This window comes from Paenibacillus jiangxiensis (genome assembly GCF_046098255.1).
Lineage (GTDB): Bacteria > Bacillota > Bacilli > Paenibacillales > Paenibacillaceae > Paenibacillus > Paenibacillus jiagnxiensis.
In genome coordinates this window covers 1-57,671 of sequence record NZ_JBJURI010000027.1, presented here as the reverse complement: position 1 = coordinate 57,671, position 57,671 = coordinate 1, and the positions used below count along the sequence as shown (strand labels likewise).

General features: G+C 46.6%; 49 protein-coding genes. 40 read left to right on the top strand and 9 right to left on the bottom strand.

The window, feature by feature from the left end; all coding sequences use genetic code 11:
* Positions 1-1,433 precede the first annotated feature (1,433 nt).
* The 8 genes from ACI1P2_RS23140 to ACI1P2_RS23105 all read left to right on the top strand — a co-directional run bounded on the left by ACI1P2_RS23140 (position 1,434) and on the right by ACI1P2_RS23105 (position 8,086).
* The gene (locus tag ACI1P2_RS23140) at positions 1,434-1,610 is read left to right on the top strand and encodes a hypothetical protein (RefSeq protein ID WP_355323123.1); all 177 of its coding nucleotides are present in this window, start codon (positions 1,434-1,436) and stop codon (positions 1,608-1,610) included.
* Between the two features lie 606 nt (positions 1,611-2,216).
* The gene (locus ACI1P2_RS23135) at positions 2,217-2,417 is read left to right on the top strand and encodes a hypothetical protein (protein ID WP_355323121.1); all 201 of its coding nucleotides are present in this window, start codon (positions 2,217-2,219) and stop codon (positions 2,415-2,417) included.
* 17 nt (positions 2,418-2,434) lie between these two features.
* The gene (locus ACI1P2_RS23130; RefSeq protein ID WP_355323119.1) at positions 2,435-2,803 is read left to right on the top strand and encodes a hypothetical protein; all 369 of its coding nucleotides are present in this window, start codon (positions 2,435-2,437) and stop codon (positions 2,801-2,803) included.
* Positions 2,804-2,809: 6 nt separating this feature from the next.
* Complete coding sequence (locus ACI1P2_RS23125) at positions 2,810-3,784, top strand: conjugal transfer protein TrbL family protein (RefSeq protein ID WP_355323117.1); 975 nt, start codon at positions 2,810-2,812, stop codon at positions 3,782-3,784.
* Complete coding sequence (locus ACI1P2_RS23120) at positions 3,781-4,101, top strand: hypothetical protein (RefSeq protein WP_355323115.1); 321 nt, start codon at positions 3,781-3,783, stop codon at positions 4,099-4,101. Before ACI1P2_RS23125 ends, ACI1P2_RS23120 begins: the two co-directional genes overlap by 4 nt.
* A complete protein-coding gene (locus ACI1P2_RS23115; protein WP_355323113.1) occupies positions 4,073-6,439 on the top strand; it encodes a VirB4 family type IV secretion system protein in 2,367 nt (788 codons plus the stop codon). Before ACI1P2_RS23120 ends, ACI1P2_RS23115 begins: the two co-directional genes overlap by 29 nt.
* A complete protein-coding gene (locus tag ACI1P2_RS23110) occupies positions 6,436-7,464 on the top strand; it encodes a M23 family metallopeptidase (RefSeq protein WP_355323111.1) in 1,029 nt (342 codons plus the stop codon). The genes ACI1P2_RS23115 and ACI1P2_RS23110 overlap by 4 nt, the downstream gene beginning before the upstream one ends.
* Before the next feature lie 22 nt (positions 7,465-7,486).
* The gene (locus ACI1P2_RS23105; RefSeq protein WP_355323109.1) at positions 7,487-8,086 is read left to right on the top strand and encodes a hypothetical protein; all 600 of its coding nucleotides are present in this window, start codon (positions 7,487-7,489) and stop codon (positions 8,084-8,086) included.
* Between the two features lie 34 nt (positions 8,087-8,120).
* Here the strand turns inward: ACI1P2_RS23105 and ACI1P2_RS23100 are convergent, their stop codons facing one another.
* The gene (locus ACI1P2_RS23100; RefSeq protein WP_355323107.1) at positions 8,121-8,771 is read right to left on the bottom strand and encodes a hypothetical protein; all 651 of its coding nucleotides are present in this window, start codon (positions 8,769-8,771) and stop codon (positions 8,121-8,123) included.
* A gap of 810 nt (positions 8,772-9,581) precedes the next feature.
* Between ACI1P2_RS23100 and ACI1P2_RS23095 the strand changes: the two genes are divergently transcribed.
* A complete protein-coding gene (locus tag ACI1P2_RS23095) occupies positions 9,582-9,980 on the top strand; it encodes a hypothetical protein (RefSeq protein WP_355323105.1) in 399 nt (132 codons plus the stop codon).
* Complete coding sequence (locus ACI1P2_RS23090) at positions 9,961-11,310, top strand: FtsZ/tubulin family protein (protein ID WP_355323103.1); 1,350 nt, start codon at positions 9,961-9,963, stop codon at positions 11,308-11,310. Before ACI1P2_RS23095 ends, ACI1P2_RS23090 begins: the two co-directional genes overlap by 20 nt.
* Before the next feature lie 158 nt (positions 11,311-11,468).
* Here the strand turns inward: ACI1P2_RS23090 and ACI1P2_RS23085 are convergent, their stop codons facing one another.
* Together ACI1P2_RS23085 and ACI1P2_RS23080 are read right to left on the bottom strand one after the other, a co-directional pair.
* Positions 11,469-11,870 carry a hypothetical protein gene (locus ACI1P2_RS23085; protein WP_355323101.1) on the bottom strand — a complete coding sequence of 134 codons (402 nt, stop codon included), beginning with the start codon at positions 11,868-11,870 and terminating at the stop codon, positions 11,469-11,471.
* Positions 11,871-12,651: 781 nt separating this feature from the next.
* Positions 12,652-12,903 (bottom strand): hypothetical protein, encoded by a 252-nt coding sequence (locus ACI1P2_RS23080; protein WP_355323099.1) that lies wholly within the window; start codon positions 12,901-12,903, stop codon positions 12,652-12,654.
* Between the two features lie 424 nt (positions 12,904-13,327).
* Here ACI1P2_RS23080 and mobQ point away from each other — a divergent pair, with 424 nt between their 5' ends.
* Together mobQ and ACI1P2_RS23070 are read left to right on the top strand one after the other, a co-directional pair.
* Positions 13,328-14,932: a MobQ family relaxase gene (mobQ, locus tag ACI1P2_RS23075; RefSeq protein ID WP_355323097.1), complete on the top strand. Its 1,605-nt coding sequence runs from the start codon at positions 13,328-13,330 to the stop codon at positions 14,930-14,932.
* A 32-nt stretch (positions 14,933-14,964) separates the two neighbouring features.
* Positions 14,965-16,755 carry a VirD4-like conjugal transfer protein, CD1115 family gene (locus tag ACI1P2_RS23070; protein WP_355323095.1) on the top strand — a complete coding sequence of 597 codons (1,791 nt, stop codon included), beginning with the start codon at positions 14,965-14,967 and terminating at the stop codon, positions 16,753-16,755.
* Positions 16,756-16,815: 60 nt separating this feature from the next.
* On the opposite strand, the gene ACI1P2_RS23065 is transcribed toward ACI1P2_RS23070, so the two are convergent.
* The gene (locus tag ACI1P2_RS23065; RefSeq protein ID WP_355323093.1) at positions 16,816-17,079 is read right to left on the bottom strand and encodes a hypothetical protein; all 264 of its coding nucleotides are present in this window, start codon (positions 17,077-17,079) and stop codon (positions 16,816-16,818) included.
* A gap of 182 nt (positions 17,080-17,261) precedes the next feature.
* On the opposite strand from ACI1P2_RS23065, the gene ACI1P2_RS23060 reads away from it, so the two are divergent.
* From ACI1P2_RS23060 to ACI1P2_RS22965, 20 genes are all read left to right on the top strand, one after another.
* Positions 17,262-18,644, top strand: a complete 1,383-nt coding sequence (locus tag ACI1P2_RS23060; protein WP_355323091.1) for a hypothetical protein — start codon at positions 17,262-17,264, stop codon at positions 18,642-18,644.
* 20 nt (positions 18,645-18,664) lie between these two features.
* On the top strand, positions 18,665-19,462 hold the full coding sequence (locus tag ACI1P2_RS23055; RefSeq protein ID WP_355323089.1) for an SAF domain-containing protein: 798 nt from the start codon (positions 18,665-18,667) through the stop codon (positions 19,460-19,462).
* Between the two features lie 246 nt (positions 19,463-19,708).
* The gene (locus ACI1P2_RS23050) at positions 19,709-20,512 is read left to right on the top strand and encodes a hypothetical protein (protein WP_355323087.1); all 804 of its coding nucleotides are present in this window, start codon (positions 19,709-19,711) and stop codon (positions 20,510-20,512) included.
* 5 nt (positions 20,513-20,517) lie between these two features.
* Positions 20,518-21,348, top strand: coding sequence for a hypothetical protein (locus tag ACI1P2_RS23045; protein WP_355323085.1), 831 nt, complete (start codon positions 20,518-20,520; stop codon positions 21,346-21,348).
* The gene (locus ACI1P2_RS23040) at positions 21,348-23,219 is read left to right on the top strand and encodes a P-loop NTPase family protein (protein WP_355323083.1); all 1,872 of its coding nucleotides are present in this window, start codon (positions 21,348-21,350) and stop codon (positions 23,217-23,219) included. Before ACI1P2_RS23045 ends, ACI1P2_RS23040 begins: the two co-directional genes overlap by 1 nt.
* Complete coding sequence (locus tag ACI1P2_RS23035; RefSeq protein ID WP_355323080.1) at positions 23,216-25,291, top strand: hypothetical protein; 2,076 nt, start codon at positions 23,216-23,218, stop codon at positions 25,289-25,291. The genes ACI1P2_RS23040 and ACI1P2_RS23035 overlap by 4 nt, the downstream gene beginning before the upstream one ends.
* A 96-nt stretch (positions 25,292-25,387) precedes the next feature.
* Positions 25,388-25,804 carry an ABC transporter permease gene (locus ACI1P2_RS23030; RefSeq protein ID WP_355323078.1) on the top strand — a complete coding sequence of 139 codons (417 nt, stop codon included), beginning with the start codon at positions 25,388-25,390 and terminating at the stop codon, positions 25,802-25,804.
* Positions 25,805-25,822: 18 nt separating this feature from the next.
* Complete coding sequence (locus ACI1P2_RS23025; protein ID WP_355323076.1) at positions 25,823-26,206, top strand: hypothetical protein; 384 nt, start codon at positions 25,823-25,825, stop codon at positions 26,204-26,206.
* 15 nt (positions 26,207-26,221) lie between these two features.
* Positions 26,222-26,746: a hypothetical protein gene (locus ACI1P2_RS23020; protein WP_355323074.1), complete on the top strand. Its 525-nt coding sequence runs from the start codon at positions 26,222-26,224 to the stop codon at positions 26,744-26,746.
* The gene (locus ACI1P2_RS23015) at positions 26,733-27,707 is read left to right on the top strand and encodes a hypothetical protein (protein WP_355323072.1); all 975 of its coding nucleotides are present in this window, start codon (positions 26,733-26,735) and stop codon (positions 27,705-27,707) included. Before ACI1P2_RS23020 ends, ACI1P2_RS23015 begins: the two co-directional genes overlap by 14 nt.
* Before the next feature lie 319 nt (positions 27,708-28,026).
* A complete protein-coding gene (locus ACI1P2_RS23010) occupies positions 28,027-29,268 on the top strand; it encodes an S-layer homology domain-containing protein (protein WP_355323070.1) in 1,242 nt (413 codons plus the stop codon).
* A gap of 637 nt (positions 29,269-29,905) precedes the next feature.
* On the top strand, positions 29,906-32,677 hold the full coding sequence (locus ACI1P2_RS23005; protein ID WP_355323068.1) for a DUF5704 domain-containing protein: 2,772 nt from the start codon (positions 29,906-29,908) through the stop codon (positions 32,675-32,677).
* Positions 32,678-32,698: 21 nt separating this feature from the next.
* Positions 32,699-39,721 carry an OmpL47-type beta-barrel domain-containing protein gene (locus tag ACI1P2_RS23000; RefSeq protein WP_355323066.1) on the top strand — a complete coding sequence of 2,341 codons (7,023 nt, stop codon included), beginning with the start codon at positions 32,699-32,701 and terminating at the stop codon, positions 39,719-39,721.
* A gap of 411 nt (positions 39,722-40,132) precedes the next feature.
* On the top strand, positions 40,133-40,576 hold the full coding sequence (locus ACI1P2_RS22995) for a hypothetical protein (RefSeq protein ID WP_355323064.1): 444 nt from the start codon (positions 40,133-40,135) through the stop codon (positions 40,574-40,576).
* Positions 40,577-40,923: 347 nt separating this feature from the next.
* The gene (locus tag ACI1P2_RS22990) at positions 40,924-41,175 is read left to right on the top strand and encodes a DUF6440 family protein (RefSeq protein ID WP_355323062.1); all 252 of its coding nucleotides are present in this window, start codon (positions 40,924-40,926) and stop codon (positions 41,173-41,175) included.
* 507 nt (positions 41,176-41,682) lie between these two features.
* Entirely contained in the window at positions 41,683-41,850 is a 168-nt protein-coding gene (locus ACI1P2_RS22985) for a hypothetical protein (RefSeq protein ID WP_355323060.1), read from the top strand.
* 201 nt (positions 41,851-42,051) lie between these two features.
* On the top strand, positions 42,052-42,246 hold the full coding sequence (locus ACI1P2_RS22980; RefSeq protein WP_408976311.1) for a hypothetical protein: 195 nt from the start codon (positions 42,052-42,054) through the stop codon (positions 42,244-42,246).
* A gap of 42 nt (positions 42,247-42,288) precedes the next feature.
* Positions 42,289-42,519: a hypothetical protein gene (locus tag ACI1P2_RS22975; protein ID WP_355323056.1), complete on the top strand. Its 231-nt coding sequence runs from the start codon at positions 42,289-42,291 to the stop codon at positions 42,517-42,519.
* Positions 42,520-42,547: 28 nt separating this feature from the next.
* Entirely contained in the window at positions 42,548-42,853 is a 306-nt protein-coding gene (locus ACI1P2_RS22970; protein WP_355323054.1) for a helix-turn-helix domain-containing protein, read from the top strand.
* A 2-nt stretch (positions 42,854-42,855) separates the two neighbouring features.
* Positions 42,856-43,968, top strand: a complete 1,113-nt coding sequence (locus ACI1P2_RS22965) for a CHC2 zinc finger domain-containing protein (RefSeq protein ID WP_355323052.1) — start codon at positions 42,856-42,858, stop codon at positions 43,966-43,968.
* Between the two features lie 306 nt (positions 43,969-44,274).
* Here the strand turns inward: ACI1P2_RS22965 and ACI1P2_RS22960 are convergent, their stop codons facing one another.
* The 3 genes from ACI1P2_RS22960 to ACI1P2_RS22950 are packed head-to-tail and all read right to left on the bottom strand — an operon-like array spanning position 44,275 to position 46,021.
* Entirely contained in the window at positions 44,275-44,472 is a 198-nt protein-coding gene (locus ACI1P2_RS22960; RefSeq protein ID WP_355323050.1) for a hypothetical protein, read from the bottom strand.
* An 11-nt stretch (positions 44,473-44,483) separates the two neighbouring features.
* Complete coding sequence (locus ACI1P2_RS22955) at positions 44,484-44,813, bottom strand: YolD-like family protein (RefSeq protein WP_355323048.1); 330 nt, start codon at positions 44,811-44,813, stop codon at positions 44,484-44,486.
* On the bottom strand, positions 44,810-46,021 hold the full coding sequence (locus ACI1P2_RS22950; RefSeq protein WP_408976320.1) for a Y-family DNA polymerase: 1,212 nt from the start codon (positions 46,019-46,021) through the stop codon (positions 44,810-44,812). The genes ACI1P2_RS22955 and ACI1P2_RS22950 overlap by 4 nt, the downstream gene beginning before the upstream one ends.
* A gap of 282 nt (positions 46,022-46,303) precedes the next feature.
* Between ACI1P2_RS22950 and ACI1P2_RS22945 the strand changes: the two genes are divergently transcribed.
* From ACI1P2_RS22945 to ACI1P2_RS22930, 4 genes are all read left to right on the top strand, one after another.
* Complete coding sequence (locus tag ACI1P2_RS22945; protein WP_355323044.1) at positions 46,304-47,533, top strand: hypothetical protein; 1,230 nt, start codon at positions 46,304-46,306, stop codon at positions 47,531-47,533.
* Positions 47,534-47,668: 135 nt separating this feature from the next.
* Positions 47,669-48,433, top strand: a complete 765-nt coding sequence (locus ACI1P2_RS22940) for a hypothetical protein (protein WP_355323042.1) — start codon at positions 47,669-47,671, stop codon at positions 48,431-48,433.
* A gap of 231 nt (positions 48,434-48,664) precedes the next feature.
* Positions 48,665-49,348: an SOS response-associated peptidase gene (locus tag ACI1P2_RS22935; protein WP_408976310.1), complete on the top strand. Its 684-nt coding sequence runs from the start codon at positions 48,665-48,667 to the stop codon at positions 49,346-49,348.
* 20 nt (positions 49,349-49,368) lie between these two features.
* Entirely contained in the window at positions 49,369-49,725 is a 357-nt protein-coding gene (locus ACI1P2_RS22930) for a helix-turn-helix transcriptional regulator (protein WP_355323038.1), read from the top strand.
* 232 nt (positions 49,726-49,957) lie between these two features.
* Here ACI1P2_RS22930 and ACI1P2_RS22925 read toward each other — a convergent pair whose 3' ends face one another.
* Complete coding sequence (locus ACI1P2_RS22925; protein ID WP_355323036.1) at positions 49,958-50,842, bottom strand: AbrB/MazE/SpoVT family DNA-binding domain-containing protein; 885 nt, start codon at positions 50,840-50,842, stop codon at positions 49,958-49,960.
* Between the two features lie 323 nt (positions 50,843-51,165).
* On the opposite strand from ACI1P2_RS22925, the gene ACI1P2_RS22920 reads away from it, so the two are divergent.
* Together ACI1P2_RS22920 and ACI1P2_RS22915 are read left to right on the top strand one after the other, a co-directional pair.
* The gene (locus ACI1P2_RS22920) at positions 51,166-51,786 is read left to right on the top strand and encodes a recombinase family protein (protein ID WP_355323034.1); all 621 of its coding nucleotides are present in this window, start codon (positions 51,166-51,168) and stop codon (positions 51,784-51,786) included.
* Between the two features lie 44 nt (positions 51,787-51,830).
* Positions 51,831-52,328, top strand: coding sequence for a helix-turn-helix domain-containing protein (locus ACI1P2_RS22915; RefSeq protein ID WP_408976319.1), 498 nt, complete (start codon positions 51,831-51,833; stop codon positions 52,326-52,328).
* 117 nt (positions 52,329-52,445) lie between these two features.
* Here the strand turns inward: ACI1P2_RS22915 and ACI1P2_RS22910 are convergent, their stop codons facing one another.
* Positions 52,446-53,069: a hypothetical protein gene (locus ACI1P2_RS22910; protein ID WP_355323030.1), complete on the bottom strand. Its 624-nt coding sequence runs from the start codon at positions 53,067-53,069 to the stop codon at positions 52,446-52,448.
* Positions 53,070-53,969: 900 nt separating this feature from the next.
* Between ACI1P2_RS22910 and ltrA the strand changes: the two genes are divergently transcribed.
* Together ltrA and ACI1P2_RS22900 are read left to right on the top strand one after the other, a co-directional pair.
* Complete coding sequence (gene ltrA, locus ACI1P2_RS22905; RefSeq protein ID WP_355323028.1) at positions 53,970-55,262, top strand: group II intron reverse transcriptase/maturase; 1,293 nt, start codon at positions 53,970-53,972, stop codon at positions 55,260-55,262.
* A gap of 1,768 nt (positions 55,263-57,030) precedes the next feature.
* Complete coding sequence (locus ACI1P2_RS22900; protein ID WP_355323026.1) at positions 57,031-57,489, top strand: LPD11 domain-containing protein; 459 nt, start codon at positions 57,031-57,033, stop codon at positions 57,487-57,489.
* Positions 57,490-57,671: the final 182 nt, after the last annotated feature.

Genomic DNA, 57,671 nt, shown 5'->3' with positions numbered 1-57,671 from the left:
CAGGAGAACACGTAAAAAACTGTCGGCCGTACGGGAGGGAGACTTATGCCAAGCGTGCGGTCATCGTCGGGGGTTGTCACGTAAAGCCGTGGCCATAAGCGTCTTAACCAATGCTTGTGAAGCCTTATTAGTCTTGCTATACCTACTGTCGGGAGACAGGAAGCACGTAGCGAGACAAGCATAAGCGAAACGAAGTATGGCCCGAGGCGATATGACTCTATCGCGGGCCATGACCGTTCCGAATAGTACGTGGTAAAGTGCCGGTTGAACCCTGCTGGAAACCGTTCAGGGGAGGCAAGACCACGGTTTGAGAAGTAACTGTAAATCTGTGGTAGAGGATTGGTCATAGGAACCGTAACCGATCCGGAGGAAACTCCATAAGCAGTTAGCGCCCATGGCGCGTGGTAGAAACAAATCCGGCAGCCAGCCGCCGATAGCGCTGGCCCCGTTTTTTCTGCTTGCCTTATCCCATCCGGCGGCCACTGATGCTGCCATCTCGGGATAAGGTGAATTGTGTCCACATTCCCCAAAATCATTCATGAAAGAAAATGATTGTTCCTTCAACGTACTCCAATTCACCGTTAATGTAGGGGTGGGGGTGGGGAGGATGATTTAAATCTTGAAAGCTCGCGTAGCGAGGTAACCTTTTACTCTGGGATGTGGATAGTTTAATTGATTCTACAGGTTATCCACACCCCTGTTTTTCTGGAGGACGGGATGTGGTAGATGGTGGGGGACGTGGTTTGTGTGCGCTCGAATGAAAATGTTTTTCACGTTCTGAACTTTTCAGACACTGAAAAGTTCAGAACGGTGTGAAGTATGTTGTTACTGTGCGTGTGGTTAGATAGTTTTTCTTGTTCTGGACTAAAGGAGGCTTAGCGGGATGGAGGGCCCTCACAGGTGGAGTTCTCCCAAAGGATGGTGTACGTGGTGGTGTTCTGCTGGGATGGTGGGGTGAGACTACAACGGCTGCGTGAGTGAGTTGTATCTGGGTTTGAGATAGGCTGGTCACGCTGAAATGGCTGTACGGGGAAATTAGAGAGGCGGACCTCGTACACTGTAGCGATATTGATGTGTGGTAGCTTCTGGAGCTGGATTGGTTGGATGTCTCATTTGTCTTCGACTCTGGAAGCACTTTAACGGGTTGGTTTATCGCTGGCTGGCCGATTTTGAGGGGAATTCGTGTGGTGGGCTGGCTTGACAACTGGACATTGTGGCCAGTCAGCGGTGAGTGTTTGTCCCGAACCAGTCATGGTTGCTCACGGACCGCGATGTGTGTGGCTGTCTCGCATTGATGGCTTACGGGACGGGTTTTGTGTGCACTTCGTTATATTGTTACGCAGCTCGCTTCCTGGTGATGTAAGAGCCATTAACAGGAACGTTTGGTTCCTGGGGAAGCGGTTTCGGATGAGAGATGCGCGTTACCGGGAAGGATGTCTCAGTTATTTTGGAGCGTGTTTTATTGTGTCTTGTTTCGGTGGGCTGCGATGATGACGCCGGGGAGGCAAACCAGAAGTTCTCCACGAGGCACATCCGGGACCTTGCTGGTGGAAGACGCAGGTGACGCCATTGAGCAGGAGCTGCTACAGGTCGAACAGGTTCGCGATTGATCTGTACAGAAGCAACCTTAACGGACGGGTGGGCAAGGGAACGGTCTTGGCTGCCACGGTGAGGCTTCCATCGCTCTACGAATTCGGCAATTAGGGCAAGCCCCAATCCTAGACCCGAGAACCGACCGTGAAGGAGTCAAGTGGATCGGACTCTGTAAGTCCCCCCGTTTCGTACGAGCTGCTAACGTTACCAAGCACTCTGGCTCCGGATCGTCCGGAGGCCAGCCGCGGCACAACAACCTGGGTCCTAGCTGTTCAGCAGAGAGCAATACTGCCACAGACAGAACTTGATTGAGCAAGAGAACCTGTTACACCGGCAAGTCATTATTGTATCATTTAGTATCTTTAAGTAACTTATAGATACTAAATGATGCTTATCAAATACTCACTGTTAAGTGGCGCCCTTCGTCAGCCACAATGTGGAATATGGTTTCTGCGCTGTTGTGCCGACGGTCCAGACTGATAAGAGGATTCGGTTATAGGAAACGGAGCCTTTTTTGGAGAGATAGAACGGTATACATTCTTTGGTGTAAAAACGCCAAAGCGAAAAAACATCTTGTCTGTCATTCTACCATATCTTATAATCCGTTTAGGAGGTGGGATATAGTGCCAAATGCCCGTTTGTTTAACAATGAAGGGCCTGAAGACTCAGAAAATAGTTTAAAAAAAATCACGACTTACTTACCGAGGGAGGATCTAAGAACTATCCGAGAGTTTACAAGTGATGGATCCAAACAAGCGGAGCACTTCCGGATTGCTATTCGAGAATATTGTCGTCGTGAAAAAATGAAACGAAAAAAATTTTGATGGAGGTTATTTGAAAGATGAAGGTCTATCGAAAAATGCTATATTCTTTGAGCTTATTGACCATGGCATTGTTATCACCAGCGAAGCAAGTAGACGCTGCTACTGACGGTTCTCCTGGTTCTGGTGCAGATGCTGGTTCTCTTCCATCCGGATTAAGTGGGTTTCAGTCGATAGCTGATGATGCCTATGATTTTCTTATGTGGGTGATTTGGTTTGGGGGGCCGATTTTCTTTTTGATTGCATTATTTCGCCATATAAAATCAAACGATCCTGGAGATAAAAAACAGGCAAAGCAATGGATGAGAGGGATTGCTATTGGTACAATCGGTGCCCAAATTGTTCTTTGGCTGCTCCATGAATATTTGGCTCCGAAATTTGGTGGTTAGAAGATTATGCAATATCAGTATAAAAATCGCATATACAAAGTTTTTACTGTCCTGCCATTGTTACTGGGTGGTCTGTACTTCTTATTTCCGGACAAAACATATGCTCTTGGTTTGGGAGACATCCTGGTGGAGATGGTTGTCACCCCGCTGAGGGAAGGGACGCAAGATCTGATCACGAATGGTTTGGCGGGAGTGGCTAGATTTATATCCGGACCAACATCTTTTCATGATTTACCTTTTGTTTACAATACAATGGCTTACGCAAAGTATATTGCTTTATCTTTACTGACGCTGAATGTACTTAAAGAAATTATTAAGTCCATGATCGATGAGGGGTATGGGCAGGGAGGGAAACCGATGGATCTCCTTGCTGGACAAGCAATAAAGAGTGTAGCTATGATTTACCTCTCGCAATGGATTTTGGAAGATGTGTTAATTGCCGCTAATAATGCTTTGCTTCCCGTGGTATCAAAGATAGATGGCAACACGTTGGCTTTCACCGAAGGGGAAAGTGCGAGGCTTGCTGGAGATGTCGTCCACGGGATTCTGGCCTCTATTGATAGCATTGGAATATTAATCATGAGACTTGTGTTTCTTGTGATATTAGGAATTGGTTTCATTATTTTGGCTATCACAGGTGGCATTCGTATGGCTCAACTAGCTTTTTTAATGGTTATCGGGCCGTTCCTTGCAGTGTCATTGGTTGACAAAGGGGAATCCTTTAACACGTGGGTACGGGAATCAGTTGCAGTTGTCTTTACTCAATTGTTACAAGTTTGGCTACTAGGGTACCTAATATATACCCTGAATAGGGCTAGTTTCTGGGATATGATGACGGCTATCGGTATCTTAGTACTCATGATTGGAGGGCCAACTGTCATCAAGCCGTATATCCATAGCACGGGTGCCGGTGGTGCTGTAATCGGCGCCGGTCGAACTGTTGCCTACCAGTTGATGATTAAGGGAGCAGTGAGACGATGAGCGAATCACAACATGAGTACAAAATTCCCCGTAATGTGAAAGCCCGTTTCGAATTATTTGGATTGACCGGACCGAGGTTTCTAATCTGGCTGCCGTTTTTAGCGGTTGCCTTTATTGTCTTTAAGCTTATTTCCGGTCCGCCTTCCATCGTTATTCCACTCGTGCTAGCTGGTCTTAGTTATTGGTGTATAACCTATGAAATTGAGGGAGAAACCGTGCTTGAAACTATTCAGAATCGGATAAAGGATTCCTTTACACCGAGGATACATCTGTGGGAGGAAAATAATCATGTTCGGTTTTACGAAGAGGAAAAGTAAGGAAAATGCATCCAAAGATTCTGTTCAGGCCGTCATGCCCTATAAAAAAATCGAAGAATTCATGAAGCTAAAAGATGGATTCTACCGTGCTTGCCTGAAGATCACCCCGATCAACCAGGATAACCTGATGGATGAAGAGCTGCGGGACATTGTAGAGCAGCTGCAGGAGATTATGAACTCGGAGCCAGGGACTCTGCAGATCAAAGTTTCGTCAGAGCCCATGAACATGGATAAATACCAGGAGTATATTGATGAGACTGCAGATGCTTCCAACAACGCATATTTCCTGGAGCGTATTCAGAACTATAAGGAGTATGCCCAGCAGCGAAAGAAGAACAGTAAAAACCAGAAACGCTTCTACATTGTTCTGAAAAGTAACAATAACGATCCTGAGCTGGCCAAAGAAGAGCTTAAGAACAAAATCTCAATCATCCAAGAAAAGCTTGCTACCAAGGATATGAAAGCGATACAGCTCAATGAAAATGCGTTTAAGGATCTGCTGTACCGGAAAATGAATCCGAACACATCGCAGGAACAGCCATTTGAAGAATCCATGCTGGATCATGATATTCTGCCTGCCTATATCCATTACAAGCCAGATCAGAATTATACTGAAGTGGACGGCATGTATTACCGGTATTTTGTCATCACGTACTACCCTGCCAGCATGAAAAAAGCAGGTTGGTTCAAAAATATCATCAATTCTAAAGGAAACGTGGAGCTGGACATTTTTGCGGTTCCTGGGGACCCATCGGATATTGAAAAAGGAATCTCCAACTCCATTGGCAACCTGGAAGCCCGCTTGGAGGAGGCATTGCCGGCATATCGCCGTTCGAAATACAATCGGGAGAAACGGAGCCAGGAAGAGCTCCTTGAAGAAATTCAGGATAACGCTTCTTTTGAGGTGACTGTAATGGTCACCATTTATGAAAAAAGTTTGGATGAGCTGGAGCGGGCCACGAAGCGGATCATTTCGCAAATACGTTCAAACCGTATGCGATCGAAAACCTTGAATCATCGGTATCTTGATCCGTATTTCTTGGCGCTGCCGCTTTGCTATAACAGCTCGCTTCTGAAAAAATTTTACTGGCTGCTGCATAGCCGGATTATAGCGTCCATAATGCCGTTTGACGCAAGCGAGATCACCTCTCAGACCGGTGTTATCTGGGGCTACAACCCTGATAATGAGTCATTTATCATTATCGATCGTTATGATCGGCAAAAGAATAATAACGGTAACGGGGTTACTTTTGGCGGGTCGGGCTCTGGTAAAACCTACATGATTGAAACCGAACTGGACCGTAATATTATCATGAACGTTGTTGACCGCGCAGTGGTCGTTGATCCGGAGCGAGAATATCGTTTTCCGTATGGCAATCGTATTAATTTTGAAGTCGGTGGTAAGGATTGCACCAATCCATTTCATTTTAGATCCACAATTCTGGATGAGGATGATGACAATAAGGACGGCATCTCTCATGCCGGACGATACATGCTCCGAAAAACTTCTGACCTGGTATCGTGGATGCGCTGGATCCATCCGGAAATGAGTCCTGAAGAAGCTTCGCTAACCAGCCGCGTTGTTCGTCAATCGTTTAAGGATCATAGACTTTTGGAAACCATGGAGGATCTGCCAGGCGGATATGAGCCTCCAACGCTTTCAACATTTGAGCGTTTCGCAAAGAAAGAACCTAAATTGGAGACCCTCTTGAACATTTTAGATCCGTATATACACGGTGAATATAAGAGTCTCTTTAATGGACAAACGACCTGGGATCTGAATAACAAACTTACGGTCCTGGATATTTATAATCTGCAGGAGGAAGTGCGGCGACCGATCTATGATCTGATATTCAAAGACGTTTGGTCAGATTTTAAGCGCGACCGGAATGAACGTACAGGCCTCTATGCCGATGAAGCTCACACCTTGGTGAACAAACGAGAGATTCAAACGCTTGTCAATATCGTGAATTTCTATAAACGATTCCGTAAATACAACTCTTATATTGAAATCATCACTCAAAATATTGATGATATCTTATCTGTTGGACAAGAATATGCCGCTCAGATTCTGGCCAATAGTAGCTTTAAGAGATATTTGTACATGAAGAAGAACGATATCGAGGCGTTGCAAAAGATTGAAAACCTCAGCGAGAAGGAACTGTCTGTTATCAGAAAGCGGACGAGCCGCGGCCGGGGCGTTATTATTGCTGAGGATCAAAGGGCATTTATCCAGTCAGAGGCCAGCTTGGATCAATTGGCATTTATTGATCCTAAAACATATCAAGAAATCATGGCCACGGACAATGATGACGATTTTGAAGGTGAAACCGCGTGAAGCTCTGGCTCATAAAACAGGGCGCAGCCTTCCTGGCGAAACATTGGAAGAAAATTCTGCTTATCTGCGCAGGGTTGATCCTCCTCTTGGTTGCTGGAGTCGGCTTTTTATTTACATCGATGGTTGGAGGCGTAATTACGCCTTTAACCTTTGGTGGAGCTCAGGATCGCAATCTTTATGAAAGTTATGTCAATGTCGAGGAAATGGAAGGTGTAGACTGGCCCGACATGGCTGCTTATGACGCCTTGATGACCAACGGCACATTTACAGGCGTAGACGAAGAGAAAATCCTGACTATCACAGCTAAGAAATTTATTTATTATGTGGTAGTTTGCGAAAAGGGCGGCGGTTGCCATAAGGAAAAAAGGTTTTATACCCTTGAAGAAGTCCTTCAGCAAGAGGGTGTAGAAGAAAAAGATATTGAATATGCTGAATGGATTAAACAGAACATCACAGATTTTCTCCCGGACGCCCCTCCGGTGCCTGGTACACCGGCTGACGGATCTGGAACACCAGGAGCTCCAGATACTCCTGATTCACCGGGTACAACGCCAGGTACAGGTCCTGATGATGAAGAGTACGTGCCGATTGATCCGGAGATTATTGAGAACAACGTATTCATATGGCCGGTCCCTAGTGCTGCACGGATCAGTTCTCCATACGGGTACCGTATTCATCCAGTAACCGGTAAGCGGAAGCTGCATGCGGGACTGGATATCTCGAACCGTAAATCAGGAAGCACTGTAATAGCATCTTCAGACGGAGTAGTATACCAAGTACGCAGCGCTTCCGATGGGAATTACTGTGGTAACTGGATCAAGCTGAAGCATGATGATGGGTACACTACACGGTATTGTCATTTAAGTCGTGTATTTGTGAGTCCCGGAGATAAAGTTAAGGCCGGAAGAAAGATAGGAGCGATCGGGGCGACCGGCCGAGTGACTGGCCCCCATTTGCACTTTGAAATTGGCTTCAATGGGGCAACGGTCGATCCGATGCCATACATTGAAAAGACGCGGCCATAGGGGCGATAGGAGGTTCATAGGTATGAGATTTATCAAACCAATAGCGTACTTGGCCGCCTTTGCCTTGGCTATCTGCCTTGGCGAGGTCCTTACCTCATTGCATATTGGTGAGCGTATCACATCACTGACAGCAAAAGAACAACCGGGAGAGACGCCTCCGGAAACTTATATCAATGCGGACGATTTTAATTTAAATCGTCCCGGTGAGGAAACGGATACTGTAATGGATTCTGAAGAGGTTGTCCTGGATCCACAGGAGACGGTATGGAATTTCCTTGGTTTTGCGAAATCCAATCAATATGATCTGCTTGTCAGCTTCTTTGATCCGGATGTTATGAGTGATTATTTCTACAAGGATTACAACACGATTTCTGATTATAATAACAAACTAAGAACCTTTGGAGACGCCCTTACACGTTCCGGCAAGCTCTCCTCCTTCCACCTGCAGGACGAATCAGCAAAAGGCGAGAACGAGATCAAACTATATCTTCTGCTTATCTATAGGGACGCCGTTGAAATCCCTCTCACCGTTACATTGAGCTCCAATAAGGATGAGCATGGCCATGAAGAATACATGATTGTAACGCCCGTTGAGGATATCCTGCAACAAATTCATGAGTAAATTAAAGGCAGCGATCCTCACGGAGACGCTGCCTTTAATTGTCAAGCCCATAGGCTTCAACTAATCGTGCATCCAAATGTTCCAGTTCATAATAAGCTATGAATTTTTCCCGTTTCACGCTGTCCTCTTCTTTACGGAAGAGACCAGTCTTAATCATTCTTTCAGAAGCCGGTAGTTTCCCCCACTCTTCCAATGCTTCAATCCTGAGAGTGGTCCGGACCCGATTCAGAGTAATTCTGTCTGTGATTTCTTTTTGGCGAGATTCGAGGGCTCGTACAGTGTTGGCTTCAGTAATTTCTTTAACCTTTTGGGTAAACCTATCCTCTTGCAGTTGCAGCACGTATTCGAGTTCCTGGCGCATCATGGTGGCCACTTGATTAACCAGTTCTGTAGACAGCTCTGCCCCTTCCTTAAAATCTTCTGGGAAAGGTCGGAGTTCAATGTCGGACTCTTTTGGCAACTGTGCGAATATTGCTTCCAGGGACCATTTTTCACTCCGTTTAGATTTGATGTATACACCGATCTTTAAGTCCATCTCGTCATACACTCGTTTTCCATCTTGTAATCTGGAGACATAGTGTACTCTATTTTTTTCAAGACTATTAAACCATCCATTCACGGTCGTATAGTGGCCTTCCAACAAATTGGAGAACTCTGTTAATTGCCAAACGTTATCGTCTATCACAGTGGTACTCCCTTCACGAATGGTATTGGTGAGAATCATGGCTAGTCCTAGCGTATGAGAATAGTCTATGAAAAGGCTCAAGATTAGTTGTTATCGATAATACCTTGACCAGTTATACACCAAAAGTCAATGACTAGACCACATACTTTGGGGCTATTTTTATCTAGGCTTAACGGTCCTATTCTTTGAATAGCTCCTATTCTATCAGTAGCCAATATAGACTAGCCTTTCACTATTTTAAAATCTATTACTCATTGATAATGAGTTGATACATTGAATAGACAAATAACTAGTAATAGTTGATAAATGAGCCACGTAAAGCCTTGTGTTTAAAGGATTTATAGTCGATGCATAGTATATAGTCGATGAGTAATCGATAATTGGTTGATACAATGTTTGTGATTTTTTGAATTCTTATAATGGCAAGGGCTCGCCCGAGCATCAAGATGTGTATGAGCTGATGCTACCGGCACTAAGGCGGCCAAAGACGCCGCCTAAATGCCGGTACGCACCGCTGCGGGGTTACCAAGAGCCGACTGTGGAGGATTCGGGGAAGGCGTGGCCGTATCTATGTCCGCTCCGCGTTGCTGCGCTGCTATCATGCGCCATGAGGGAAGAGCAGAACCATGATTCCGCTGGCGTTGCATCATCGTGCCTGCAGCGGAATCAAAGAAGAGGAGATCTATTGATAGAACAAGGCAAATAGTGGTATACTATTTTTAGTATCATTATGATACTAAAAGATACATAATGATGCAAAAAGATACACAATTCTACAAATCCTTATAAACCAGAAGGGAGGAGGCAGGCATGTCTGATAATCTTGGGTTAATCAGTATTGACGAGATATGCAGGAAAATCATGAAAGGCACCGTCTTGGATATTTACTACCTTATCCAGGAGCATGAGTACGTTTTCAAAAGTGAAATAATGCGTCGATTTGTAGAGTTTGACGGGGATCCTGATGCAAAGGAAAATAAGTACCGTTTTCTGGTCCAGGAAGGGATCGCAAAGCTAGAGGGAGCTCTTTTTGTTGATTCTCTCAGGTCAGGCCAAAAAGATTGCTATTACTTAACACCGTATGGGTTGCAGGCACGTGATATTGTGGCTGAGCTCATAGAGAGAACACCGGCAATACTTTTTGATAGCAAAATTACTAAAGCCATTATGGAACAGGGGGAAATAGTTAATGGAACAGGTGAAAATTGACGGTGTATGGCCGTTGGAAGGGTTTGTTACCCAGAAGAATGCTGGTGTTGGATTGAAGATGGGGGTCATTGGTTTAGGGCAGGGGGGGTCCAAGATTGCGGATGCCTTTGCTGGAATAAAAAATCCCCGAAATAACCAGCAAGTCTATCCTTGTATGGCGGTTAACTCCAACTTGGGAGATATGAGTAGCCTGCGAAATATACCGAATCGCTTGCGCTTTCCACTAAAGGGGTATGAGCAGGGTGTGGGTAAAAATCCTGAAATTGGGCGACAAGCATTTGAGGAAAATGGTGAAGAAATCTTCGAGGCCATCGGGGAATTGATGACTGGATGTGAACTCATACTTGTAATTAATTCTATGGGTGGAGGTACCGGCACTGGCTCGGTAAATCTTCTGGTCGATGCTATTGCCGATTTCCTTGGTATTCCTGCTGGGAGTATTACAACACTTCCCCTACCAAATGAGGTAGAAAGCATAAACGCATATAACGCCATGGCCGAGCTGGTTCCTAAGCTCTCAGAATTACGGATAGATGAAGAGAACAGGGAGTATCGGGTGCTGGAATCCCTTATTGTGCTGGATAATGAAAAAATCGTTAGAGAGCATATCGAGGATCCAGAGGTCAAAGGCCTAACGTGGGATTTTTACTCTAATTATAAGGTTGCGAGCATCTTGCACGAATGGAGTGTCCTTACCACGCTGGAGAGCCAATTAACAGTGGATGCTGCAGATCTCATGAATCACATTCTTCGCGCCGGTGGAGTGATCACGTTTGCAAAGAAAAAGATCAATCTGGAGCAAGTCACCAATGACGATGATCTGTTAGACGAAATCATCAGTACGTATAAAGGCAAGAATGTTTTGGCCAATGGCTTTGACTACGCCAATGATATGCGCAGCATGGCTTTGGTCGTAGTTATGCCGAAAAAATGGACTCATCGCTTGAATCAAGATACCCTGGAGCGGATTCGAACCAAGATGAAAGGCGAGCTGCCAGATATCAACTTCTACCCTGGGTCAGTAACACATAACAGCGATAAACACGCGATCGTTTATACGATGGCCAATATGGCTGGTCTTCCAGAAAGGGCAAAACACCTGCGTGAAGAGGCAGAGCAACTAAAGCAATTACGAGAGGAAAGAGAACGGAGAGCATCCGGCTTCAATATGGGCCAAAAGCTAGAGACATCCTCCCGCCCTGCATCAAGACGAGGGCCAGCCGGTGCCGGCGCTAATCCTTTTGCGAAACAGACTGCTGCAGCATCGGAGAGCCAATCCCCTGCGCGGACTCCCTTAAAACCATACAACCCATTTGGAAAAAATAAATAACTCAATTGGACGGTTAAGCCGTCCTTTTTTCTATTCTTCAGTTCTTAACCAGAGAGTGAGGGGGCTTCTGACAGGTGCTGACCTAGCAACTGCCGGACACGCAGCTCGACCAACCCTGGGACGAACACCCGGGAACTTGCCCGGCGTGAGCACAGCCATCACCAGGCGAGTTCATCCTGAAATTGCGAAACGTCGTGGTGAGGTTGGCTGCGATGCACGGTCACACTGTTCAGTATGAGACCACCGGATTGCGGAGCTCGATGAACCATCTCAGCCCAGGCGAAGAGCCCGTCCGCGTCACGCATGCTCGTGCTGGTACCCTCAGCTTTGTCCTGAAGCAGGCTGATGTTGTCGTTCAGCTTGATGCACGACGCGATCGTGTGCACGGTCAAGTGGACGAGGTATGGAAGGTCTCCGGTGCTCACCTCGATGAAAACGTATGCCCAGGTAATTGGGACACGAGACGCTCTGAAATGCACCAGTACCTCAGCACGGTTGCCGCCGTTTCGCAAACGATCCGGGCGTCGTGCCGACGCCGCTGTGGAGACCGGATCGGTCACGATCCCTGTTATTGTCGGCGTGCACGAGAAGTTTGCTCCTATTTGCTTGTATCATGACCAAACACGGCTAGGATCTGCTACAAGGCAAGCGAGTACCAGTCCCAGCGGCCTCGCTGTGTCTCCAGCATTGACACAACCGAGCGGTCCCTGCGGCACGCTGTGCAAGTGGCAACGGCGGATGCTGATGCAACCCCGCCTCAGCGAAGCACTGCTCGCCCCCCATGGGGAGCGAGCAACCGTCGCCGGCCTCAGACATCCCATAGCGGAGAGGCGGACGCTGCCTTGTCTGAACGAGACAGCTGATTCTGAGTTGTTGGAGGAGCGCACATGCCCCAGGCGGGAACAAAGCGTGCGTGTAAGTGAGACAGGGTGGTGTAACGGAGCACGGCCATGGTCCATCTGCGCTTCTTTTGGTCATGATTCTTTCAGAAGGAGAACTAGTCTTCTGAAACAGTGTGAAAGTGTATCGTTATGTACCTAATAGTAACTTTATGATACGTTACGATACATTTTTTTTAGGTTCCCGAATGATAGTAAATTGCGTGGTATGAGCGCAAATCGGTGAAAATTAAGAATTATATCATTCGTATCTATATGTATCTTAATGATACCAAAAGCTACTTAATGATACAGATGAATATTATGCGCTGGGTTTTCTGCTACGAGAACGAGAAACCATTCCTTTCGTGAATAGAAATTTGGGCTTCAGTTATCACTACTCCCAGTGATTGAACATGTTCGTATTGGCTTAAACCGAGGATCAGATCGAGCCGATGCTACGTTAACTGCTCTTTCCGTTCGTATCCATCATGAGCTTTAGATTCTTGGCCAATGCCTCTGCTTCATCGAATGTTTGAGTTTCAAAATACTTTTCGAACATAGCTCCAACTTGTATTAAGCGTCTTGTCCTGGCTTTGCGTTCTTGTTGCGATACTTGAGATTTTATTTTTTGCTGCCGTGCTTTGAGTTGCTTCACTTTCTCATCTATTTCGTGAAGCCTTTCCTCTGGCGATTTCCGCTTCTGTGTACCCACTTATTTCCCTCCTTTTGTTCTGACGTAGTATATCATACCTAGAAGTTTCGTAGGAAAAAAGTACTTAACACGTTTGGGGGATTGTGGTATTATGGTCCCACGGACATGAGCGTAGCGATATGTTCGGAGGGCGCACTTATACATTGCTTCGCAATTTGTGCGGCAAAGGTTTCACCTTTGCGTTCCGAAAGGCATTCGAATTGAGATTTCCAAAATGCGCGTTCGCTATTTTGGAATCTCTCAAATCGACGAATCAAAGTTTCACTATGATTCGAAAACCAAAAGGCATTTCAGTGCATACGATTTTGCAAATAGTTGAAACTGCGCTGACGCATTTTCATTTTGCAAATCGCCGATTCGCAGATCATTTATTCAGCGAATCGAAAATCATTTTGGTTCAAATTGCATAGGGAAAGGAGGAATTGTGCTGGCGATTTATCACTTATCGGCGCAGGTTATTTCACGTTCCGATGGTCGTTCCGCCGTAGCTGCGGCTGCTTATCGGGCTGGCGAGAAGCTGTTCGACGAACGATTGGGGCAAATACATAACTTTGAACGTAAACGGGTGGCTGCACGTCACATCATGGCACCTGCTGATGCGCCGGAGTGGGTTTATAATCGCCAAACACTATGGAATGCAGTGGAAGCTTCTGAGAAGCGTAAGGATGCTCAGGTATGTCGAGAGATCGAGATATCTCTTCCTGTAGAGCTTAGTCATGAGCAACAAGAGTTGTTGATCAAAGGATTTTGCCAAGAGCAGTTTGTGGATCGTGGGATGATAGCTGATCTGGGTGTTCATTTAAATGATCCTGGCAACCCGCATGTACATATCATGCTCACCACTCGGGAAATCACTCCGGAGGGGTTCGGCAAGAAAAAACGGGAATGGAATGATCGTGCTCTTTTGCAAGATTGGCGGGAACAGTGGAGCGCTCACGCGAACCGAGCCCTTGAGCGTGCCGGGATCGATGAACGAATAGATCACCGGAGCTTTATCGACCAGGGGATCACCGATCGGTTGCCAACCATTCACGAAGGGCCAATTGCTCGGGTTATTGAGCAAAGAGGCGGAGTTACGGATCGTGGCGAGATTAATCGACGGATACGGGAGCATAATGCCCAAGTGCTTTATCTCGAAAAATACCGTCGCGAAAAGGATAGCCTTCAGCGTAAAATGCTGCTACATCCGGAAGAACGCCGTTCCGTCTCCGATGCTGAACAAGTTATCCAGCAGCCGGCCGAATGGCAGACAATACAGCGGAGTCTCGAACAGTTGAAGCAACAGCTTGGCCAACTTGAAGACCAAGAAGGTCAGTTGCGCGCCAATCTGAAGCCTTTTGATATGGGCGATATGTACTTTAAAAACATTGAACAATGGGAGCAGAGTCTTCAGGAGACAGGTTCTTTTAAACGGCTTTTTAATAAGCAGGAACGAGACAGTCACAGCTTCTTGCAGCAGCGTATTGTTGATACGAAAAATAAGCTCCATGAGCTAGGGTTCAAGGATCGTGACAAGTTTGAGGCGCGTAAAGCTAAAGTTGTTTCCTATACGCAGTCACAGCTCCAGGAGATTACGAACGCTAGGAGAAGGTTGCTTGCGGAACGCGATGTGCTGCTTGAGTCTCAAAATATACTAAAACGAGCTGATATGGATAGTGTCAGGTCCCTTTATCCTGAATGGCCAGGTGCTGCTCATCTGAGTCCAGATGAGGCTAGGGCTATATTAGATCTCAATGAGAGATACGGTAGGGTCATGCAGCCGACTGAAATTGATCAGGCATATCACCAAGCAAGATCCAGGACAAATAATCATATTGAATCGCCTGTATTCCAGGACCAAGGGAAAAGCCGAAGTCCTTCTGAAGTGGCAGGCGCTCATAAAGACCATCATATGGACCCTGCATTTGGCTTCTTGAAAGAAGCTTTCCATGCAGTTGATCGAGCTAATAAAGCAGCTCAGAGACATGATGCTGAAAAGGAATGGCAAAACAAGAAGCGGAATCGCGATCGAGGAAGGTATGGAAGGTAATTCCCTTCGTCCACTAAAAACGGGGGGATGAAATGCTTCTAAAATTGTATAAGGGATTCGGCACAGTTTTCGGCCTTTTTCTGCTCTTCATCATCTATCCATTGATTAGCGGACTTGTATTATCCTTGCTAAATAAAGCATTAGATCTGAAGGAGTTGTTTAACGATCCATGGGTGACGATTATAGGGACTTATAGCCTGCCAGGCTATTTCGCCGTTAACCCTATCAATGGGGGACTTTGGTGTTTGTCTGCCTATACGGTTTACCGGATTATTAGGTTACTCATTTCGGGTCAACTGAGAAAAAACGATGAATTTGAACAAAAAGCAGAATATGGATCACATGGTACAAGCCGCTGGCAAACTGATGAAGAAATGCAGGCGGGGTACTACCAGTCAAAAGAAGGCATTATCGTCGGGGATGTGGAAAAGCGGGTGTATTTACCGGGCAAGCCGTATGCGGTAATTCCAAACAATGGGCAGCAAAACTTAAATATTATCGCTTTTGGCCCACCGGGCTCGGAAAAAACAACAGGGATTGTCTTGCCTAATATGCTTCATACCGGGCTGAACCTTGGTTACTCCATGGTTATAACGGATCCTAAAGGTGAGCTGTACTCTTTGACTTCACCATTATTAAGGGAAAAAGGGTACGAGATATATGTTCTCGATTTTCTTCATCTTAAACGTGGTAATCGAATCAATTTTGGCGATTTCGTTTACGAAGATACGGATCTGATGAAAATTGCTGAGAGCTACGTCACTGGTGGTAACGTAGCCAAAGGAAGTAAAGGAAGTTCAGATCCAATCTGGGATGATGGAGAAAAGTCCTTGCTGGGAGCACTTATTGGTTTTGTTAAACAGGTTTATAAGGACTCACCTGAAAAGCAGACTTTCGAGCAGATTGCACGAATTCTCAATACTCAATTCAAAGATGAAGATGACTACCAATATTTGTTTAAACGTAATGAAGTTTCCGGCACTGCTGAGTTTTTATTCAACAATTTCTTAATGGCTAAAGACAAAGTACGGGACGGCATTTTATTTGGCTTGGCTACGAAGTTGACTTTGTTTGGTATACCGGCTGTTCAAAGGTTAACCAATCACAGTGACTTTAACCTTGAGGATCTGGGGCGTAAGAAGATAGCCCTTTATCTTTTGGTAAGTGACTCAGATAAGACATTCGCCCCGCTTGTCACGGTGTTATGGAGTATTTTGTTCAGCGCGATCTATAAGGTACGCCTGACAGAGCCGAATTCAAAGGTACCGGTGTTGTGTCTTATGGACGAGCTAGCCAATATCGGTCGTATCGGTGGCCTTCAGGAGAAATTGGGTACGATGCGCAGCCGGCACATTTATCCGGTCATGATCTGGCAGTCGCTGCCACAGCTCAAAGACCGTTACCCTCAAGATGCATGGGAAGATGTCATCTCCATGTGTGATACTAGACTACTACTCGCTGCCAATGATCAAGTAACAAAAAAATACTTTTCGGAGGAACTTGGAAAAACCACAATCAAAACCGAAAGTGGTAGTACAAGCATCAAGAGGGAGGAGGTTATACAAAACGGAGAAAGCCAAAGTACATCGTACTCTGGCCGTCCGCTGTTATTCCCAGATGAAGTGGGGCGGATGCCTAAAGACAGCATCCTAGTAGTCGAAAAAGGAAAGTACCCAGCTATGTTGAAAAAATTGCAATATAGATATTGGGAAGAAAAATATCAAATATGTGTTCCTACCACATATAACGATATTCCGCTTTTAGGAGCAGAAATGAAACTACCGAATGTTCGAAGTGAGGAGAATGTTGAGGAGACAATGTAAGGACGAGTAGGAAAGCCTCAATTAGCGATTAATTTAGATCCAGTGTCAGACTATGATACTTCAGGATAACCTATCTTTAATCTCTAAGGTGACAAAATCTCTCACTAATTCTTCAATGGTTATATTGCGGATTTTAGCTTGATAATCTAAATCCCTAATACGATCTTTGAGTCCCAAACCTATCTGGAGTATGTAGAACATGTATTCGTAGTCCTTAAAGTCAAGGTCGATAGCCATCTTTTTGCTTTCTTTGTACAGATAGTCCGAACTATAGACTGACCATTTACGTTCATTGCTAGGTTCCTTAGTGGGAAATGAAGTCATTTATAGGCCACTCCTTACCGGTTTATTAACCTTAATTGTAACATTCGCTCTCAAGGGCTTACTATAAATATATAGGCGTAAATACTCCAATATCTCTGGAAGTATAAACGCTTTAATTTTTTAGTGTAAAGAGCTATTAAGCGCTACGGGTTTTTTACCGTAATAGAAAGGGATCAACTTGTATGAGAATCCTGTTTTTAGTTCAGAGCGATTTCACTCATCAGCATCTTCGCAGCCGTTTTTCTCAGTATGAAGTGGCTCCGTTCGCGGCAAATGAACGTGCTATCCGTATCGTGCTCGGCAGCTTTGAAGCAGATGTCGCAGTAATTGATCCAGAAGCGACTTGGGCGTCCAGGATAGAGCAAACTCTATCTAACCTTGGGGTGAAGGTCGTTCATTTCGACGGAGATTTTCAAACCATCGACGAAGTTATCAGTAAGCTTGCTGCTGATTTTGATGACGAGGAGTATGATGATCCTGAACCGACAGGCGAACCTCTTGAAAAATATACACCTACGATCAACACCGCAAGATATGATCTGGAAATCATTCATCCGATAGAAGAAGAGGAGCATCCTGTTCATCCTTATTTCAAGCAGCGTGAGCTTCTGAAAGAGGGCGTAACTCCATCTGAGATTACAGAAAGTGAGGAAGCCCATCTTGTAAAAGAAAGTGATCGGCAGCAGGAAGAGGATGCCGATCCAGAACCGATCCAACCGCCACAGAAGCCCAAAGGCAAACTTAGAGATAAGGCTCATTTGCCAAAGTTACCGGCGATTCCAAAGATTTCACCGCCAAAGCTGCCAAAGATTAAAATTCCCAGTTTGCCACAAATCAAATTTCCGACGTCACCCGCAACAGAGATCGACCCAACTCAGGAGATTGATTTGAGCCTGGTTGAAACGGAAAGCCGGATTGTATACCAAGACAAAGTGGTTGGAACTGCTGTCATTGCTGTAATGGGCATATCCCATGGTGTGGGTACTACCCACACGGCTACACTCATCGCGAATTATCTGGCCAGGCACAAGGAACGGGTAGCGTTAGTTGAAGCCTGTGACTCCTATGCTTTTGCCAGAATCGAACGACTTTATCATGCGGTGCCCGAGGGAGCCATTCTTCAGACAGATCATTTTGAGGCATTTGGCGTTCATTATTTTAAGTCTGGAGACCAATTGGATTTGATCCAGCTTTTCTCAGCAGGCTTCACCTTTATTGTTCTCGACCTGGGAAGTCATGATACATCAGATCATTTCAAGGAATTTCTGAGGGCGGGAATATCGGTTCTTGTGGGGGCAGGTTCAGAATGGAAGCACCAAGACATATACCGCTTCTGCCGACAGAACAGAAAACGTAACCAGCAGAATTGGAACATTGCCATCCCTTTAGTGGAAGACGAATCGATTAAGGACATAAAGAAAGGGATGGAAACCGCTGTAAAGCAAGTCGTTGCTATCCCATATCATCCGGACCCGTTCAGCAAACAGGCGGAAACTGATGAGACTATGAAGAGGCTGCTGCAGCTTCACGGTAAACGGCGAGGATTGTTCTTTGGCAAGAGATAACATTGAAAAGGGGAAAAGACATGTCCAGAGTTCGATTACGGCAAAAACAGATCGTGCTATCAGGTGCTGTTGGTGCCGTTACGATGCTGATCATATGCCTGACTATCGGTGTGCTTCTGTTTAAGAATTTTCAGACTGACTATTCGCAAGAAATAGCCGAGCTGGAGCAAGAGCTGGCCGATACACAGCAAATTCTAAAGCAGGAAATGAAACAGGTGCCTGTGGTTGTGAAAGATCACAAGGCTGGAGACGCGTTGGCTGAAACGGATATTCAGCTCGTAAATATTCCTGCCGCTTCGGTTCCTAAAAATGTACTGAACAAGGAAGATATCGTTGGAAAATACACCAAAATTGATCTTCCCAAAAACACGGCGGTTACGGCATCTATGCTGTTTGAAAGTGGTGTCACCCCGAATGATTTGAGGAACCAGGAGTTCAAGTTGATTCAATTGCCAACCAAACTAGACCCTAACCAATTTGTTGATGTCCGTATTAAATTCCCTACCGGGGAAGATTACATTGTCCTTTCCAAGAAGAAAGTGAAGGATCTGTCCAATGGACTGGTTTCCTATGAAATGGACGAGCAAGAGATTCTGATGATGTCCAGTGCGGTAGTGGATGCCTACATTAATGATGCAACAATTTACGCGCTCAGCTATGTCGATCCTTACATGCAGGATAAGGCGATCGTAACCTACCCTCCAAAAGACGAGGTGAAGAATCTGATCAAGTCCGACCCGAACATTGTAAAAGGACGACGAGCTCCCCGTCCGCTGAAGGCAGCGGGACAAGCTATACATCTGATCTTCCTCCGGTAAAGGACGGATTAGTTACCGATCCAAATACTTATGTAGATGTTCAGGAAAGCAACTCGTCACCCCAAGTAGTCAATCCATCGTCTGAGGCGGCAACAGAGAATCAGGTTCCTCCACCAGATGAATCAGAATCCGCAGAGGAGCCGCCGGTAACGTCGGTAACCCCAGAAAAGGGTGGCGACAGTAATATCTATGGGGAACTGCCCAAGGATAGCGTTAACCCTTAATTCACCGTAAGGAGGCGAAAAGTTGAAAACCCTACTATTTTTAGGGGCATGTGAAAAGACGGAGCTGCTTCTATGGCTCGGGAAAATCCTTGCCTCAGCAGATCATAAGGTCCTGATCATCGATGCAACGGTTTTGCAGAAATATCGATACTCTATACCGGATATAGGCAGTGACAACCTGGTGACTGAGTATGACGATATGGATGTGGCCAGTGGGTTTGAGCATTCTTTTACCAGTGGGACGACTATTCAGGATTCGCTGATGAAGTATTTTTCGAAAAAAAATGAGGATTTTTCACGATATGAATATGTTTTAATCGATGTGGATCACACTGAAACTCTGCAGCCGGCGCTGCTAAGCGCGTGGGGAAAGGTTTCAAGGTATGTGCTTGTAACAAACAGTGAGCGATACACTATAGATCGAAATGCCTTACTCATAGAAAAACTGCTCCAAGAGCAGAAACCAGGCACTCCAAAAGGGATGGACATACAGAAGAAGACGGATGGTGCGGTTAATATCATCGGTGAGGCTGCTCTGGAGATGGTTCGTATTCACTACCCCGCTATTGATCAGCACATTAGCGAAGAGTATATCGATTCGACCATGGCACATTTGTCCGTGGAGTTTGAGAAACAAGAGTTCGAGTTCTATTACGACGAACTGGACTATACCGTCAGTGTGAAAATGCAATATGAAAGTCGGATTAAACTGAAAGGCTTGTCACGAAGCACCAGGAAGACGCTTGCTTCTGTTTTGGGAGCTGTAACCGACCTAGATAGCGGCACCATCAAATCAGCAATTCGAAGCGCAGAGAAGGGGAGATAAAGATCATGGCCATCATTTCTTTTTGGAGCCCGGATCATGGACGGGGGAATACTGCAAATAGTGTAGCCGTCGCCTCTATGATTGGGCTTGATTATGATATTCGGACCCTCATATCCCAAACTCAGTTTTCAAGATCAACTTTGGAAGGTGCGTTCATTAAAACCAAGGAGCTGCAGATGCGAAATTTTGCGAATGCTGCGACGACCGGCTTGGACGCGCTGGAACGTTTATTAAAAACGAAGCGCCTGGAGGCAAATAGTATCAATAATCATGCCATTTCACTTGAACCCGGACGTTTGGACCTGTTAACCGGTACAAGCAAATCTCAGGTTGAAGGCATCGAGCACGTTTATCCTGCCATTTTTGATGAGGCCAATCGTTACTACCAATGCATTATTCTGGATATTCACAGTGGCAGCCAAAACGCTGTATCCAATCAGCTTATTAAAAGCTCGGATCTTGTTGTAGTCAATCTCAGCCAGGACATGAACTCATTGGAACGATACGCCAGTCAGGACCAATGGCCGTCCGGGCTGCAGGACAAGAGAAAGGTGGTTTTGCTGGGGCAATACGATCCTGATTCGAAATATAACGCGACCAACATCAGGAGGAAGTTCGGGATCAAGGAACCCGTGTTTACGATTCCTTACTGCTCCGATTACCGGGATGCCTTCAATGATAAGGACGTGCTTGGCTGGTTCCGGCGGGCCCGCAACACCGGCCGTCGCCATGAAAGCTACCTTTTCTTTCAGGAGGTCAGGAAGGCTGCGAAGGAGATGCTGTCACAGATCGGAGTTAACACAGAGATCAAGCGTATTGAGAGGGGCGTATCCTGATGCTTGTGATATGGAATGGCATCGGCATCGGAATTCTTTTAGTCGCTCTCCTGGTATACCTGATCTATAAAATGCGAAATCCGATCGCTGTTCCAAGAGAGAAGAAAGTCTCTGTGGATCTGGAGCGGTACAGCATTAAGCAGATGACTCAGTATATAAAGAACAAATTTAATGAGATGACCGGTTCCAACTTGTATGACCTGGCGCTGGATCTAGAGGATTTCAATCGGCAGAAGCATATGCGTACTGAGCTGAAAGCCGCGCTCAAAGGCTGCAACAGCGGCGACTTGTACGACAAGATGTATGTAAAGGATCTAATTTATGATCTGCTGCTCAGGGAGTACGGGATGAATGAGCGACATGTAAATTATGTCCTTCCTTTTGAAGAACCGGACAACCTCACCGTTCAGGACAAATTCGAAATACTGATGCAGTTATATAAGAAGAAACACCGGTACAAGGCATTACCTAAAATGATTGAGGAGTATCGGTTGGACGAGCTGAAGTCGGTTATCGAAGATGGCCAAACGGAATCCTATATCATTACTGAGGCCGAGATTCAGAAAATCTACCGGGAAAAATCGAAGGGTGTGCTGTCTTTCGAGGACAAAATGCAGGTTATTGTCCAGCGCATCTATCAAGGATTCAAGGGCTTTGGTGTAATTGATGAAATACGTTACATGGAAATTGACGGCGTATCGGGAGGGGTGTCCGGCATTCCCGCCTCCATGCAGGACATAGAAGATGAGGAGCAGATGCTGAAGGCCATGCGACAGCATTCCAAGCAGGACAATACCCACTCCGTATGGATTATGTACCGGGGTAAAACAATGCACATGTCCTTCTTGTCCTTCGGCAGCGAACTGGAGCTGAAGCGGATCTGCCAATCCATTTACAAGTGGAACAATCCTGGCCAGCTAACCGAGCAGAACGGATTTATTGTCAACGATATGAAGGACAATTCGCGGATCGTCGTCATGCGGCCACCGTTTTCAGAATCGTGGGTGTTTTTCAATCGGAAATTCAATCTCACTTACACGGACCTGGAGAACTTCTTGAATCCCAAGGATCGGGGCTATTCCTTTAAAAATACGGAGTTGCCGATTCGCCTGATTCCGCTGCTTATGAAGGGTGCCAGGGTGACCACGGTGACCGGTGACCAAGGTACCGGTAAATCCACCTTAATGATGGCTATGGTGCGTTCTATTGCCGGGTACTTGACACTCAGGGTACAGGAAATGGCCTTTGAGTTGCATTTGAGAAATCTGTACCCGCAGCGGAACATTGTCTCCATCCGTGAAACTGCGGATATTTCAGGCCAAAAAGGGATGGACATACAGAAGAAGACGGATGGTGCGGTTAATATCATCGGTGAGGCTGCCACCGCGGAACAAGTCACCTGGTTCCTACAGGCCGGTACGGTAGCAAGCTTGTTTACAATTCTTTCTCATCATGCCAAGTCGTTCCGGGAATTAGTGTATTCACTTCGGAATTCAACACTGCAAACAGATCTGTTCCGGAATGAGTCAATTGCAGAGCAGCAGGTTGTCAGCGTATTGGATTTTGATATCCATCTGTTCAAGGATGCCGAAGGCCGCAGATACATCGAACGGATTACAGAGTGTGTGCCGCTCCTAGATAATGACACGTACCCGGATGATCCTGAGAAAGCAGCCATTGAGTTTTACCGGCGAATGACGGACCGTAAAACCTTCGAGGGCAGAGATATCGTGGTATTCCAGGATGGGGAATATATCGCCAAGCATCCGATCTCTGAGCAGCAGAAGGCGGAAATGGTACGCCACATGAATGCAAAGGATCGGTCAGAGTTTGAGGATCTGATCGATACGTATTGGAAGGTGACGGCATGAATAGTTGGATGATAACCAGTATTTTCTTCGGACTGTTCCTTCTATTATTAATAGTTTTTGCCTTTATTACCTTCGTGAAAAATGCGGAAGGAAAAAAGAAAAATGATATTTTTGAGAAGCATTTTGGCAAGCGGGCTAATCAGCATAGATTAAACCTGATTTTCCAGAAATCATATGTACTGTTCCAGCGCCTACCCTTGCTTCGAAAATACATCTGGAATATCCGCAAACGGCTTGAAGTGCTGGACTCATTCGATGAATACGCGATTCGTCGGCAGACGATGAGGATTGCTTTTATCACCTTGAGCTCAACAACCATTCTGGTTTTGCTGTTTTGCTTGATCAGCCGAGATTTATTCACGATTTTTTTCATACTCTTCGGTGCCGTAGTGCTCAATGGGGTAATGATCACCACATTCGTAAACCGTGTCGAGGACCGGTTGCTGAAACAGTCTATCAAGCTGTATGAGGACACACGTCATCAATTTCAGCGGACGAAGAATGTGGAGGAGGCCATCTATGAAGCGAGTCTCACAGCACCGCACGAAGCCGCGCAACATGGAGAGAGAATCTATGAAATTCTGACTGCAGATGATCAGCAGAAGGCATTGGATGTCTATTATGAGGTGGCTCCTAACAAGTACTATAAAATGTTCACCGGGTTTTCCTTTCTGGTGTCTGAATTCGGGGACCGGATTGTCAGAAATTCGTCCATGTACCTCAGTGCGATCGCCAAGCTGATTCAGGACGTGAACTATGAAATTTTGCGAAGAGAACGCCTGAATTATTTGCTCAAGGGTTTATCGACGATTGCCGTGCTTTCGGTACTCTTTATCAAACCGATCGAGCTTTGGGCAAAAGCCTATTTCCCGATCATGAGCGATTTTTATGCCAGTAAATTTGGATTTTTCATCAAGGTCTTCTTTTTTCTTGTCGTATTGTTATGTTATTCGCTGATCAAGAAGCTGTTGGCCAATGATGAAGCCAGGTATGTGGCCAAGTCCGAACGAGTTTTGTGGGAGAAATTTCTGTATGCCAAGGTACCGCCGCTGCGCTTTGTTGTGGATCGGTTTGTACCGGCTCTGCATAAGAAATTTCACTTCCAACTGACTGTCTTAATTAAGGATGCCAACTCTTATCTCACGATAGAGTGGCTGTATGTACAGCGAATTTTACTCAGTCTGGTCATTTTTATAGGCTCGGTGTCCATGTTCTTTTATATGCACTCGGTATCCGTTGATAACGTACTCCATGATCCATTGCGGGGCACGGGTGTATTCGGAAAACTTGGGCCTGCTGAACTGGAAATCGCACAGCAGAAAACAGATTTTGACCGCTCGGTCCTGACCAATTTGGATGATTCAACCGATGTATCGCCGGAATCTCTGCTTGGGATGGTCAGTACAGTGACTCAGACAAGTAAAAATGATCCGGCAACGATCTATACTGCCAACCGAATCTATCAAAAGTATGTCGAGATTCAGAATGAATACTTTAAATGGTGGGAGCTGCTGCTTTGCATGCTGCTAGCGATCACGGCGTACTTTACGCCACTCTGGCTACTATACTTTCAGAAGAAAATCCGTTATATGGAAATGCAGGATGAAGTGGACCAGTTCCATACGATTATATCTATCCTGGCCCAGTTTGAACGGATGGACATCGAAACCGTTCTGGAGTGGATGGAAAGATACAGTGTCATCTTCAAAGACCCAATTAAGAACTGCCTGAATAATTACAGCAGCGGCCAGGAAGAAGCCCTTGAGATTTTAGGAGAGGACGTATCTTTCGAACCATTTGTCAGAATTGTGGAAAAACTGAGGCTGGCGGTCGAGAAGATCCCGCTGCTGCAGGCCTTTGACGATCTGGAATTAACAAAGGAATATTACGCAGAGAGACGCAAGGAATACTTTAGCCGGTTGATTGAGCTCAAAGCATTTTGGGGTAGAATCTTCGGCCTGGCACCATCTATGTATTTGATCTTCCTTTACCTGGTTGTTCCGATGCTCTATCTCAGTATCACCCAAGCTGGGGCATCGTTTGAGCAAATACAGAGCGTATCCGGGAGGTGATGCCAAGTGTGCTACTTGCACGGGCCTTAAAACAACCGGTATTCAACTCAGCAACTCAGTCATTAACGAATCCAATTTCAAAGGAGAAATCGAAACATGGGTATTGCAGCAAAAGCGTTGTTAGGAGCAGCAGGCCTTTTCCTGGCCATTGCTTTGATTAGTTTGAGCGTGAATCTTTTTGGAACAGCCCAAGAAGGGAGTAAGCAAGCTCAAACTGAGTTTTCCAGTATTCAAACGGAGTTGTCTGGCCAGACGTATGCAGGCTATGACAACACCATTCTAACCGGTAGCCAGGTTGTGAACGCCATCCGAAAGTTCGGTAATAAAGAGACCTTTACCATTAAGGTAACTACGAAGAAAAATACAGGTGGGACAACCTATTCAAAGGGTAATGTTGGTGGAACGACTGAAGTTACATCAAACGAATACATTAACCCGTCAGGACAATTTAAAAGCATTATTGTCCGTGACGTGAACAACGTAGTTACAGGCATTGAGTTCTCCCAAAGCTGACAGATTGGACAGAGTGAAATGAACATTGCCACTAAAATGATGATCGCTTCGATAGGCATTCTGTTGTTTGTCAGCGCAGCTGCGGTAGGGGTGCAGTTGTTTCGTGGGAATCATGATGCTCTCAACGAGGTAGATGCCGCAATCAGCAGCCGTGATCGAAATATGGCAGTGATCCCTGCAGTTGAAGGTGAAGAAAGCGTCAGCGGAGCTACCGTGGTCCAGACCATATTTCAAATCGCTGCGATCGGGGCAGATATCCAAGTTGAAGGATACCTTTTTTCAAAAGACGTCAATATCGATGACACCGATGTTTCCATGATACCCCTAAAGGCAACATATACCACGGAGTATCAAAGGGACAGCCAGGGGAACCTTCAGCGAGTCATATTTAGAAAAAAATGAGGATGGAGATAGTAAATGGCGAAGTACGTGCTTTATCCATTTGCCATCATACTTGCTTGTCTGCTGCTCTATTTCTATCCTATGTTAGCGGCGTATCAGCAACAGGACCAAATTGCTTATAACCTGGCCTATCAGGCGACCACCAATTTTGTGGATTCTGTTCGAAATAAAGGCTATATCACGCCAACGATGTATAACGATTTTATGAGAGAGCTGGGCAGTTCAAACTTATATGACGTCCAAATGGAACACAAAGCTAAGCAATATAACCCAATTTACGAAGACCCGGAAGATGATTCGACCTTTACGGGGCAGACGGACGTCTACTATGACGCCAGATATACAGACAGCATTTTAAAAACGCTGTCCTCCGGCTCCAGGTATTACATGAGAGAAGGAGATTTCTTTTCCGTTACCGTGAGAAACACGAATACGACCAAGGCTACTCTCATGCAGGATTTTCTGAATAATGGGTATACCAGTGATCCTACTCGGATCTATATCCCTTACGGAGGGATTATACTCAATGAAGACTATTAGTTGGGTTCTGGTATTTGTGATTATCGTATTCCCGCTCTTTTTCAAGAATGATCTTAGGGGTGTTGAGCAAGAGCGGACCCAAGAGAAAATGGTCATGTATGATGGAGCCCTCCGGGCGGCTGTCCAGGACGCAGCGTTTGCTCTGCAGCTCAATGAGAATCAAAATCTCGAAGGCAGCTATGGTTCCACAAAACGGATACGAGCGAATAAAGAGCTGGCTGTGGAAGCATTCTATGAGACTCTTTTTAATAACGTTGGGATCCGGGACGATGTTATTGCACAGGGCGTCCTGAAGACTTACATCCCTGTTCTTGCCGTAATCGATTATGATGGGCTCTGGATTTACACCAACGAAACGATAAGTAATGTCAATGGAGAAAATGAGAGCAGGCAGGTTTGGAAGGTCAAAAAGCCGTTTGCGTTTTCGGATGAGCAAGGCAACAGCCTTTCATTTACCCTGGATGATTATGTGTATGCGTATGATGCTGCTACACAGGAGTGGTTCGAAGGCAGAAGGGAAGAGGTTTCGATTCTAACGGATCATCGCATCCCTCTGCTGGAGGATCCCGACACGTTTGATCAGGTTCGAAGGACAACGATTATTTCGGTAGTACAGGGCAGTTTAGAGCATTCTATTAACTCTTACAACGAATATGCGCGGAGGCTGGGTATCACGTATACATTTACCTTGCCGCGCGTTGAGCAAGAGGAATGGAATAACACTATCAATGACGTAGGCGTCCTATCATTCATCCAAGGTGTGCCGGTTGGTCTTCACACGTATAACAACTACGCCTTGGGAGGGAGCCGATTGGTCAAACGTGCTGTCATTTACGGATATTTACGCCAAGGTGTAAAAGTGTATTTCAGAGAATCGGATCATTTTGGCGGGGAGATTATCGAAAAATTCAGCAGCGAGCGTGAAGCTGCTGAAGCCGGGTATTTCCCAGGAGAGAGATAACCGAAATAATAAGGAGGAAATAAAAAATCATGGATGCCTTCCGGCTACGCCAGAAGCCGCGGCCTATTATGTCACTTGCCGCAGCCGGCTCAGCGTATCAGGGCGCTTGAGATTGTCAAGGATTTGCCGCTGCGCGTTCCTCCTTGACAATCAAGTTCAACTACTCCGGCAGCGGCTGGCGCCGCTTGGCGGAGCCTCCAGTTGAACTACGCGCGAAGTAATGCTCCGAAGGTTACTCGACCTGATAAACTTGTGCCAAGCGGCAAGCATACCGGCCGTCATCCAAAAAAATACAATGATCTAAAGGAGACAAACCAAGATGAAAAAAATGATCGTTTCTATTTTCGCAAGTGTGACGCTTATGAGTTCGGTCTTCATCCCGTTAGGTAATCCAGTCGCATCTGCTGCCGCTGCATTTAAAGATGTTCCCGCGGGCCATTGGGCAAAAGCGTCTATTGATGCAGCCGTCAATAAAGGATATTTGAAGGGATACTCCGATGGAACGTTTCGTCCAAGCGCACCGGTTACACGCGCAGAATTTGCCGCCATTTTGTCCCGTGTCTCCAATAACGAGGTGGAGGGAGGAAAAGGAAGTTTTCCGGATCTGTCCGGTAACTGGAGTGAAGGGGAAGTCAACAAAGCGATCGGGATGGGCTTTATCTCCACGGGCGATTACCCTAATGGGTTTAAACCCTCTACGTCGCTGACTCGCCGGGAAATGTCGAAATGGATGGCGTCCGGATTGGCTGCGGCGCAGGAAGATTTCCAAACTGCTTTGTCAGATACAAAGGATACCCTGATTCCTGTTGCCGAGTATTACAAAGGTGGACTGAACAAGATCGATTATCCGTATGTGTCGGTGGCTTTGGGAACAGGACTGATGACCGGTTATGAGGATGGAGCGTTCGGCCCGGCAAAGACGACAACCCGTGCAGAGGTTGCTACCATTTTGGGACGGTATGAGTCTGTGCAGAAGAAAAAGGCTACGGATTTTCGGGATTTGAATGAGATGAGGGAGGTTGGGCTGACGGGAACCAATATGACTTCGCTAACACCGTATAAGTTTGGAACCGACGGAGTTACCGGTAAGCCGGCCGACTTTAGCCAGGTCAAAGATAAAGAATTCACACTACGAAACAATCTCGGTACTCAGACCATTCATAGAATGATTTTTGTTGAGTCAGGAAGTGATAAGAAACCAAAAAATTTATATGGGAAAATGTTTATAGATAAAGAGTTTGATTGGCCTGTAAAAGGGGATCGTTACCACGTCTTTACAGAGGCGAGCCTTACACCCAATGGAGATAACCTTACTAATCTAGCTTTCGCAAATGCAACAGGAAATCTTTTCCTAAATGGAGATAATTTCGAAACAGGAACATCCAAGACATTCGGTATTACAAATTTACCGCACGACGATTATATTTCTTCAGGGTTCTTTAAGAAGGGTGTAACTAGGAATTTCTGGATGTACACATCTCTGCCAAAGACAACTGCTAACGGTAAGGTCTCGGAAGGAATAGCCGTCAATGGGAAGTTTACTGTTATGTATTTGGAATAAATTACGAGAGGAAGAATGGTTTTTGAAAAACAAACTTAATAAAACTATCTCTCTTCTCCTATTGCTATTTATCCCCTCTTTGTTTATCGGAGAGGGGAACATTGATGCTGCCGGTCAGATCACCGCTGTAAGTAGCAATATCGAAGATCAGATGAATTTGAAAAATCCATATGTCACGCCTGAAGGACCGGTTCAAGAGCAGAAATATGTGATCCCTGTAAAAGGAGGTAAGGCTGCTAGACCAGGGGTTTATTGGGTGCAGAGAGATGCCGGGGATTGGTCGGCTACTTCTTATCGAGCTTCTGGTGGTAAAGTGATAGTTCCAAATGTCGGTACAGATCAGAAACCTTGGCCTGAAGTTGCGGAAGTATCGGATAAGATTGATATGAATAAGCCAGAGTACCAACCAAATTTTTACACTCAAAGTGATGAAACGTCATGGCCTCCAAATGCTGTAACGAATAAACATATTGCTAAGGCAGAAACGATTGATCGCTATCAAGGGAACAATTCGAACATATTAGAACTTGAAGTTAAAGATCAATACTTTATTTACATCACCTCAGAAACTGGTGAAACTTCCCCTGGTGAAAGCGGAAGCGGACTTTATAGGGAAGAGTTCAATGATCAACAAGAAGTGAATGGAAAATTGTCTACTCGCCCTAACGGGTATCCCAAAAAGACGGCGATGTATCTTACTCCATTAAATTTAGAATGGCGCGGTACGATTGTTGAGAAAAAGAAGATTCAGGCATCAGGCGTCCAACAAATGGAAGTCGGACAGGAAGCCCAGTTCAAAGGGGAGGTTGCTACCCAAGCTCCGGGGGAGACGGCATATGGGGACCAGGTAGATGTTACTCAACGTCCAGGGCAAACTGAATGGTCTTCGGATAACAATACAGTAGCAACTGTAAATCCAGAGACGGGCCTTGTTAAAGCGATAAGCCCTGGTGTGGCCAAGATTACGGTGCAATGGAAAAACGGAACATACTGGCTTACGGATACCGTTGCCGTAGCAGTAGGCGGCGTTCCGCTTCCGGAGGAACCAGAAGAGCCAGCCGTGGTTTGTACTCCTCCACAATCTGCAGGAGTCAAGACCGGCAGCCAGATGAACAGCAGCGCGGTTGGTAAAATCAAGGCGGACGTGCGGGGATCTGAAAAGTTTGAAGTAGCCAAAGGCATCCCAACTTCGGAAAGCTTATATGGCAACGTCATGGCGAAGGAATATCTGTATAACAACAAATTCGAGAAGTTCACCGGTACGTGTACGTTTACGGTTCCCGTGAGCAAGACCTACAGGCTGAAATGGACGGAGAAAGAAGAGTATGAAAACAGCAAGGGCGAAACGAAGACGCGTGAAGTTAAAAAGTCGCGTACCGTCACCGTGAACCCGTCCTATGACATTGTACGGCACTATTCATACTGGACGATTCCAGGCTTGCAGGTGTTTAAAATCGACAATGCCAAGCTCTATAATTACGCTTTCCAGGGCAACGGCATCGTCATCGAGCCAGGCAGCTCCTATAAAGTGCCGACGATGGATGTGGAAACAGAAGTAGAGAATCTGCTGGAGCCGTCTCCGGTATCGGCTTCCGCTCCAAGTGAGACGATTGACGGCGGCAGCGACGAACCGGATGTTCCGGATGAGGATCTTGAAAGTTATGCGGAAGAAGAGACGCCGGAGCTGGATGTGCGTAACGACAAGCTCACATTCAACGGAGAAACCGTGATGGACGGTTCTATGGTCAAAACCAAGACCAAGGATCCTGGAGCGATTAAAATGCCTCTGAGTATTGACGAAAATGCCCTGTACCGTCCAGAGAATGTCATTCCGGTCAGCAAGACCAATAAGGCAGATAACGAGAGCTCCGGCACGATTGAGTATTCTCCGCTCGACGGCAGCTTGGGCAATCCGGAAAACGTGCGGCAACCGGTCGATGACTTGAACAGCGTAACGGTCCATACACCGGTAGTCATGTATCCAAGCGTGAGTAATGACAAGGAGCATAACCAGAAGGTGTACCCTACCGCAGGCACCGCGGCCCTGGTGTTGGACCGGCCGTTCACCGTCACCCTGCCTACAACCGGGCCGCACCGGGATATTAAAGGGTACGGCAACCGGGATTACGCCAAGTACACGGCGTACAAGCAAGTGCTGTTTGAGTTCGATGTCTTCAACGAAGATATGGGCAAATATATTCCGGCCAAAACCTGGATCGATATTCCGGTGACGCAGCTGCAGGCCACGTTCCGGATGCCGGTATGGGTCGATGAAGGAAAATATACGGTCCACTTCCGTTCCATCGCGGAGAATGCGCCTGAAAATTTCACCTGGGAGAAGATGGCCAACTTCGACTTGGCCAACCACGTGGCCATCAATACAGTGCCGGTGGAAGTGATTGGGCGTCTGTATGACTTCAAGGTCACGGATATTATGGACTACGATTGGGAGACGGTCTTCCGCACGAAGAAAGGCAGCTCAGAGCCTACCGGTGCAGCTTATTGGGTCGGGCCGAACTCCATAGACGGTGCGCCTCGTGGGAATAAGCCGCCATTTATGCTTCCGATCCTGCCGGGCAGCCACCCGAACAGTGGGTATAAGAATGTGGCTATCAAGACCGGCTACGCGTTCAAATTCGACTTTAAGACGAAAGGGAATAATTTCGGACCGAAAGACCACGTGAAGATCGTGCCGACATTCTACTTCGTGAATAAAGACGGAACCCAGCGCCAGAAAGTCGATCTGTATTATCACAATCAGACCACAGGGCAAAAATTCGTGAAGATTGGTTCCAGCCAGGACACGTTGACCCGAAGCATTGTTCTGAATACTCCGTTGCGAAACATCTCTTCAACGGAGCTGAACAACACGGCCAAGTACGTGGCCACCTATGGTTTCACCGACTTCCTGAAGCAGTCCCGCAATAAAAGCACCATTGGCGGGTACAGCCTGCTTGATTTAACACAGCGGGTACGGACTCTGATCGGACCGACGACCAATGTCCCGAAAACGGTAGATCCGGGCCGGGCCGTGGCATCCATTCAAAAATGGTATGGCGAGTACAGTTTGCCGGCAGCTCCGTATGTAGTGCCAGTCGGCTTCAACATTGCAGAGTACGGCAGAACCAACAAGCTGACGGATCATTCACCGATTTTCCTGAAGGACGGATATATTGTGGTGAACTTTAACATTGAAACCTATCAGGATGGATCAGACACACCGCATCTGCGGTATTACAGACTGCCGGGGGACAGCACGCCGCTGGATAACCAATGGCAGCTCGAAGGGTACAGCAATGTAGTCCAGGATAAGTATGGCCATGAATTTGCAGCTCCGGATGGAGATGTTGTTTATTATCATGCGAACTTGTCCAGTTATGACGACTTCAAGTCTTCTGTAACCCATTAACATGAAGAGGGGGGAAACCATTTGCGAAGATGCGTTAGCATTCTTCTCCTGATCATATTGGTATCCGGGATCTTTAATCCGTATTTCGGCTCAGCTGTTTACGGTTCGACCGATATGCCGGAGGCAGCCGATCAATCGAAGAATGCGGAATTACCTATACGAGACTCATCAGATTCACTCTCGGAGCCAGATAAACAAGCTGCAGATCCGGAGCGAGAAGAAGCTGTTCAAAATAACAAATATTCGGATAACAACGAAATAAATACATCGGAAGATGATACCATTGCACCCGATATGCCGAACATTTTGGTGAATAACGTGAGCTGGGACAGTAATGAAAAGCAGCTCGCCCTTCAGGATGGGTCGGATGCAGGCGGTAGCGGTGTGCTGAAAAGCCAGTACAAGCTGGGTGAGGGTGAATGGCAGGATTATCGTTTACCTGTTCGCCTTCCGGATCAAGATACGATCATCTATGCTCGTACGCTGGATCATGCTGCGAATATCAGTGCAGTAGCCGAAGCCACGACAGACATTGCCAAAACACGGCCGGCCACTCCAAGTATCGAGTTGAGCAGTATTGACTATACGGATCAGCCAATACTCATCACCATTGCCGGGAGCCGTTCGGGCACGGAGAAAACCCAGTATCGATTGGGTGAGTTTGGTTCATGGATTGACTACACGGAGCCTTTTACTATTACCAAGGAGGGCAGAACCACGGTTTATGCTCGTACTGTGGGTGTCTCCATGGTGGTGAGTAACATTGCGTCTGCGGATGCCAAGATCCAATCGGTAGTGTCATCCGGTCCAGTTATGCGTACTGCTGCGGAATGGGCAGCACTCGCCAATGACAATCAAGCAAAATCGAATATTTCATTCATTCAGCGCATGAAAGAAATAGTTTTATCTGCAGTCCATAAACTGGTGAACCATGATGGACGGTTGTTCCTCATAGATGTAGTAGCTGTTTGGCCATCCAACGAGCGTCGTGTAAGTAGGAATGTCCCCTTATCAAAGTCGCCAGGGCAGCGGAGAAAGCAAGGCGGTGAAGCGGGGGATCTCGGATTTGTAAATACAGATCACCGGTCTTCATTGGGGAAAAGAGGAGCTGCGCTACTTTTGAGTATAGCGTTGCTGTTACCGATGCTTTCAGCTTACGCTCCCAAAGTGGAGGCGGCCGGCCATCTGTATAACTACTCCAGGTATGAGGTAGTCTCCACTCCATACGGGCCATGGAGCGACCCGAAGGCGGCGGGATCGACTGGAATAGAAGATCGGTATAGTTCAGACGGTATATCGGTAACAGCGTACTCAAGATATTCCTTTGACCCAAGTACAGGAAAGTATATTCTCTCGGGAGATAACGTGAGAAATGAGAATATCAGGAATTACGATAGAGATGATTATCCGTATATTCAGAGCATCCAATTAATGTTCAATAACGGTGCATCCTACCAGAACATGTCCTCCGATACCAATAAATTATGGGTGGGAAGAGGATGGGATACGGATAATGGCAAGGACAAGTTGAATAAGATTACCTATACATCAATTCCGTCAGGATATAGTTACAGTAAAGGAAACTATATCTCCTCTTTGCAAGCTGCTGATGGAGCTTATCCGAGTGACGGTAGGCATAGCGATGGATATTGGTATGTGAAAGGTAGTGTCGTGAATGCTGCCCCAAGCCTATCCGTATCGACATCTGGAACGAAGTACCTATCGGACGTTGCTGGTTATACAAGCATCACGGTATCGGGTTCCGTCAATGATCCAGATGGAGATAACGTAACCATCGGGGGAATGATCGCAGGGGTAAGTAAGTATGTAATGAATGCATCTTCTGGTGCTTGGGCGCTTACCTGGTCGGCAAGTGAACTGCCCCAGGGCAGCTACGGTCTTACGATTGCAACTGTGGATCTTTATGGAGGGAGTTTTTCGTACACATATGATGGTACGATCATCGTCGATAAGACGGCGCCGGGCGCACCAGCACTGCTGATCAACAATGCAGCATACTCCAATGCCGATAAGGTCGTGACGATCCAACACGGTGCTGACAGCGGCGGAAGCGGTGTGTTAAAGAGCCAGTACCGGGTCGGGACAGGCGGGGCCTGGACGGATTACGTTTCGGCCGTGAATGCTACCCAGGAGGGCGTCAATATTTATGCCCGAACCATAGATAATGCAGGCAACATCGGACCGGTTTCCGAACTGGACACCAGGATCGACAAAACGCTTCCGACAACTCCGACGATTACGACGGACAAGACAGGCAAATCCAGTACAGCAGTTACCGTTTCCATCACGCCAGGAACGGATGCAAGATCTGGAGTGGCCAGAACGGAGTATGCTCTGGCTGGAGCCACCGTTGCCGATTGGAAGGCCTACTCGGGTCCCATCAAGGTGACCAGCGAAGGACAGACGACGGTCAGTGCGAGAACCGTGGATAACGCAGGCAATATCAGCAGCGTAAGGACAGCGGTCATCCATATCGACAAAACCGGTCCCGCAAAACCTGCGATCGTACCGTCGAAAATACTCTCGAATGCAGCCATACCTGTAGAGATTGTACCCGCTGCAGATAGTGATTTAATCGGTACGGAATTTAAGCTGGATGGTGCGGTGACGCAGAATTGGCAGACCTACAGCGGACGGTTTTCCGTTCCTGCAGTTGAAGGAGAAACGACCATCACTGCCCGCTCCTTTGACGACGTAGGTAATCTGAGCGCTGTAAGCACAGCGTCTGTCCAAATCGATACAACCAAGCCGACTAATCCAGTCATCACGACGGATCCAATCGGCAAAGCAGCAAGTGACGTTTCAGTCAGTATCACACCTGGGACGGATGCATTTTCGGGGGTAGCGAAAACAGAATACGCTTTGAGCGGCGCGGAAAATGCTGACTGGAAAGAAGTGAAAAGTCCATTCACGATCACTGCCGAAGGTGAGACGGTTGTCAGGGCTCGGACCATCGACAAGGCAGGGAATTTTAGCGACGTGATCGAGGAAATCATCCGAATCGACCGGACCAGCCCCGGCCTGCCGGAGATTCAGCCTTCTAAAATGGTATCCAACCGCGATATCCGGGTGACCATTGAACCACCCGCCGACCAGGATACTAGCCTGACGGAATATAAGTTGGCAGGATCAGTAACCCATGACTGGCAGCCGTACAACACCGAGTTTGTTATACCTGCTACTGTGGAAGGGAAGACAGTAATCACTGCACGTTCCACAGACGATGTAGGCAACGTGGGGGAAGAAACAAGCGTTACGGTTCTCGTTGATACCACCAGTCCAACGGCTCCAGCAATTGAAGTAAGCAAAGCGTCTCCAAGCCCGGAAGATGTAAGTGTCCATATCCGTCCAGGAACGGATGACGGATCGGGCATGCACCGGACGGAGTATATTCTGTCTGGCGCAACACAATTTAAGTGGCCGGTGGATGCGACAGACGACTTTATTGTGTCCGCTGAAGGAACGACCGTGATCACAGCCCGCTCCTACGATCAGGCTGGGAATGTCAGCGAGGAAGCGATCTATGAACTGACGATCGATAAATCGAAACCGGAAGTCACAGTCACTGCTGATGCCGAGTACGCTCAAGATGCTATACGGGCAAAATTTAAATTTGCAGATTCGCTTTCTGGCATCGACAAACGATATATTCAGGTTTCTGGTTCGCCTGATACACCACAGACCTGGATATCGGTCGATAGTGATACAGAGACCACGATCACAGATGAGGGCATCTGGTATGTACATGCTAGAGCAATCGATAAGGGCGGTAATGTGACAGATGCGGACCCGCTACGTGTAGTGGTAGACCGGACGGCGCCGAGCGCACCGGTGATTACGGCAACAGAGGACGATTATACTGCCGGCAATGTGGATTTCACGGTAGATGGCAGCGCGGACTCGCTCAGTCCGCTCTACTATGAGTATCAAATTGGCAATGGAGAATTTGAGAAGGGAAGCAGCGGCAGCATCACGGAAAATGGTACGGTGGTGATCTCTGCACGCGCCATTGATGCAGCAGGGAACGTGAGCGCCGTAACCAGCAAGACAGTTTACATCGATAAGCAGGGTCCTGAAATAGACATCGATCCCGATGGCCGCAGCTGGTCGGATGATGACATCCAAGCTTCCGTTTCCTTTTCAGATGCAGGATCGGGCGTCAAAGAGAGGTTTTACAAAATTACGAGTTCCCTGGACGAGCCAGCCACCTGGGATATAGCAGCCGATAATCGGATGGAAATAGCAATCCAGGATGAAGGCATTTGGTACATCCATGCCAAAGCGGTGGATCAGGTGGGGAATGAGGAGATCACCGTTTCGAAGCCGTTCCACCTGCAGGAGGAGCCGGAGGCTCCAGCTTTATCCGTTCAATCGTTAAAACAGGATGAGGCAGTCTTGGAGTGGACCTTGCCGAGTGGATCTGCTTATACGGACGGCTATCAATACACCCTATACAACCAGTCTATTGGCCAGCGTTTCACAGCTGATTATCCGGAAAATGTATTTACTGTTACGGGCCTGCAGCCGGGTACGCGATATCCGTTTAAGCTGGAAGTGAGCAATCACGTTGGAAAAGCAACCAGCAACACAGTAGAGGTTCTGACCCTACCTGCAGCTCCGCAACATATGGTTGTATCACCAGTCGAAAATGACTCCAGCCAGGTGTTGGTCAGCGCGGACCCTGTGCAGTCGGCAACTGCCTACCGCTTGAGAGCAGTTCAAGCCGATACGATGCAGGAAGTGTTCAATGAGACGGTTACGACCAGCGTGTATGCGCCGGTGCTGAACCTGCAGCCGGCTACGTTCTATGACATTTCCATATCCGCAATCAATGAGAGTGGGGAAGGACCGGCTACACACCAGTCCGTCATGTCGCTCCCGGCGTCTCCCGGGTTTACATATGTCCGGATTGGAGAGCGGGATGTCGATCTGCAGTGGGATAGCGTAACGAGCGCTACCTATTATGAGCTGGACCGGGACGGAGCAACGGTGTACGACGATGTGTATAACGCTTTCCATGATATCGGACTGAGTTCCGGTACCGAGTACAGCTATCGCTTGACCGCAACGAACGAGTCCGGTAGCGGGGATGAATCGAAGCTGGATCTAATCACCCTTCCGGCCAAAGCCGAAAACTTCCGCAGCCTGGACGCAGGCGAGGATTGGATCCGGCTCGGTTGGAGACATGTACGGGGCGCAGCGGGTTACTGGCTCTCGGTTGATGGCGGTTCGCCAGCACAACTGAGTGCCGATCAGAACGAAATCACGATCCGGGACCTGCCGCCTGGCCAATCGGCTCAGTTTACGATTCAGGCGTATAACCGCAGCGGTTTAGGGGTAACAGAAGCAACTTATGCACTGACGCTCCCGCTGCAGGTGGACGAACTCCGATTCACTGAAATTGGCGAGAAGAGTGTCAAAGTGAACTGGAATGCTGTGCCTGGCGCGACCAAGTATCAGGTAAGCATGAATGGACAGACAATGACCGTTTCCGATACGTTTGCTGTTTTCAATGGGCTTGAAGGCGGAACGGCCTACGAAGCAAGCGTAGCCAGCGGAAATTCCTCCGGGTTTGGGAAAGAAGTGGACGCAAGCGTACTCACGCTTCCGGCAGCTCCGCAAGGCTTGAAAAGCGTGGACGCGAAGGATACGTCATTTACCTTGGCATGGACGCCTTCGAAGAGCGCGACATCATACCGGATAGAACAGGAAGGATTTGGGGATCTCGGAACTGTGACCGGGCCTGCTATTACTGTGGGTGATCTTCTTCCTGGGATTATTTATCACTTCCGTGTCTTCGCCGTGAATGACAACGGAGAAGGGAACTACAGCCGGTTCACATGGCGGATGTTGCCGAGCGATATGCAAGAAGGAAGCCTTCAGGTTTCTGAGATTACCTCATCCACCGCCCAGGTTGCTTGGAAGGAAGTCAACGGCGCCGACTTCTACCGAGTGTATCTGGATGAACAACCTATCGGGGAGACGACAAGCCTGGCTTACAGTTTAAGCGGTTTAAGCAGCTCTCAGACCTATGTCGTTGGAGTAGAACCTGTAAACAATAGCGGAAGCGGGAAAAAGCTTACAGCGGCATTTGAGACGCTATCAGCGGGGGATTTCAAATTAAGCAGTGAGCATACTACTGATTCCGTCACGTTGTTTATAGAAGATGTGCAGCCGAATGACACCGTGGTTGTATCCTTGGCCGGCAAGGAGGTGTATCGCGGCAAAGCGAATCAATTCACCAAAAATGAATTGGCTCCTGGAAGAAGTTACACCTTTACCGTTTGGACAGAAAATACCGGGGGAGTGAAGTCCGCGCCGAAAGAGCTCACGGTGCGGACAGACACGAAGCCATCCTTGGGAACTGGTGGAGGAGGCGGTGGGGGTGGCCAAACAACGGTCATCAAACCAGATGCTCCGATTCAAGCGCCTGTGCAGCCTCAAATGCCAGTAGACATGGCAAACCCTGATACGGGATCGGGTAATGAGAAAACGTTTGTCGATATCGATAAAACCTTCAGCCGGGATAAAATCCAATACTTGGCAGCCAAAGGTGTGATTGAAGGTACGACAGACATTACCTTTGAACCAAGCCGGGCTGTTACACGTGCCGAGTATATGGCCATGATGGTCCGAGCTCTTGAGCTCCCAGAAGTCTCTGATACGCCACTGAGCTTCAAGGATATTAACTCGCAAGACTGGTACATTCCTGAGCTGCGGACGGCCATTGCGCATGTCGTTGCCCGCGGTTTCAGCAAGGAAGTATTTGCTCCGGATGCTGTAATCAATCGGGAGCAAGCCAGTAAAATGATCGGTAATGCCTTACAGGAGTTACCGAAAAATGCAATCGGCAACGTGTATAAGGACGAAAAGGGAATATCGGTATGGGCGAGGGGCGAAGTGATCGGGTTGACCAAGGAAGCCCTGCTCCAAGGTTACCCAGATGGGACCTTCCGTCCTAAAAACAGCGTCACGCGTGCCGAAGCTGCCGAAATGATCTATAACATGCTGCAGAAGCTTTGAGAAGGGGATTGGCCCGGAAACGTATGTCCGGGCCATACCCTGATTTCTAAGGATCAAAGGCCGACCCGGTTAAATGCTTCAGCCCGGCCCCTTCATCTTTCAAGAATGTGTCACTATTCAAAAATTGAGTTGAATTTCAATTCAACTTTTGGTAAGATGAAATTGTGCCAGGGGAATATATGTTTGTGTGAGAAGGCGACATCAGCTAAGTAAGGTTTGGATTATATAACTGAAACCTGGCTGAATTTGAAGATGAACATCCGACGCGCGGCAATCATCTCAAAGCCATCGAAGGAAAGGTTTATGCATCAATTTTAAAATGAAATGGGCAATTTTCGTTGTGGCCAGTCGGAATAAGTTTAAGACAGGCGTAGTTTGACAAAAAGAATAATTTTGGAGTGTGAGGTTATTATGGCATTGAGTGTAGGCGAATTGATCAAGCTGCTTGAACTACAGCGGCAAGACAATGAAGTTGTCCTGGAGGATGACACACCTATTTTGCAGGTCGAAGAAGGCATTCTATCTGAAAATGGTGAGAAGAAGCTTGTTACTTACCTCCAGACCAATGATTCTTTACCGGACCATATTACTTTCTATGCTGACATTGACAGTTATATTAGCAGCCATTCCGATCCGGGTAGCCCAAATGTAGATCATGATATGAAACAATGGGCCACACAGTATTTCTTAAAATTGAAGGAAACCGAAGATCCGTACCGGAAAGGATTTTACCTGATTATGGGGATCATGAAGACAGATGATTCTGTAGAATTCAAGGCCGGAAGAATTCAAGCGATCTTAGAAGGTTTCAAAGAAGCTAAAGTATGGGAAAAAACGTTGTCCTACTATAAATAATCAAACGAAGTTTTCCGGGGTATGAGCTGAGGGTGAACGAACGGCTCGCCGACTTCGGATGGCGCAGCCCTAAAGTAGTTAGCTGCATTAGTACCATCTTATTGCGCCCATGTTCACTTCAGATTGACTGAAAAATGATATCCATTGTCCCAATGGATACCCTACTTCAAAACCCTAAAAATAATTACACAAAACTCTTGACGCTACCGAATGACGAATGATATAAGTTCCCTTCTGTTTCGGTGGAAGTCTGTGTTACAACAAACGAAAACGAACAGACTGCATGGGAGCGATTTAATGAAATCTTTCAGAAATAATCAACCATTGGATTAAACGGGGGGACATAAATGAAATATAAATGTATCTTGATACTGCCTATCTTCACACTGTTATTGGGATGTGGAGCATTTGACGCACCAAAAGAACAACAAGTGGAAAAAAACGATCGATTTGAGATAACATCATCAGGCGAATTGCCCGTGTTGATGATTGACCGTGAAACCGGGTGTCAATATGTTTCTAATGGGTACGACACACCGTATACACTTTTATATGATCGCGATGGAAAGCCGTATTGCCCTGGAGCTGCTGCTAAATAGAAAACACCGGAAAACTGGGTTTTCCGGTGAGGAGCTTTTACACTTTAAGTATATGCCATACCCCAAGAATCTATACCCCTATTATTTGAGGTTTGAGATTGGTTACAGGCAAATATCTGATTGAATAGGAGAGTGTAATAGGGTGAATTCGAATTTACCAGACAACTTTTGCTCTGTGGATTATTGGAAGGGAAGGATTGAAAAGAACTGCAATGAGTACTATTCGAAAAATGACTTTGTAGCAGCTAATACCGAGTTAGTGTTAGAGCAGAATGTCAATCCAACTCAGAAGATAAAGGCGATCCAAGCGATTATAGATGCAACAAAATGAATAGGGGCGTGCATCATGAAAAAGAGTAAGTTTGAAATTTGCCATCGCAAAGCTCGCAGATTGAAGAGACGTGCAGCGCAAGGTAGAGGTCCTAAGAGACTGATTGTAATTGACGAAGCCCATCTAATCTTTTGTAAGCCTGATGGATCACATTGAATAGGGAGCGTGCATGAAATATGAAATGGATCATGATCAGCAGTTTGCCTTATACGCATGAATTTGAATTAGAAGGTAACGACAGAGCGGTACTTAAGTTGTCATGCCGTGAATCTGAAATTATGCACAATATGCGACTGATTTTTGGATCAGATGTTGAAGTAGAACTATTTGAGAATGAATCATAATGAATAAGGAGCGTACATTATGGGATTTGAAATAGGTGAAATCGTCCAACATTATCATCAAGGAAAAGGCACCTACCACGGATACGATCCATTGGCTGGTACGGGCTTTGTAGACTTTGGGTGGGGCATCGTTAGAGTATCAATGTGCTTCGTCTCGAAAGTATCTTAATGAATACGCGGTTGTAAGAAAGGATGGTATGCATGCAGAGAATGAAAGAAGTTCAATGTAAAACCTGTTTTAAGAAAATAGCAACGATCAATACTGCACTTAATGTCATAGAAGAGGAGGGCGGCGTCTCCCGATCTAATAGTTCTTATCCAGTCGGTCCTAATGATGTTGAGGAAGTCAAATTAATTTGTAAATGCGGCCATGTAACAACTTTTTATGGTGGTTGATGAATCATATTGAATACAGGGTTGTGACGGGAGGACGAGCTAATGTCAATTAAAGTTGACCCGAAACTTATAAATGGAATCAATAGAACACTGGATAATCGTTCTGATAACAAGGCCGACTTATGTTTTGAGTGCGGAAGTCGATTGGACGACTGCTGTAAAAACAATGTGATCCAAGACACCAAGAAAACGACTATATACGGATACCTCTGCTGTAGCTGTAAATTGGGAAATGAAGCATTAGATGATGATTTAGCTAATGATCTTCAATGAATATTAAGCTATTTAAAGGTGATATGATATGAGCTTTGGTGAATACATCAAGAAACTACGAAAATCGATCGGGCTCACCCAGGAGGATGTGGCAACGAAAGCGGGTGTAACGAAGTCCTATTTGAGCAAGATAGAAAAAGGGCATGTCTCACCGCCATCTGAAGATAAGTTACTGCAGTTAGCAGAAGCGCTTCAGGACGATCCAAATACCATTATTTATAGAGCTGGCAAGATATCGTCAGAGATCCGTGATCTTATTCTTCAGGAACCAGGCGTTTTTGATTATTTGCATCAGAAATTAAAGGATAAGCATAATGCTGAAAGGAAGGAGTAGTCGTGGCCATACATTTTTCGGAGGAGTTCATCGACCAGCTATTGGCACAAGTGGACATGATGCAGCTTATGGAGAAGCATCATGTACGAGTGAAGGCGGGATCAGGTGAAAACCATTATTATATAGCGGATTTCTGCTGCGGCAAGAAGGATTTTGATAATGGTCGTATAAAGAAGTCCACGCAGACCTACAAATGCGGATCCTGCCATACAGGTGGAAATGCTATTCATTTTCTCCGAAATGTCGCAGGCAAAACATTTCATGAGGCTGTCTCGGAGTTGGCTGACATGGCTGGCATTCCGCTGCCAGAAGATCAGGTAGATAGGAAGCAACAGAGAAAAGAGGAAGCATTGGCACTGGCTGCTGAGTTTTATCATGATCAAGGTAACTTTGACTATTTCCTCTCACGAGGGATTTCCATGGAAGTCCTAAAAAAATATAAAGCCGGTTACGCGCCTGGTGGACGTACGCTCCGGAGTCACTTGGAGAGACAAGGATTCACGAAGGAAGAGCTCCAGGAGTTTAAGCTTTTAAACAGAAGGGGATTGGACCGTTTTTTTTATCGAGCAGTAATTCCGATAGTTATGTTTGGGAGGGTTGTAGATCTCTACGGACGCGCGGTAGATGATTCGCTTGCAGGAATCAATCACCAGTATCTTTATGGAGACATCCCCTTCCTGGGTGGCTATGATTTTATAAAAAGTGGCCAGCTTGTTACAATCTATGAGTCGTTTATCGATCAGTTGGTGGCCGAGAGTCATGGAATCCTGAACGGAACCAATCCAGGAGGAGCAGGCAAATTTACCGGAAAGCACGCTCGTATGATACATAATAAGACGGATAAAGCAGTGCTATTGTTCGATGGGGACCAAGCTGGCCGTGAAGGTGCTTTAGCTGCAGGGAGAATGCTGGTCGATACCGGTGTTCAAACATGGGTTGGAGAGCTTCCTGAAGGAGAGGATCCCGCTCAGATGATTTCCGAGAAGGGGTTGGATCATTTTAAAAGTTTCTTGACCGGTAAAAGTTACGAGCAGTTTGAAATGTACTGTACGCTGCAGAAGTACTCTCTGCAGGATATTGAACGGTATGTTAATGAAATGAAGAGTCGAACCTGATAGTTTACATCATAAATTGTGCCGCCATAATCATGGCGGCATTTTAATCGCTTGAATAACTTATTGAATTAATCGTTCAACTACTGGTAGCCGCATCGATCAATTTTGGGTCCAATTACGGGATCTGACGCCAACTTTGATCAGCGGCTACTCGCGGAGAGCCTGTTTCATGCCCTCGTTAAGTATTACGGAGTTACGGTCACCTTCAGAGGGTGACGGTGATTTCGTAATATAGCTAGGAACAGACCTTCCCTCCCGTCCCCTGCGGGGAAGCGCAAAGGACGCTGCCCTTTGCAATCCCATTTTTCAACCCCACCAACCTCCCCAATCATGGGGAGGCTCCCCTCGCCGGGAGGCAGGTTCCCGAACGTAAGGTTCGGGAACGGCTGACAGGGTAGGAGCGTGGAACCGCTCGTCAAGCCTGCGGCTGCTCCGCTGACGCTGCGCCCCCTCCGGGGTGACGGCTTCATGCGGCGTTTGATGGGGGATAGGGTAGATATACATCCAGTTGCGGATTACTGCAGATGTATTTCTTTAATGAGTGCCAAACGGATCCGGAATAACTCACCACTCGGTTCCTCCAGCAAAAGATAACCGGCGAGTGGATCACATCGTTTAATGACACCCTGGATGCATACAAAGCGCTTATTGCTGTAATAGATGACTTCGACTATTCTGCCATCCTGCAGGCTAACGGATATTCGATGATTGAACTCTTGCAGCTGATCTTCGTCAAGAGTTGGCATTGTAACATCATCTTGGGCATAAGCCCACTTCTGAAGCCGATCTTTATGTTCCGGGAGCATCAGGGACACCCACTTTTTATGCCCTCGATCTCTAATCATTGAAAATGCCCCCCGATTTTCTTCGTACGACCCAGATGAGTGCCAGCATCCGTCAGAGAGCATGCCCGAAATACAGAGGCCCCGCCAAACCGTGCATGAATCTCATCGATGGCAGAACCAAGCAGCCGCAGCTTTTCGTCCTGTGCGCCTGAGAATAGATCTAACTGAATGGCATCATCGCTGACCAGGTTGGATACTGCGACGTGTACGGTGCGTATTTTCCCCAGCACGTTGGCCTGGCTGTATAGTGCCATACAGGTATCATAAAGCCGCTTTGATACATTGGTTGCTTCAGGGAGTGTGTGGGAGCGGCTAAAGCCCTTCTTAACCTCATGCTTACTGTACCCGAAAGAGAGGGATACGGTCCGGCATGCAGCGTTTATTTCGCGCATACGCGATGCCAGGTGATCCGTAATCTCATAGATCACGGTGGGCACTTCATCTTTGTTGTAATCCCTCATAAGAGTGATACCGTTAGAAAATCCTTTGCGCATTCCAGCGGATGGATCGACGAAGATCGGGGACAGATCCACACCCCAGGCATGATAATAAAGCTGTTCGCCCATCACGCCATATTTTTGTTTGAGCTTGGCGAGGGAGCATTTTGCCAAGTCCTCCAATATGTAAATGCCCATACGGTTCAGATTACGTTTCATCCGGTGGCCGATACCCCATACGTCCTCAATCGGCGTAGGCCAAAGCAAGCGCGGGATATCTTCATATTTGCACTCTGCAATGCCTTTTTTCTTGGCGTGGATGTCTAAGACCATCTTGGCCAGCAGCTTGTTAGGACCGATGCCGATTGCGACGGGGAGCCCGGTTTGCAACTTGATATCCTCTTGAATTGACCTGGCGATATCATGAGCGCTGCCAAATAGCCGTTCGAGGCCATCACAGATCACCCAGGATTCATCGATGGAGTAGGTTGAAATAGCTTCTTTTGGTGCATATTGGTTAAAGATATCCGTGATTTGCATTGAAGTATCCAAGTATAGGCCCATACGCGCATTCACGATCCGGATCCTGGGATCGGGTGGGATCTCATAAAGACGGCTGCCGGTTCGGATGCCAAACTCTTTTTTTAGTACTGGGGAAGCCGCGAGTACCACGCTGCCGCTGCGATTTTTATCGCCTACAACTGCAAGCAGGCAAGTAAGTGGGTCTAAACCTAGGCTTACGGCCTCGACGGATGCATAAAAGCTCTTCATATCGACGCAGAGTACTTTGTTGTGAGGAAGTTTTGAGTAGTCAATCATTTAGGTATCACCTTCCTTTACAAGAACATGTGTTCTTGTTTATTATATACACAGAGCGGGATATCTAAACAATCAGAATTATTTTCCTATTTTCTATTGGCAATAATGTGGAGATATAAGGCGTAAATACTCTAAAAAGTAAATAGTTATTTACACCTATAGATAGCTTGATTTATCATGAAATCATAGGCAATTAGCACGATGTCTATATGAAAAAAAGAGAGGGTGATTAGTGTGGCTGACAAGGATTTTGTCATTGAAACGTACCGAGGGCCAGAGACAGAGCGGCGCGATCAGCAGCCGAGAGATTTTGTCATTGAAAGCTACCGCTCATCGGCCGCCAGCGATCGCAATTTTGCTATTGAATCGTATCGGCAGACCAGTGAGGAGTTACCATCGCGAACTACCAGGTACCCTACTAAAGTGCCATATCGTATGCTTAATAAAGCACACGACTACGCAAAAGAAATTAGAGATTATTTAAAAGAGCAGCGGCGGACCATCAAGGTACGCCCGACCGTTAAAGAATATGATCATGTAGAGATGCAGGTTAGAAATCTCCAGACAGGCAACCTGGAGACGATTAACATCAGTATCGATAAAGCGATGAGTAAAGAAGCGGGGATTGTTGTTTCCAGAGAGTTGTTTGAGAATTGCCGCTCTCTGCAAGAGCTGAGAAGTGTTGGCCAATTGGATGCTATGGAGCTGAGAGCTCTTTCTGAACGAGGCATGAGCCCGCAGAAAGAAGTGGAGCGTGGAGCTGCAGCAAGCGGCCCTTCCCGTATTGACGCTCAGCCTGCCTCGCCTCAGGTCGAATCCGAGATTACTTCTCGCCCCGACCGGAGTTGGATGAGGGAACGTAAGGCACAGCTTGATGCATCTGAGCAGGCCCACGGCAAACTGAGCGAATCCCTTGGCAGTATGAAGGCGAATATGAATCATACATACAAGGTCGGTAACGATAAAGAATGGAATGTCCTTTGTTACGATCATGGTCATGGGGTTGAATTTGTTGCCTACGAGAAAACAAACCCCCAAGCAGATCGGATTGAAACCAATAACTCCTCTAAGCTGGCCGGTATGATGATGGGAGACAACATTCAGAGTGCTCGCCTAATTGCTGCCGAGCCCATAGGGCCGGTTGATGGAAAATTAAAGGACTTGGCGGATATCATCAAAGGGCATACGGAGCAAATGCCGAAGCTTATACAGGTCGATCATTTGGACAAGGAGGTCAGCTCATGGAAGACCCTCCGAAACGAGCATGGGAAGAACGATGAGCGATTGGAGTACAAGCTGAAGGGAGACAATTTAACGCATACCGCACTTTTCCGGAATGATGGCATCAATCGAGCGGAAAGAGATCGGATGATAGGTGGCCTGAAGGAGCATAATCCAGAAGTATTAAGCGAGTTTTTTAAAAACATGCGTGATAAAAGCTTGCAAGTTGATCGGGGCAGATAAATGTAAGGCTGCTGTCTTGGACAGTGGCCATTTCTATTATTCAGAACGATTTAGAAGGAATTTCTACATGCGACAATTTCGCCGGCACAATTGAAGTAGCTTCTGAATCGTCACCACACATACGAGAGGAGTACAGTGAAGGATAATATGTTCCGAGTATGGCATACCAACTACTATGATAACTTATTTGCTAATATTGTAGTTGGAACTATAGAAAATCTTAAAGTAACAGAAGAAGAAGCTGCAAGAATGTTTGATGATACAGAGATATATTTGACCGAGGACGGTCTCCGACTTATTTGTAACGGACAGATCAGATACATTACAGACCTGGATAGAGGAGCATATCTTTTTGAGATTGTAACTAAAGTTCAACCGCCTCCCATTGTTCCGGGGACCTTATCTCATACGGATATTATGAATCTACTAGAAAATAAAGATTACATGCTGGAAGAAAAGGATTTTCTAAAAGTACCTTGGACAATTACAGAAACATACCGCCGAATGAAAGAGATGTACCCGCATAAGAAAGAGTTTAGGCTCGACTCATCTGGATATCGTGTAGAGATTGTAAGTAGTCCTTTAGAAGCTAAAGAGCAGGGGTTCTTGGAAATTGTCAAACATGTAGAGCAGAAACTTTCCGATAAAGCTAACCTTGAGGTTATTCACTCGGATTCTGTAGCGCTTTTGATGATGTGGTATGTAAATTGCCAGGGAGAGCCTATCTGGATGAATTTATGTGTACGCGCCAGGGGGGATTATGAACTGAACGTCCTGGACCGGGATCAGAATGAGCTCCGCTGCAAAGACTTTCAAGACCCGATCGATGTGATCAATACCATCGAAGATGTACTCCGCACATCCCAAGGACCAACCGGCATAGCTGCTTTCACTCAATGAGCAGGCAAGCATATTGGTGGCTGCTGTTCCCGTACCTGGGAGAGCAGCTTTTTTGTTAGTTAAGGCATGGATGCCATCCAGTTCATCAGGAATCCTTGGCCTCCGTGAATGTCTTTGGACAGTGGCCGTTTCTATTTTTCAAGATGAGTTTCTTCTATTATAATGTAGTTACCTTCAGGACAAGCTGTTAAGAAGATGTCAGTCTCGAATGAAGCGAAAGGGGAGAAAAGTATGTGCGGCCGTTTCACTTTGGTAGCTGATGAATCAGAAGTCTTTGAAACTTTCTCCGTCGAACGCGTTGATTATGAATATAGCCCCCGCTACAATGTGGCTCCATCACAAACCATTGCAGCAATAGCTCATTGGGATGGGGAGCGTGTTCTTACCGGATACCGGTGGGGACTCATTCCGTTTTGGGCCAAGGACGCAAAAATTGGCTATAAGATGATTAATGCCCGGGCCGAGACGATTGAGAGTAAGCCCGCATTCCGAAATCTTCTTTCGAGAAATCGGGTTGTTATCCCTTCAGATGGATTCTATGAATGGAAAAAAGCAGGGGACGATAAGCAGCCATTCCGCTTCCAGTTGGAATCCAAAAAGGTCTTTGGATTTGCCGGTTTATTCGATACCTGGGAACATCCAGAGAATGGGGAGATGATTCGGAGCTGTACGATCATCACCACAGAACCAAATCAATTAGTGCAGGATGTTCACGATCGGATGCCCGTGATTCTAAATTCAGAAGGCGTGAATATGTGGTTGGATCCGAAAGTGACAGACAAACATGTTCTTCAGGATCTCTTGGTTCCATATCCTGCAGAACAAATGATATTGTATCCGGTGTCCAAGATGGTGGGTAATGTAAAAAATAATCAGGCGAGTCTTGTTGATGAGATTCCGATGAATTCAAGATAGATCGAAATGGGGGGATAGTGATGGCTGTTATGGTTGCTCAGAGGGCAATTATCAAATTGTATTTACTAACCTTTTTGGAGAAGAATCGGGGCTATGGGTACCAGATGTTTGATGAGCTTAAATCTCACATAAAGGAATCTGGTCTTAATCCACCGGATAGTGAGGTGTACCGTATCCTTCATGGATTGGTTGATGATGGGGTGCTATATCGAACAAAACAAGAGAGCGGACGTGTCGAGTTTCCCCAAGAAATTTATATTTACGATTTCACTGCCGATGGAAGGGAAAAGGCTGCCTTATTCAAGAAGCAGGTCAAACCAGAAATTGAACGATGCATTGGTGTGCTACGAAAAGCGGAGAAGGATAATTTTTTGTAAAGGGGGATTCAGTGTGAGCACAATAAGTGGACATGGTATGGGTGGGTAAATGAGAACCGCACCGCATGGGTGGTCGTTGCAGTTTAGAAAATTAAAAAACCACCGGGACTAGGCTGGCCGCCTCAGTCTGGTGGTTTTCTTGTCTCGCGCTGTAATATTGCACTATTCCAATTCGCTGGCGCGGATCTCTCTGGCGGCTAGTTTTTGTTTGTCGCTCTCGTTCGTGATCCTGTTATTCGTCTGTTTGTTTCGGCAGGAATTCCAGAGATTTATTGATCCTACGGTAGATGACCATATCTCCGGTATAAAAGAGCACCGTTTCTACAAATTGACCTGTAGAGTCTTTAAAGGAGCCATACTGCTTGGCGTTGCGATTAAAAATCTGCATGATCTCCCGAGCCTTGCGCGGTGTAACGTCATGCTCCTGTTTTTTTCCTTCATTATAATAGCTGATTTTATTATCAATCATGTGAAAAGGAATTCGTTCTCGCCACAGCTTGGCCACCATCGGATCAGACAAGTATTTGTCCCCCAATTTGGTTACGATGAGTTGACTCGGCACGACGGTCTCATCCAAGTTAATAGATATCCCCTGATCGCCTACATCTGGCACACCCACCCAAGAGGTATTTGTGCCGGCTTCGTACCTCTCCTTGATCACGCGATACAGACGGCACAATTGATTGAATTGGCTTCTTTCGACAAATAAAAGGCGATCGTCGCCTTCTGCCGCTTCATCCCGGCCTACGATCGTTAGCAGCTCATTCTCCCGATCTTCATAAAAGTTTGGCCTCAGTGATAACAGGATTTCTTGAAATCGATGGACATGTGACTTTCTCAGAGATAGCCGTCTGTTGTCAACGTCGAAATCAATCCATAGCTCCTCTTTGTTTTGAATCTGCAGAGTTTCGAGTATGTATTTCGGAACGGTCACTTGCCCTTGAGAAGTGACCCGATATCCCTGTTCCTGTTTACCGAATGGAAACATCGGCTGCTGCACCGGTTCGATCCAATAGAACTTTTCAAAGGAACCCTCATGTTCTACGTATTGAATACGGCTACCCTGGTCATCAAGCCCAAGACGATAGCGGGCAGAGTAGGGGATTGTGATCAACATCCTGTAAAATCCTCCCTTTCATTATCCAATCAAAATATAATATTAATCAAATTGTAATAATAATCGTGATCTAAATATATCAAGTGGTAGGAGACTTGTCGATAGTAAAATGAGGCGAGGAAGTGGTGTTTGATGGGTTGATCAGGCAACCAAGCGGTGTCGTAATTGACGAATTAACCGGCTCTTCTGTATTTCATAAAGCATGCTTTTTGGAATAGCGAAAATTTGTCTGTATTTATGTTTCAAAATGCCATAAAATCACTTTAGGAATATTCCGAATCTAGTAATGGAGTTTTGAAACATTTTTTTGGGGAGTTGGTTGTATGAAAATGGCCTATGCCCGTGTCTCGGCTAAGGATCAGAATCCTGAAAGGCAACTTGTTAAATTTAGGGAACTTGGTGTTGAGGAGCGTTTCATATTTGTTGACAAGCAGAGTGGCAAAGATTTTGAACGGCCACGTTACCAGGCTATGCGTATGATGATCCGTGAAGGCGATCTGGTTTATTTGGACGCATTGGATCGATTGGGGCGGGATTACGATGGCATCATTAGTGAATGGAAGTTCATCACAAGGGAGACCGGGGCAGACGTTGTATGTCTGGATAACGAAACATTATTCGACTCCCGTAAATTCAAAACGATGGGAGATTTGGGGAAACTGCTGGAGGACCAGTTTTTAAGCATGCTAGCGTATGTGGCCGAACAGGAGCGTAAGAAAAATAGGCAGCGTCAGGCTGAAGGGATCGAAGTAGCAAAGGCAAGTGGTGTTAAGTTTGGTCGTCCTCGGCAGCAGATTAACGAAACGTTCATTCAAGTCTACAACCAGTGGAAAGAGGGACAAATTACGGCAACGACAGCTATGAAGGAAGTTGATATGAGTCGAACGACATTTTACCGGCGTGTTTCGGAACATGAGGCCCAAGGTTTAGCATCGGAAGGTTGAAAAATGTTTATTTCGAGATCGAGAGAGGAATCATTGAAAACGTGATGAAAATAAAGGGTTACCGAATTCGAGCTTTAAGAAAATCACAGCACTTGACAATTGAACAGTTGGCTGACCAATTGAAAGTGTCTGCTTCTACTATTGGTATGTATGAGCGTGGAGAACGTACACCAGCTATGAGGACGTTGCTTAGAATCGCTCAATTGTTTGATGTTTCACTAGAATTTTTTTGGAACGACGCTGATTCTGGGAACAACTCAGATATGCTCGATGTAAACGTAGAAAGTTTATTAATCAGCAAAGATGTGATGGAGAGGGCAGCAGGTCGATGCGAGCTCTGTTGTAGTATGGCACCATTCATTACTTCTGATGGACTTCCCTATCTTGAACTATATACTCTCGATGAGAGTTCACCGAGTCTACAGAAAACAACCGCTCTTTGTCCAAACTGTAAGAAAAAGCTACAGGTGCTAGGTTTACCTGGGGATAAAATGTACCTGAAGAATAAAATAGCCAAGACTATAGGCGATGTTGGAGGATAAGGGGGAGTTCGGGGTACAGACGAGCTTTGTTGCTGCAACACCGCCTGATGTCGAGGATCTGGCCGCTTAATACAAAAGCTTGGACAAAATATCGTCCAAGCTTTTTATATTGCTCTACTACTTTGTTGGCCTGCCCAATGGCCGCTTCAAGTCTTCACCATGGATTACAACACGAGATCTACACGTTTTACAAGTAACCGCAGCTGTTCTATGGGAAAGACCACGGATGCGATAGTTGCAGTAAGGGCAAGTCCCATATAGCTTTCCAAAGAAAGCAGCGTGAATGAATCCGACCACGGCTACAAGAGTAACTATTGAACCTTTCGGCTCCATGTTCAATTGGTTGACGATCAAAAGAATAAATAAATACACAATCGCAATTCTGCTAACGCTAAACAGATCCTTTTTTAAGGAGAAACTATTGTTTGACCGGAACCTATCGATCTCCGCAGTGAAGAAACGAAGCCCCTTTCTAGAAAATGGATCAAATGCAGTCTTGTTTGCGAATATTACAAAGATGAGAGCTGATAAGCTCCCGAAAGCATAGTAATTACTGGCATCTTCTTTATTCCAACTCAAGTCTATGAAATACATAAGAAAATACCCGGCAAACGATGCCATGACATATTTAAAATTCAACTGAAGATGTGTCTTGCTGCTGCGAAAAATACTTGCGATCAGAGCGATCAAACTAAGAATAAATGTGGTGACGAAAAAACCACTCAGAAACATAATGAGCAACTGAAGCCCTCCTTGGACATGTTATATTTTTGAACTTTACCATTAAAATCCTCCCTCGTATATATCGTCAAAAGAGGGTGGGATTCTGAATGGCGTGTGTCCACCTTTCTGGCCATATTACTATCGCAAAAAAAGCTGAGAATCTAGACCAGGCTTGTCCATAGCAAAAAATAAAAAGACAGGTGGGCTCAGCAACCTGTCTCTTGTGCGCTTGGCAGCGCATCGATCTAACGGGTGAAAGTCCCGAGCGCACCGCGGGGTGGCGGAAGCGCATAGCTGACCGGTAGTGCGTGTGCCGTAAGGTAACGTGCGGAGGTCCAGAAGGCAAACCTCGGAACAGGCGGCTAAACCAGGTTGGCCGGCGAAGTCGGACAACCCTGCAAGAGAAGGGAAAGTCCCATACCACCATAGACTTCGCAGGTTAAGAGGACTGGATTCGAGGGAAAGAACGATGACGTGACCCAAGGAGAGCTTGTCGCCCCCGCCTAGAGCGGTAACCCCGCACAAAGCCGCAAAGGAAGAGTGAGGGCTAAGGGGGGCGAGCAGTCATACGAAGGGATAGTAGCGAAAAAGCTTGCAGGAAAGGCCGCAATGGCAAGTGACCCGGCACGAAGTTGACGGGACGAACCCCGACCCAAAAGGCGGGAGAATCGTGCGAAGCCTGGAACCGTGGAAGATAAGTTCTAAACGTAGAAGGAGATGCTGGTGCTCAGACTGAGATCGGGGAGCCAAGAAGCGCGAAGAACCGACGCCGAACAAACGGGTAGGCGATCTGACGGAGTACACTTTTGGAACGCCTGACTGCCAGAAAAAAAAAATTTTTTTGAAGGCTATCCGCAGACGAGAGAGAAGTGGAAGAAACCGAACACCGACAAGGAAACAACGAAGAGGAGCTTACGTGTGGGAGAACATCCAACTAAGAAACGTAGATGGTACAGCCTGATCGACAAAGTATGGGCGATGCCGAACTTGGAGGAAGCCTTCAAAGAGGTGAAGGCCAATCGAGGGGCGCCGGGCGTAGACAACGTAACCATCAAAGTCTTTGAAGCGAATTTGGAGGACAACTTAAGAGCCCTTCAAACGGCGCTGCGAACTAAGAGCTACACGCCGAGGCCAGTCAGACGGAAATATATCGCAAAGGAAGACGGAAGCGAAAGACCTCTGGGCATCCCAACCGTAGGAGATCGAGTGGTTCAAGCGGCGCTGAAGCGAGTGCTGGAGCCGATCTTTGAAACCAAGTTTTGTGAGCGCAGCTATGGCTTCCGTCCGGGACGAAGCGCACATATGGCGCTGGAGCGGATAAGGAAGGACCTGATGGAAGGATATCGGTACGTCATTGACGCTGATCTGAAATCTTACTTTGACACGATCCCCCATGAGAAGCTGATCGAGCAAGTGCGGGAAGAAGTGGTGGACGGAAGTGTATTACGACTGATCGAAAGCATGCTGAAGACAGGTGTCCTGGAAAATGGTGTCGTACAAGCAAGCGATCTAGGAAGCCCGCAAGGCGGTGTGTGTAGTCCGTTGCTTGCGAACATCTATCTGCACCCGCTGGATACGCTTATGGAATCGCGGGGACATCGCATGACGCGATACGCCGATGATTTTGTGATTTGCTGCCGAAGCCGCAGGGGAGCTGAGCGAGTGCTTGGTCAAATCACGAAGCTGCTGGAGAGCGAACTTGGGTTAAAGGTGCATCCCACGAAAACGAAAATCGTGAATCATCAAGAGAAGTCATTTGTGTTTCTGGGCCATGAGTTTAAACCCGGGCATTGGATGACGCCATCAGGGAAAGCGATCACGAAATTCAAAGAGCGGGTAAAGAAGATCACGAGGCGCAACCAGACGGTTAACCTACAAGAGCTGGTGAAGCGGGTGCTGAATCCATATGTGAGAGGATGGGCTAACTATTTTGGAACAGGAGATGTAAGAAGTCTGTTTCGAAACCTCGACGCATGGATACGCCGGAGGCTGCGAATGGTACAGATGCGTAGCTGGAAGCATGCTCGTAAACTGATGCGTGAAATGCGAAGACGAGGATGGAGCGGAGAGTTGGCGGGCATACGAATGACGGCTTGGAGGAACTCCAGTTGCCAGCATGCCCACTATGCCATGCCGAACGCTTGGTTCGAGGAACTCGGTCTGTGTAGCTTAGTCCAGATGATACTATCCCGACATCCCCAGCGGGGATAACCATGGAGGAACCGGATGCGAGGATCCGCACGTCCTGGTTCTGTGAGAGGCCCATGAATTTATTCATGGGCCTACTCGATTATTTTTAACCTTGGCAAATTACTGCCTTGTTCGATTAGAACGTTTGCGTATTCTACTAACACGTTTCCGACCACGATATCTCGGGGGTCTGGGAGTCGTGGGAGCCAGTGAAAGGGGCTTGTCCATATTCGAATGCTGTTTACGAAAGTCACGAATTCTTAACAACGATTCCCAAGTTTGCAATACAAACCTCACAAGCTCAGCAAACGATGGCCAATCCAGAGAGAGCACCCACAGCCACCCATTATGCAACATCTGAAACAAAACTACTAAATCGATATCATTCATTACAAAATCCTCCTTGTCTTCAATTCATTTTTTTGAACCCATCCGACATAACAACCAGTACCTACTCTCAAGGTCAATCACCCCTTTCGCTGAGGAATCTTATATGGTAGTGAAAATATTTCATTTCATAACTTGCAAAATGTCTGATCCCCCTTTAACCCATAAAGTGATTTCTGCATCCGATATGCTCCCGGTCTAAAAATCGTCCCCTGTATGGACAGAGATGCTGCCAAAATGAATAAAATTTGATTTCCCTTTCAGGAACTTCAAGTCAACAACAGAAATCCAAACACTTAATTAAAAAGAAAGGTTTAAGACTCAATTTGAGTTTCATAGACGTATTTTTTTAAATGAGAAGAGATGCCATATTCGCGGGAACAGATGATACTTTCCGTAGACGGATCCGAAATTAAAAGAAAGCATCTTCATCTTGAGAACATATTGCGTATGAACGTAAGTGTTGCGTGATCAATTTCCTCCTTTCTAATTTGCGCGACAAATTTGCGACACAATGCAGAACGAATTACACGCTTCAGATCCTACCGAATAACATCAGAACCTCCTCCAGAAGCTCTTGTATCTGCATACTCATAAAACCGATCAGTAAAATTATCAAAGATTATAGCCCCTGGACCTCCCGAAAGATGGAGATCTCCATACTTTTTCGGACAACTCCTCCAGCTTAAATTTTGTACCTCAGATCCGTTCCCCAACTCTCTCCACATGTCGCCGGTGATCCATCTGCAATGACTCATGTGTTGGCAGCCGCTCGGAATCTCATTAAAGAGAAAACCAGGCGTTTGGGGTTGTTGGATTCAAACGGAAGCGTTGGTTTACATTTTTACAATCGTCCAATATCGAGGAGTTCACCGGTTTGTGACAACATGTAAGGAAATGGTTTTATGCGGCCGGCAGATCCAAAAGACGCTGGCATCACGCCGGATTCCGAAGTGGCATACACGCATGGATAGAACCGGCAGCCGCCGGTTCTTTGGATTGAGGTGATCTTTCCCTTTTGCCCCCGCATGGTATCAGCTCTCAAGGCGACTAACCTTCCGGACGGCCGAGCCTCCAGGCTTCGCCCTCCACCGCCCGGAAGCTAAGACGCCGAGCCAGCCGTTCAAGGGGCTCCAAAAACTTTTCCTGATGATCTCTTGGTAGGGGAGGGAAAGTTTTTGGAGGCTGATACCCTTGACCAACTGGCTATGAGACTGATCCCTAGCAAGTGTCAAAAGGGAAAAATCATCCCCTATGGGGACGCCAGCCATGCGGCAGGCAACGTCCAACATCACCTCAAAACGGATAAAGGAGCTGATTGTATGTCATGGAGCACATCTTCACCGCTGTAGCGAGTAGATCAAAAGATTAAACTACTTCGGGCAAAGCTGAACACAAAAGAATGGAGCTGGTAAGAATGGAAGCAACGACAAACGTAAGAACGATGGAATACATCGGTTTAGACGACTGGGACAGACCCGTCTATAAGTGCATCGAAACGGATTCGCTGTGGAAGGACATAGAACTTGGCAAGTGCGACACGCCCGCACTGTATAGCTGTGGTAACAACTTCGATGGCGAACCGTGTTTCCCAATCAAAAGCGATTTGGTTGTGGTGTTCAAGACGAAGTATGCAGAGAACCCGTACAGGTTTAACTACATGATGCTGGGCAGGTTAAGAAGCGACTGTGACTACTACCTTGGGTATGGAAACAGGAACAAGAGCCATCTGTGGGGCGGGAGCGTGAAGGAGCATATCGAGAGGATGAAGGAGATTCATAATTCTTTCCCTGAAGGGCAGAAGCCGGAATGGTTGACATACGAAGGCATTCTTGACTACGAAAAACGAATGAGCGAATAATCAAATATATAAGGGAGAATTAAGGGATGAATGACAAGACGCTAACCTTTGGAAGATTGTTGATGCTACCGGCATTTAGGCGGCGAAAGACGCCGCCTAAATGCCGGTACGCCGCTGCCAGGTTACGCCGCCCGATTACGAGAGCATCGCTACACCCCAGGAGAAGAGCGGCTGCACACAGT

Excerpts from the sequence above, each read along its gene's own strand:
- ACI1P2_RS23095 (WP_355323105.1), top strand. The coding sequence starts at position 9,582 with ATGTCTGATAATCTTGGGTTAATCAGTATTGACGAGATATGCAGGAAA.
- ACI1P2_RS23105 (WP_355323109.1), top strand. The coding sequence starts at position 7,487 with ATGAGATTTATCAAACCAATAGCGTACTTGGCCGCCTTTGCCTTGGCT.
- ACI1P2_RS22995 (WP_355323064.1), top strand. The coding sequence starts at position 40,133 with ATGGCATTGAGTGTAGGCGAATTGATCAAGCTGCTTGAACTACAGCGG.
- ACI1P2_RS23035 (WP_355323080.1), top strand. The coding sequence starts at position 23,216 with ATGAATAGTTGGATGATAACCAGTATTTTCTTCGGACTGTTCCTTCTA.
- ACI1P2_RS23060 (WP_355323091.1), top strand. The coding sequence starts at position 17,262 with ATGAGAATCCTGTTTTTAGTTCAGAGCGATTTCACTCATCAGCATCTT.
- ACI1P2_RS23015 (WP_355323072.1), top strand. The coding sequence starts at position 26,733 with ATGAAGACTATTAGTTGGGTTCTGGTATTTGTGATTATCGTATTCCCG.
- ACI1P2_RS23130 (WP_355323119.1), top strand. The coding sequence starts at position 2,435 with ATGAAGGTCTATCGAAAAATGCTATATTCTTTGAGCTTATTGACCATG.
- ACI1P2_RS22925 (WP_355323036.1), bottom strand. The coding sequence starts at position 50,842 with ATGTTGATCACAATCCCCTACTCTGCCCGCTATCGTCTTGGGCTTGAT.
- ACI1P2_RS22930 (WP_355323038.1), top strand. The coding sequence starts at position 49,369 with ATGGCTGTTATGGTTGCTCAGAGGGCAATTATCAAATTGTATTTACTA.
- ACI1P2_RS23030 (WP_355323078.1), top strand. The coding sequence starts at position 25,388 with ATGGGTATTGCAGCAAAAGCGTTGTTAGGAGCAGCAGGCCTTTTCCTG.
- ACI1P2_RS22950 (WP_408976320.1), bottom strand. The coding sequence starts at position 46,021 with ATGAAGAGCTTTTATGCATCCGTCGAGGCCGTAAGCCTAGGTTTAGAC.
- ACI1P2_RS23070 (WP_355323095.1), top strand. The coding sequence starts at position 14,965 with ATGCTTCTAAAATTGTATAAGGGATTCGGCACAGTTTTCGGCCTTTTT.
- ACI1P2_RS22975 (WP_355323056.1), top strand. The coding sequence starts at position 42,289 with ATGTCAATTAAAGTTGACCCGAAACTTATAAATGGAATCAATAGAACA.
- ACI1P2_RS23020 (WP_355323074.1), top strand. The coding sequence starts at position 26,222 with ATGGCGAAGTACGTGCTTTATCCATTTGCCATCATACTTGCTTGTCTG.
- ACI1P2_RS23125 (WP_355323117.1), top strand. The coding sequence starts at position 2,810 with ATGCAATATCAGTATAAAAATCGCATATACAAAGTTTTTACTGTCCTG.
- ACI1P2_RS22920 (WP_355323034.1), top strand. The coding sequence starts at position 51,166 with ATGAAAATGGCCTATGCCCGTGTCTCGGCTAAGGATCAGAATCCTGAA.
- ACI1P2_RS22985 (WP_355323060.1), top strand. The coding sequence starts at position 41,683 with ATGAAATGGATCATGATCAGCAGTTTGCCTTATACGCATGAATTTGAA.
- ACI1P2_RS23065 (WP_355323093.1), bottom strand. The coding sequence starts at position 17,079 with ATGACTTCATTTCCCACTAAGGAACCTAGCAATGAACGTAAATGGTCA.
- ACI1P2_RS23010 (WP_355323070.1), top strand. The coding sequence starts at position 28,027 with ATGAAAAAAATGATCGTTTCTATTTTCGCAAGTGTGACGCTTATGAGT.
- ACI1P2_RS23025 (WP_355323076.1), top strand. The coding sequence starts at position 25,823 with ATGAACATTGCCACTAAAATGATGATCGCTTCGATAGGCATTCTGTTG.
- ACI1P2_RS22900 (WP_355323026.1), top strand. The coding sequence starts at position 57,031 with ATGGAGCTGGTAAGAATGGAAGCAACGACAAACGTAAGAACGATGGAA.
- ACI1P2_RS23040 (WP_355323083.1), top strand. The coding sequence starts at position 21,348 with ATGCTTGTGATATGGAATGGCATCGGCATCGGAATTCTTTTAGTCGCT.
- ACI1P2_RS22970 (WP_355323054.1), top strand. The coding sequence starts at position 42,548 with ATGAGCTTTGGTGAATACATCAAGAAACTACGAAAATCGATCGGGCTC.
- ACI1P2_RS23045 (WP_355323085.1), top strand. The coding sequence starts at position 20,518 with ATGGCCATCATTTCTTTTTGGAGCCCGGATCATGGACGGGGGAATACT.
- ACI1P2_RS23140 (WP_355323123.1), top strand. The coding sequence starts at position 1,434 with ATGTCTCAGTTATTTTGGAGCGTGTTTTATTGTGTCTTGTTTCGGTGG.
- ACI1P2_RS22980 (WP_408976311.1), top strand. The coding sequence starts at position 42,052 with ATGCAGAGAATGAAAGAAGTTCAATGTAAAACCTGTTTTAAGAAAATA.
- ACI1P2_RS22960 (WP_355323050.1), bottom strand. The coding sequence starts at position 44,472 with ATGTATATCTACCCTATCCCCCATCAAACGCCGCATGAAGCCGTCACC.
- ACI1P2_RS23055 (WP_355323089.1), top strand. The coding sequence starts at position 18,665 with ATGTCCAGAGTTCGATTACGGCAAAAACAGATCGTGCTATCAGGTGCT.
- ACI1P2_RS22915 (WP_408976319.1), top strand. The coding sequence starts at position 51,831 with ATGAAAATAAAGGGTTACCGAATTCGAGCTTTAAGAAAATCACAGCAC.
- ACI1P2_RS22935 (WP_408976310.1), top strand. The coding sequence starts at position 48,665 with ATGTGCGGCCGTTTCACTTTGGTAGCTGATGAATCAGAAGTCTTTGAA.
- ACI1P2_RS23115 (WP_355323113.1), top strand. The coding sequence starts at position 4,073 with ATGTTCGGTTTTACGAAGAGGAAAAGTAAGGAAAATGCATCCAAAGAT.
- ACI1P2_RS22955 (WP_355323048.1), bottom strand. The coding sequence starts at position 44,813 with ATGATTAGAGATCGAGGGCATAAAAAGTGGGTGTCCCTGATGCTCCCG.
- ACI1P2_RS23120 (WP_355323115.1), top strand. The coding sequence starts at position 3,781 with ATGAGCGAATCACAACATGAGTACAAAATTCCCCGTAATGTGAAAGCC.
- ACI1P2_RS22990 (WP_355323062.1), top strand. The coding sequence starts at position 40,924 with ATGAAATATAAATGTATCTTGATACTGCCTATCTTCACACTGTTATTG.
- ACI1P2_RS23090 (WP_355323103.1), top strand. The coding sequence starts at position 9,961 with ATGGAACAGGTGAAAATTGACGGTGTATGGCCGTTGGAAGGGTTTGTT.